Annotated in this window: 54 protein-coding genes, 2 tRNA genes and 2 pseudogenes (2 of these 58 running past the window's edge); 23 read left to right on the top strand and 35 right to left on the bottom strand. The window is 72.4% G+C overall.

Annotated features, from left to right (window positions below):
• Positions 1-1,086, top strand: partial view of an acyl-CoA dehydrogenase family protein gene (locus AB0M54_RS06140; RefSeq protein WP_364469447.1) — the 3' portion only. It extends 453 nt beyond the left edge of the window; 1,086 of the gene's 1,539 nt are visible here — the last part of the coding sequence; its start codon lies off the left edge, out of view; its stop codon occupies positions 1,084-1,086.
• A gap of 96 nt (positions 1,087-1,182) precedes the next feature.
• Here the strand turns inward: AB0M54_RS06140 and AB0M54_RS06135 are convergent, their stop codons facing one another.
• The 7 genes from AB0M54_RS06135 to aroA all read right to left on the bottom strand — a co-directional run bounded on the left by AB0M54_RS06135 (position 1,183) and on the right by aroA (position 6,755).
• Positions 1,183-1,650: a VOC family protein gene (locus tag AB0M54_RS06135; protein WP_364469445.1), complete on the bottom strand. Its 468-nt coding sequence runs from the start codon at positions 1,648-1,650 to the stop codon at positions 1,183-1,185.
• Between the two features lie 68 nt (positions 1,651-1,718).
• Positions 1,719-2,576, bottom strand: coding sequence for an ABC transporter ATP-binding protein (locus tag AB0M54_RS06130; protein ID WP_364469443.1), 858 nt, complete (start codon positions 2,574-2,576; stop codon positions 1,719-1,721).
• A 9-nt stretch (positions 2,577-2,585) separates the two neighbouring features.
• On the bottom strand, positions 2,586-3,368 hold the full coding sequence (locus AB0M54_RS06125; RefSeq protein ID WP_364469441.1) for a hypothetical protein: 783 nt from the start codon (positions 3,366-3,368) through the stop codon (positions 2,586-2,588).
• Positions 3,365-4,024, bottom strand: coding sequence for a hypothetical protein (locus AB0M54_RS06120; RefSeq protein WP_364469439.1), 660 nt, complete (start codon positions 4,022-4,024; stop codon positions 3,365-3,367). Before AB0M54_RS06120 ends, AB0M54_RS06125 begins: the two co-directional genes overlap by 4 nt.
• Entirely contained in the window at positions 4,021-4,890 is an 870-nt protein-coding gene (locus tag AB0M54_RS06115; RefSeq protein ID WP_364469437.1) for a zf-HC2 domain-containing protein, read from the bottom strand. The genes AB0M54_RS06120 and AB0M54_RS06115 overlap by 4 nt, the downstream gene beginning before the upstream one ends.
• Positions 4,887-5,435 carry an RNA polymerase sigma factor gene (locus AB0M54_RS06110; RefSeq protein WP_364469435.1) on the bottom strand — a complete coding sequence of 183 codons (549 nt, stop codon included), beginning with the start codon at positions 5,433-5,435 and terminating at the stop codon, positions 4,887-4,889. Before AB0M54_RS06110 ends, AB0M54_RS06115 begins: the two co-directional genes overlap by 4 nt.
• A gap of 45 nt (positions 5,436-5,480) precedes the next feature.
• Positions 5,481-6,755 carry a 3-phosphoshikimate 1-carboxyvinyltransferase gene (gene aroA, locus AB0M54_RS06105; protein WP_364469433.1) on the bottom strand — a complete coding sequence of 425 codons (1,275 nt, stop codon included), beginning with the start codon at positions 6,753-6,755 and terminating at the stop codon, positions 5,481-5,483.
• Positions 6,756-6,841: 86 nt separating this feature from the next.
• Between aroA and AB0M54_RS06100 the strand changes: the two genes are divergently transcribed.
• The gene (locus tag AB0M54_RS06100) at positions 6,842-7,204 is read left to right on the top strand and encodes a hypothetical protein (RefSeq protein WP_364469431.1); all 363 of its coding nucleotides are present in this window, start codon (positions 6,842-6,844) and stop codon (positions 7,202-7,204) included.
• On the opposite strand, the gene AB0M54_RS06095 is transcribed toward AB0M54_RS06100, so the two are convergent.
• The gene (locus AB0M54_RS06095) at positions 7,201-7,875 is read right to left on the bottom strand and encodes an NAD(P)-binding domain-containing protein (protein WP_364469429.1); all 675 of its coding nucleotides are present in this window, start codon (positions 7,873-7,875) and stop codon (positions 7,201-7,203) included. The genes AB0M54_RS06100 and AB0M54_RS06095 overlap by 4 nt on opposite strands.
• Positions 7,876-7,878: 3 nt before the next feature.
• Entirely contained in the window at positions 7,879-8,913 is a 1,035-nt protein-coding gene (locus AB0M54_RS06090) for an LLM class flavin-dependent oxidoreductase (protein ID WP_364469427.1), read from the bottom strand.
• Between the two features lie 79 nt (positions 8,914-8,992).
• Here AB0M54_RS06090 and AB0M54_RS06085 point away from each other — a divergent pair, with 79 nt between their 5' ends.
• The 4 genes from AB0M54_RS06085 to AB0M54_RS06070 are packed head-to-tail and all read left to right on the top strand — an operon-like array spanning position 8,993 to position 11,225.
• Positions 8,993-9,451: a MarR family transcriptional regulator gene (locus AB0M54_RS06085; RefSeq protein WP_364320091.1), complete on the top strand. Its 459-nt coding sequence runs from the start codon at positions 8,993-8,995 to the stop codon at positions 9,449-9,451.
• A 60-nt stretch (positions 9,452-9,511) separates the two neighbouring features.
• On the top strand, positions 9,512-10,186 hold the full coding sequence (locus AB0M54_RS06080; protein ID WP_364469425.1) for a transglycosylase SLT domain-containing protein: 675 nt from the start codon (positions 9,512-9,514) through the stop codon (positions 10,184-10,186).
• A gap of 25 nt (positions 10,187-10,211) precedes the next feature.
• Positions 10,212-10,805, top strand: a complete 594-nt coding sequence (locus tag AB0M54_RS06075; protein WP_364320088.1) for a hypothetical protein — start codon at positions 10,212-10,214, stop codon at positions 10,803-10,805.
• Between the two features lie 12 nt (positions 10,806-10,817).
• The gene (locus tag AB0M54_RS06070; protein ID WP_364320086.1) at positions 10,818-11,225 is read left to right on the top strand and encodes a TIGR03618 family F420-dependent PPOX class oxidoreductase; all 408 of its coding nucleotides are present in this window, start codon (positions 10,818-10,820) and stop codon (positions 11,223-11,225) included.
• Here AB0M54_RS06070 and AB0M54_RS06065 read toward each other — a convergent pair.
• From AB0M54_RS06065 to AB0M54_RS06015, 11 genes are all read right to left on the bottom strand, one after another.
• Entirely contained in the window at positions 11,141-11,977 is an 837-nt protein-coding gene (locus tag AB0M54_RS06065; RefSeq protein WP_364469423.1) for a cytochrome P450, read from the bottom strand. The two genes, AB0M54_RS06070 and AB0M54_RS06065, sit on opposite strands and share 85 nt — an antisense overlap.
• Before the next feature lie 77 nt (positions 11,978-12,054).
• Entirely contained in the window at positions 12,055-13,437 is a 1,383-nt protein-coding gene (locus AB0M54_RS06060) for a cytochrome P450 (protein ID WP_364469421.1), read from the bottom strand.
• 49 nt (positions 13,438-13,486) lie between these two features.
• Positions 13,487-13,951, bottom strand: coding sequence for a hypothetical protein (locus AB0M54_RS06055; RefSeq protein WP_364469419.1), 465 nt, complete (start codon positions 13,949-13,951; stop codon positions 13,487-13,489).
• Between the two features lie 82 nt (positions 13,952-14,033).
• Positions 14,034-14,660, bottom strand: coding sequence for a response regulator transcription factor (locus AB0M54_RS06050; RefSeq protein ID WP_364320078.1), 627 nt, complete (start codon positions 14,658-14,660; stop codon positions 14,034-14,036).
• Positions 14,657-15,703: a sensor histidine kinase gene (locus AB0M54_RS06045; RefSeq protein WP_364469417.1), complete on the bottom strand. Its 1,047-nt coding sequence runs from the start codon at positions 15,701-15,703 to the stop codon at positions 14,657-14,659. The genes AB0M54_RS06050 and AB0M54_RS06045 overlap by 4 nt, the downstream gene beginning before the upstream one ends.
• 5 nt (positions 15,704-15,708) lie before the next feature.
• The gene (locus AB0M54_RS06040) at positions 15,709-17,247 is read right to left on the bottom strand and encodes an FAD-binding oxidoreductase (RefSeq protein ID WP_364469415.1); all 1,539 of its coding nucleotides are present in this window, start codon (positions 17,245-17,247) and stop codon (positions 15,709-15,711) included.
• Positions 17,248-17,336: 89 nt separating this feature from the next.
• Entirely contained in the window at positions 17,337-17,978 is a 642-nt protein-coding gene (locus AB0M54_RS06035) for a VOC family protein (protein ID WP_364469413.1), read from the bottom strand.
• A 102-nt stretch (positions 17,979-18,080) separates the two neighbouring features.
• Positions 18,081-19,259 (bottom strand): ABC transporter permease, encoded by a 1,179-nt coding sequence (locus AB0M54_RS06030; RefSeq protein ID WP_364320070.1) that lies wholly within the window; start codon positions 19,257-19,259, stop codon positions 18,081-18,083.
• The gene (locus AB0M54_RS06025) at positions 19,259-19,912 is read right to left on the bottom strand and encodes an ABC transporter ATP-binding protein (protein ID WP_364320068.1); all 654 of its coding nucleotides are present in this window, start codon (positions 19,910-19,912) and stop codon (positions 19,259-19,261) included. The genes AB0M54_RS06030 and AB0M54_RS06025 overlap by 1 nt, the downstream gene beginning before the upstream one ends.
• On the bottom strand, positions 19,909-20,946 hold the full coding sequence (locus AB0M54_RS06020) for a peptidoglycan-binding protein (RefSeq protein WP_364469411.1): 1,038 nt from the start codon (positions 20,944-20,946) through the stop codon (positions 19,909-19,911). The genes AB0M54_RS06025 and AB0M54_RS06020 overlap by 4 nt, the downstream gene beginning before the upstream one ends.
• Positions 20,946-21,434, bottom strand: a complete 489-nt coding sequence (locus AB0M54_RS06015) for a hypothetical protein (protein WP_364320064.1) — start codon at positions 21,432-21,434, stop codon at positions 20,946-20,948. Before AB0M54_RS06015 ends, AB0M54_RS06020 begins: the two co-directional genes overlap by 1 nt.
• A gap of 88 nt (positions 21,435-21,522) precedes the next feature.
• Between AB0M54_RS06015 and AB0M54_RS06010 the strand changes: the two genes are divergently transcribed.
• On the top strand, positions 21,523-22,173 hold the full coding sequence (locus AB0M54_RS06010; protein WP_364320062.1) for a response regulator transcription factor: 651 nt from the start codon (positions 21,523-21,525) through the stop codon (positions 22,171-22,173).
• Positions 22,170-23,381 carry an ATP-binding protein gene (locus tag AB0M54_RS06005; RefSeq protein ID WP_364320060.1) on the top strand — a complete coding sequence of 404 codons (1,212 nt, stop codon included), beginning with the start codon at positions 22,170-22,172 and terminating at the stop codon, positions 23,379-23,381. Before AB0M54_RS06010 ends, AB0M54_RS06005 begins: the two co-directional genes overlap by 4 nt.
• On the opposite strand, the gene AB0M54_RS06000 is transcribed toward AB0M54_RS06005, so the two are convergent.
• The 3 genes from AB0M54_RS06000 to AB0M54_RS05990 all read right to left on the bottom strand — a co-directional run bounded on the left by AB0M54_RS06000 (position 23,371) and on the right by AB0M54_RS05990 (position 26,279).
• Entirely contained in the window at positions 23,371-24,141 is a 771-nt protein-coding gene (locus AB0M54_RS06000; RefSeq protein WP_364469410.1) for an SAM-dependent methyltransferase, read from the bottom strand. The genes AB0M54_RS06005 and AB0M54_RS06000 overlap by 11 nt on opposite strands.
• Positions 24,142-24,261: 120 nt before the next feature.
• The gene (locus tag AB0M54_RS05995) at positions 24,262-25,566 is read right to left on the bottom strand and encodes an FtsX-like permease family protein (protein WP_364469408.1); all 1,305 of its coding nucleotides are present in this window, start codon (positions 25,564-25,566) and stop codon (positions 24,262-24,264) included.
• On the bottom strand, positions 25,563-26,279 hold the full coding sequence (locus AB0M54_RS05990; protein ID WP_364320050.1) for an ABC transporter ATP-binding protein: 717 nt from the start codon (positions 26,277-26,279) through the stop codon (positions 25,563-25,565). Before AB0M54_RS05990 ends, AB0M54_RS05995 begins: the two co-directional genes overlap by 4 nt.
• 97 nt (positions 26,280-26,376) lie before the next feature.
• On the opposite strand from AB0M54_RS05990, the gene AB0M54_RS05985 reads away from it, so the two are divergent.
• Positions 26,377-27,282 carry a TetR/AcrR family transcriptional regulator C-terminal domain-containing protein gene (locus AB0M54_RS05985; protein WP_364320048.1) on the top strand — a complete coding sequence of 302 codons (906 nt, stop codon included), beginning with the start codon at positions 26,377-26,379 and terminating at the stop codon, positions 27,280-27,282.
• On the opposite strand, the gene AB0M54_RS05980 is transcribed toward AB0M54_RS05985, so the two are convergent.
• On the bottom strand, positions 27,275-27,748 hold the full coding sequence (locus AB0M54_RS05980; protein ID WP_364320046.1) for a MarR family winged helix-turn-helix transcriptional regulator: 474 nt from the start codon (positions 27,746-27,748) through the stop codon (positions 27,275-27,277). The two genes, AB0M54_RS05985 and AB0M54_RS05980, sit on opposite strands and share 8 nt — an antisense overlap.
• A gap of 80 nt (positions 27,749-27,828) precedes the next feature.
• Here AB0M54_RS05980 and AB0M54_RS05975 point away from each other — a divergent pair, with 80 nt between their 5' ends.
• On the top strand, positions 27,829-29,556 hold the full coding sequence (locus tag AB0M54_RS05975; protein WP_364469406.1) for an FAD-binding oxidoreductase: 1,728 nt from the start codon (positions 27,829-27,831) through the stop codon (positions 29,554-29,556).
• Positions 29,553-30,407 (top strand): LLM class flavin-dependent oxidoreductase, encoded by an 855-nt coding sequence (locus AB0M54_RS05970; RefSeq protein ID WP_364320042.1) that lies wholly within the window; start codon positions 29,553-29,555, stop codon positions 30,405-30,407. Before AB0M54_RS05975 ends, AB0M54_RS05970 begins: the two co-directional genes overlap by 4 nt.
• Here the strand turns inward: AB0M54_RS05970 and AB0M54_RS05965 are convergent.
• On the bottom strand, positions 30,388-30,588 hold the full coding sequence (locus AB0M54_RS05965) for a hypothetical protein (protein WP_364320040.1): 201 nt from the start codon (positions 30,586-30,588) through the stop codon (positions 30,388-30,390). The genes AB0M54_RS05970 and AB0M54_RS05965 overlap by 20 nt on opposite strands.
• 120 nt (positions 30,589-30,708) lie before the next feature.
• Between AB0M54_RS05965 and AB0M54_RS05960 the strand changes: the two genes are divergently transcribed.
• The gene (locus tag AB0M54_RS05960; protein ID WP_364469404.1) at positions 30,709-31,533 is read left to right on the top strand and encodes a hypothetical protein; all 825 of its coding nucleotides are present in this window, start codon (positions 30,709-30,711) and stop codon (positions 31,531-31,533) included.
• Between the two features lie 228 nt (positions 31,534-31,761).
• On the opposite strand, the gene AB0M54_RS05955 is transcribed toward AB0M54_RS05960, so the two are convergent.
• Positions 31,762-31,834: transfer RNA gene (locus AB0M54_RS05955), tRNA-Asp, on the bottom strand.
• 255 nt (positions 31,835-32,089) lie between these two features.
• On the opposite strand from AB0M54_RS05955, the gene AB0M54_RS05950 reads away from it, so the two are divergent.
• On the top strand, positions 32,090-33,658 hold the full coding sequence (locus AB0M54_RS05950) for a methyl-accepting chemotaxis protein (protein ID WP_364469402.1): 1,569 nt from the start codon (positions 32,090-32,092) through the stop codon (positions 33,656-33,658).
• A 43-nt stretch (positions 33,659-33,701) separates the two neighbouring features.
• Positions 33,702-33,821, top strand: a pseudogene (locus tag AB0M54_RS05945) (SAM-dependent methyltransferase); the annotation flags it as partial.
• A 345-nt stretch (positions 33,822-34,166) separates the two neighbouring features.
• Here AB0M54_RS05945 and AB0M54_RS05940 read toward each other — a convergent pair.
• Positions 34,167-35,645 (bottom strand): GAF domain-containing protein, encoded by a 1,479-nt coding sequence (locus AB0M54_RS05940; protein ID WP_364469400.1) that lies wholly within the window; start codon positions 35,643-35,645, stop codon positions 34,167-34,169.
• A 1,057-nt stretch (positions 35,646-36,702) separates the two neighbouring features.
• Here AB0M54_RS05940 and AB0M54_RS05935 point away from each other — a divergent pair.
• Positions 36,703-36,786: pseudogene (locus AB0M54_RS05935) on the top strand (SAM-dependent methyltransferase); the annotation flags it as partial.
• A gap of 8 nt (positions 36,787-36,794) precedes the next feature.
• Here AB0M54_RS05935 and nrfD read toward each other — a convergent pair.
• From nrfD to selD, 4 genes are all read right to left on the bottom strand, one after another.
• Complete coding sequence (nrfD, locus tag AB0M54_RS05930) at positions 36,795-37,739, bottom strand: NrfD/PsrC family molybdoenzyme membrane anchor subunit (protein WP_364469684.1); 945 nt, start codon at positions 37,737-37,739, stop codon at positions 36,795-36,797.
• 113 nt (positions 37,740-37,852) lie between these two features.
• Complete coding sequence (locus AB0M54_RS05925; protein WP_364469398.1) at positions 37,853-38,899, bottom strand: 4Fe-4S dicluster domain-containing protein; 1,047 nt, start codon at positions 38,897-38,899, stop codon at positions 37,853-37,855.
• Complete coding sequence (gene fdh, locus AB0M54_RS05920; RefSeq protein ID WP_364320030.1) at positions 38,889-42,176, bottom strand: formate dehydrogenase; 3,288 nt, start codon at positions 42,174-42,176, stop codon at positions 38,889-38,891. Before fdh ends, AB0M54_RS05925 begins: the two co-directional genes overlap by 11 nt.
• Before the next feature lie 72 nt (positions 42,177-42,248).
• Positions 42,249-43,256, bottom strand: coding sequence for a selenide, water dikinase SelD (gene selD / locus AB0M54_RS05915; RefSeq protein WP_364320028.1), 1,008 nt, complete (start codon positions 43,254-43,256; stop codon positions 42,249-42,251).
• A gap of 28 nt (positions 43,257-43,284) precedes the next feature.
• Between selD and AB0M54_RS05910 the strand changes: the two genes are divergently transcribed.
• The 3 genes from AB0M54_RS05910 to selB all read left to right on the top strand — a co-directional run bounded on the left by AB0M54_RS05910 (position 43,285) and on the right by selB (position 46,914).
• Positions 43,285-43,377: transfer RNA gene (locus AB0M54_RS05910), tRNA-Sec, on the top strand.
• Between the two features lie 193 nt (positions 43,378-43,570).
• Complete coding sequence (gene selA / locus AB0M54_RS05905) at positions 43,571-44,863, top strand: L-seryl-tRNA(Sec) selenium transferase (RefSeq protein WP_364469396.1); 1,293 nt, start codon at positions 43,571-43,573, stop codon at positions 44,861-44,863.
• A gap of 278 nt (positions 44,864-45,141) precedes the next feature.
• Positions 45,142-46,914 (top strand): selenocysteine-specific translation elongation factor, encoded by a 1,773-nt coding sequence (gene selB / locus AB0M54_RS05900; protein WP_364469394.1) that lies wholly within the window; start codon positions 45,142-45,144, stop codon positions 46,912-46,914.
• A 12-nt stretch (positions 46,915-46,926) separates the two neighbouring features.
• On the opposite strand, the gene AB0M54_RS05895 is transcribed toward selB, so the two are convergent.
• Positions 46,927-48,123 (bottom strand): YndJ family transporter, encoded by a 1,197-nt coding sequence (locus AB0M54_RS05895; RefSeq protein ID WP_364320022.1) that lies wholly within the window; start codon positions 48,121-48,123, stop codon positions 46,927-46,929.
• Positions 48,124-48,205: 82 nt separating this feature from the next.
• Here AB0M54_RS05895 and AB0M54_RS05890 point away from each other — a divergent pair, with 82 nt between their 5' ends.
• Positions 48,206-49,258 (top strand): NAD-dependent epimerase/dehydratase family protein, encoded by a 1,053-nt coding sequence (locus AB0M54_RS05890; protein WP_364469392.1) that lies wholly within the window; start codon positions 48,206-48,208, stop codon positions 49,256-49,258.
• A 41-nt stretch (positions 49,259-49,299) separates the two neighbouring features.
• Positions 49,300-50,622 (top strand): MFS transporter, encoded by a 1,323-nt coding sequence (locus AB0M54_RS05885; protein WP_364469390.1) that lies wholly within the window; start codon positions 49,300-49,302, stop codon positions 50,620-50,622.
• Positions 50,623-50,660: 38 nt separating this feature from the next.
• Here AB0M54_RS05885 and AB0M54_RS05880 read toward each other — a convergent pair whose 3' ends face one another.
• From AB0M54_RS05880 to AB0M54_RS05870, 3 genes are all read right to left on the bottom strand, one after another.
• A complete protein-coding gene (locus AB0M54_RS05880; protein ID WP_364469388.1) occupies positions 50,661-51,440 on the bottom strand; it encodes a methyltransferase domain-containing protein in 780 nt (259 codons plus the stop codon).
• A gap of 68 nt (positions 51,441-51,508) precedes the next feature.
• On the bottom strand, positions 51,509-52,597 hold the full coding sequence (locus AB0M54_RS05875; RefSeq protein ID WP_364469386.1) for a tartrate dehydrogenase: 1,089 nt from the start codon (positions 52,595-52,597) through the stop codon (positions 51,509-51,511).
• Entirely contained in the window at positions 52,594-53,283 is a 690-nt protein-coding gene (locus AB0M54_RS05870; RefSeq protein WP_364320014.1) for a GntR family transcriptional regulator, read from the bottom strand. Before AB0M54_RS05870 ends, AB0M54_RS05875 begins: the two co-directional genes overlap by 4 nt.
• Before the next feature lie 116 nt (positions 53,284-53,399).
• Between AB0M54_RS05870 and AB0M54_RS05865 the strand changes: the two genes are divergently transcribed.
• The 3 genes in view from AB0M54_RS05865 to AB0M54_RS05855 are tightly spaced (at most 36 nt apart) and all read left to right on the top strand, a layout consistent with a single transcriptional unit that may run on beyond the window.
• Entirely contained in the window at positions 53,400-54,656 is a 1,257-nt protein-coding gene (locus AB0M54_RS05865) for an MFS transporter (RefSeq protein WP_364320012.1), read from the top strand.
• Between the two features lie 36 nt (positions 54,657-54,692).
• Positions 54,693-55,625 (top strand): NAD(P)-dependent oxidoreductase, encoded by a 933-nt coding sequence (locus AB0M54_RS05860; protein ID WP_364469384.1) that lies wholly within the window; start codon positions 54,693-54,695, stop codon positions 55,623-55,625.
• Positions 55,622-55,861, top strand: partial view of an FAD-binding dehydrogenase gene (locus tag AB0M54_RS05855; RefSeq protein ID WP_364320008.1) — the start only. It continues 1,401 nt past the right edge of the window; only the first 240 of its 1,641 coding nucleotides appear in the window; its start codon is at positions 55,622-55,624; the stop codon falls past the right edge of the window. The genes AB0M54_RS05860 and AB0M54_RS05855 overlap by 4 nt, the downstream gene beginning before the upstream one ends.

The raw sequence follows: 55,861 nt of genomic DNA, 5'->3' as shown, positions 1-55,861 counted from the left end.
AAGTGGATCTCGCTGGGCGGCGACGCGCGGTACGTGAACGTCTTCGCGAAACTCCACGACGAGCACGGCCAGCCCCTGGGCATCACCGGTTTCCTGGTCGACAGCCGCACGCCCGGCTTCCAGGTCGGGCCGGAGATGCTGACGCTGGGCCTGCGCGCCCTCCCGCAGTACGACCTGGCCTTCGCCGACCTGCGGGTGCCGGCCTCGGCCCGGCTGGGCGACGAGGGATCCGGGGCGGCCATCGCCAAGACGGCGTTCATGGCCGGCCGGGTGGTGCTGGCCGCGAGCACGCTCGGCGCGGCGATGCGGTCGCTCGAGCTGGCCCAGCGCTTCGCCACCGGTCGTACGATCGCCACCGGCTCGATGGCCGAGAACGGCCGCATCCGGCAGATCCTGGCCGAGGCCGGCGCCGCCGTCCAGGCGGTCGAGGAGCTGCTCGCCCGCATCGCGGCGTGGCGCGACGCGGGTGAGGACGTCCCCGACGCCTGGTACTTCTGCGCGAAGATCCTCGGGTGTGAACTGGCCTGGAGCGCGGTCGACTCGGCTCTCCAGGTGATGGCGGCGCGAGGCTTCCTCGACACCAACACCGTCGGTCAGCACTTCCGCGACTTCCGGCTGTTCCGCATCTTCGAGGGCTCCACCGAGGCGATCACGGTCTACCTCGGCACCGTGATGCGCCGGAACCCGGCCGGCTTCCTGGCCCTGGTCGATCGGCTCCGGCCCGGAGCCGAGGTACGGGAGCTGGCCGGCCAGGTCGCGCAGCTGATCGCCGACCCGCCCGGCGACGCCGCGGCCCGGCACGTCCACGCGTCCGTGGTCGGCGACCTGGTCTGCTGGACGATGATGGCCATGGTGACCAGCGGCGCCGCCAGCCGGTCCCCGATGCACGCCTACACCGCCCTGTGGGCCGAGCGGCAGCTACGTGACCGCCTGCGCAGCGCGCCGTACGACCTCGACGAGCGGAGCCTGCCGACCGCGGCCGAGTTCGCCGACCATGTGGGCGGCTTCGGCGAGGCCATCGGTGACATCGACCAGAAGCGCTGGCCGGCCGAGGAGTGGCGGGCCGACCCGCTGCTGATCGGCTAGGACAGCCCCCGGAACCCGCGGCGGGCCGGCGGTTCGAGAGCCCCGCCGGCCCGCCGCGCTGTCCTCAGACGGCGCTGTTGTCAGGCCGCGCTGTCCTCAGGCCACGCTGTACGGCGCCGCCACGTCGAGGATCCAGGTGACGCCGAACCGGTCGGTCAGCAGGCCGAACGCGGGCGCCCACCGGGCCGGGCCGTAGGGCTCGACGATGGTGGCGTCCTTGGCCAGCTTCTCCCAGTAGCCGCCGACCTCCTCGACCGAGTCGCCGCGCACCGACAGGAAGAACGGCGAACCGGTCAGCGTCACGCCGTTCTCGCGGCTGGTCGGCGACGCCGGCGCGGGCGCGGGGCCGGCCTGGCCGGGCACGTCGTAGGCCATCACCCGGAAGCCGTTGTCGGCCGCCACCTGACCCCAGACGACCTTGTCGGCGTCCGGCGCGTCCTGGGGCAGGCCGAAGTCGCCGTACGCGATGACCATGATCTGGCCACCGAACACGGACTGGTAGAACTCCAGCGCCTCGCGGGCGTTGCCCCGGAAGTTGAGGTGCGTGGTGGTGGTGATGCTCATGACGACTCCGATCTCGTTTCTCGCTGACGGAAACAAAGATCGCAGCCATAGGTGCCAGGGTGTGGCCGCTACTTCACGAGAGCCAGGTAACCGTCCTCCAGGTTGGGCTCCACCGTCTCGGCGCCGGCGGCCGGGGACACCGGGGCCACGACGCGATAACGCATCCCGGCCGCGTGCGGCACCGCCGAGACGATCGTGCCGCCGGTCGGCGCCGGGCCGGCCGTGATCACCGACCAGACGCGGTCCGAGGCCCGCGAGGTCAGCTCCTCGACGGTGCCCCGGAAGACCAGGGCGCCCGAGGCCAGGACGGCCAGCTCGCGGCAGGTCTGGGCGACGTCGTCGACGATGTGGGTGCTCAGCAGCACGGTGCGGTCCCCGGCGAGCTGGGCCAGCAGGGTCCGGAAGCGGATCCGCTCCTCCGGGTCGAGGCCGGCCGTGGGCTCGTCCACGATGAGCAGCCGGGGGCCGGCGAGCAGCGCCTGCGCGATGCCGACCCGCCGGCGCATGCCCCCGGAGTAGCCCTTCAGCTTGCGGCCGGCGTCGCCGGCCAGCGCCACGATCTCGAGCACCTCGCCGACCCGGCGCCGCCGCTCGGTCCGGTCGTCGATGCCCTTGAGCAGGGCCACGTAGTCGAGGAACTCGCGGGCGCTCAGGTCCGGGTAGACGCCCAGCTCCTGCGGCAGGTAGCCGAGCACCCGCCGCACCGCGGCCCGCCCGGCCCGGGTGGTCACGTCGTGCTCACCCACCCGTACCGAACCTCCGGTCGGCCGCAGCAGACCGGCCAGGATCCGCATCAGCGTGGTCTTGCCGGCGCCGTTCGCGCCGAGCAGGCCGAACATGCCGGTCGGCACCTCCAGGCTCAGCCCGTCGAGCGCGGTCACCCCGCCCCGGTACCGCTTGGTCAGACGATCGATGTCGATGCGCAACGGAGGCTCCTAGCGACGAGGACGGACGGAGGCGGCGGCCAGCGCGAGCGCGGCCAGGACCAGCAGCACACCGATGGACAGCCAGGCGGTGACCGGGGTGGCCTCGGGGCGCAGGAAGTTCAGGGCGGCGCCGGGCACCGGGCCGGCGATCGTCTCGCCGCCGCGGATCCGGAAGCCGAGCAGCTCCTGCATCGGGTAGCTGCCGATCGGCGTGACGATGCTGTGGGCCAGGGTCGGCATGGTGTCCGGGGTGATCGAGTTGCCCCAGAACCAGTACCCGACGAACAGCACGCGGAACAGCGGCGCCGGCACGACGAGCGGGACGGCCAGCGCGAACGCCCCGACGAACAGCACCGCCGGCAGGAGCACGAGGGCGAAGGCGGCGAGGGCCCAGCCCAGGGCGGCGAAACGGCCCGAGGCGATCGCGTACGCCACGGCGAAGCCGAAGTAGGCCAGCGCGACCGGCGCGGTGACGGCGGCGCACACCCCGAGGTACTTGCCGGTCAGCCGGGCCACCGGGGACGCCGGGGTGGCGTCCAGGATCGCCGCCACGCCCAGCCGGTGGTCGCGGACGAGGCGGTCGGCGAGCAGGCACCCGTACGCGACCGGCAGGAAGATGTTGACCAGCAGCGCGCCCGAGAGCATGGTGCCCTTGGGGTCGTCCTGCCGGATCACCTCGCGCACCTGCTGTGACCCGACCGCCGCGAGCAGCACGACGATCACGCCCAGGCTGACCCACAGCGATCGCTTCCGCAGCATCATCCGCAGCTCGTACCGCGCGGCCGTGATCACTCGGACTCCTCTTGGTAGGAACGCCCCGACAACAGCCACCCGCCGGCCCCGAGCACCACCGCGGTGCCGATCAGGGTGAGCCGGTTGACCGCCCACTCCTCCGGCGCCGCGCCCTGGGTGGTGGCGAACAGGAACAGCTGTTTCATGACGAAGTGCTGCTGGAAGGCCCCGCCGAACAGCTGCTCGACCAGCCACAGCACGGCGACGATCCCGCTCGCGGCGGCCGGGATCCGCAGCGCCGCCCCGGCCAGCAGCCCGAACGCGCCCAGCCACAGTCCCGGCGCCAGCCAGGTGAGCTGGCCGGCGACCGGCCCGCGGGTTCCCGGCCAGCCGTCCGCCACCAGGAGAACCGCCGAGATGGCGACGGCCACCAGCGCCGTCCACGCGGCGATCACGGCCAGCCGGCGCATCAGCGTCGACCGGTACGCCGTCGGCATCGTGAACTGCAGCTCGGCCGCCGGGTCCCGCCCGGCCAGCGCGGCGGCGCCCAGCCCGGCGGTCAGTGGCAGGCCCAGCTCCAGGAAGACGAACAGGTTCCGCAGTGGATGGTCGGCCCAGGTGATGACGACGAGGGCGCCGGCCAGCAGCGGTGGGCCGAGGACGGGGGCCCGGCCGGCCCGGCGGATCTCATGCCGCCACAGAGCGAGTGGTCTCACGTCAGGTAGGTAGCGCGCGAGTGCCGCACGGGTTCACCGCGACCGGCCACGATCACCGCGGCCACCGTCAGCACACCCGCCACGAGGCCGGTGACCAGGTTGGTCGACCACACCACGCCGGTCAGGTCGACCAGCCAGCCGGCCTGGGCGAGCACGCTGCCGGACAGCGCCCGCAGCGACCACAGGGTCAGCGCGGCCCCGATCGCGAGGTCCGGGCCGAACCACACCACCAGCAGCAGGGACAGGGCCGACAGCAGGGCCATCGGGCCCAGCCAGGCCACGACCAGGGCCCAGATCCCGGCCACCGAGCCGCCCAGCAGCGCCACGACGGCCGACGCGGCCAGGGCCAGGATCAGGTCGTACCCGAAGACCAGGGTGAGCCGGATCAGCAGGATCAGCCGCTGCGCCGTCGGCGTCGCCGCCACCACCTCGAAGGCCGGGTCGTGCCGCGGCCCGTACACCCCGCTGACGCCGGCCGCGGCGACCACCGGCGCCACCAGGGCCAGCACGTCACCGGCCCCGCCGCCCTGCACCACGGCCAGGACCACGCCGAGCGCCATGACGAACGCCGACGCGACCAGCACCCGGACCCGGAGCAGCCGCAGCTCGGCCCGGACCAGATCAATATTCGGCCCTGATCCACCACGTGCCGGCGGGACGACGGGTGACAGCACGCTGCGCGCCAGCACGCGGCGGATCAGGGCCGGGCCCGGCGGGGTCACGTCCGGGTCGGCGGCGGCGGCGATGCCGGCCCAGGCGGCCAGGTCGGCCCGGCAGCCGTCGCAGCCGGCCAGGTGCGCGTCGACCGTCGCCCGCTCGGCCGGCGTGAGCGTGCCGGCCGCGTACTCCATCAACCGCTCGTTCATTCCGGAACTCCCTGGCGACTGAGCAACTGGGCCAGCCTGGCCCGCGCGTGGTGCAGGCGGCTCTTGACCGTCCCCACCGGAACACCGAGGACCTCGGCCGCGTCGGCGAGCGGCAGCCCCGCCACGAACACCAGCCCGATCACGTCCCGCTGATGGTCCGGCAGCCGCCCGATCGCCTCGGCCACCGGCGTCCCCCCGGCCGCGGCGATCGCCAGCTCGTCCGGTCCCGGCGTCCCATCGGGCCGATCAACAGCCTCGGCGGGTACGGGCGGAGCAACGTTCCGCAGCCGATTGTGCGCCTGCCGCCGAGCCACCCCGAACAGCCACGTGGTCACCCGCGCCCCGCCCGCGTAACTACCGGCCGACCGCCACACCGCGAGCATCGTGTCCTGCAGGATCTCCTCGGCCACCCCGCGGTCCCCGGCCAGCCGCAGCAGATATCCGAACAGCCGCCCCGAGTGCGCCTCGTACAGCCGCGTCAGCGCGGCACTGTCCCCCCGGGCCACCAGCCCGAGCAGCGCCGCGTCCACCTCGTCCGTACCCATCACCGGGTGAGTAGCGTCGCCCCGCGCCAAAGGTTCACCGCGCCTTCAGGAGGCCGGCGCCGCCTGACCGTCCACGAGCGTGTCCAGGTCGGTGAAGAAGTCCGGGTAGGTCTTGGCCACGCAGCCGGGGTCGCGGATCTCGATGCCGGGGACGCGCAGGCCCAGCAGGGCCAGGCTCATCGCCATGCGGTGGTCGTCGTAGGTCTCGAAGGCCACCGGCCGGGGCGTACCCGGGTTGATCGTGAAGCCGTCCTCGTCCTCGGTCGCGTCGATGCCGGCGCGGCGCAGTTCGGTGACCATGGCGGCGATGCGGTCGGTCTCCTTGCGGCGGATGAAGCCGATGCCCCGCACCCGGGTCGGCGAGGAGGCGAAGACGGCCACCGCGGCCAGCGTCTGCGCGGTGTCCGAGATGTCGGCCATGTCGACGTCGATGCCGTGCAGGGCGCCGGCCGACTCGACGGTGATCGAGTCCGCGCTCCGGGACACCGTGGCGCCCATCCGCGCGAGCACGTCGGCGAAGCGTACGTCGCCCTGCACGCTGTTCGCACCCAGCCCGGCCACCGTGACCCGCCCACCGGCGACGGCCGCCGCGCCCAGCAGGTAGGAGGCCGCGCTGGCGTCGGGCTCGATGTCGTAGGCGCGCGCCCGGTAGGCGCCGGGCTCGACCGTCAACCCCTCGACGGGTACGCCGAACGCGCCCATCACCGCCTTGGTGATCTCGACGTACGGCACCGACACGAGTTCCGAGGTCAGCGCCACCTCGAGCCCGTCGTGCATGAGCGGCCCGGCCATCAGCAGCCCGGAGAGGAACTGGCTGGAGACATTCCCGCTGACGTGCACCACGCCGCCGCGCATCGGGCCGCTGACCGCCGCGGGCAGGTAGCCGGGCTCGCCCAGCTCCTCGACCTTGGCGCCGGCCTGCCGCAGCGCCTCGAGGACGGGGCCGAACGGCCGGGCCCGCAGCTGCGCCGAGCCGTCGACGACCGTGCGGGAGCCGAACAGCGCCGCCGCGGGCAGCACGAACCGCGAGGTCGTGCCCGACTGCCGCGCGTCGATCACCGCACCGGCGACCGGGCCGGCGCCCCCGCGCACCGTGATCGTGCGCGCGTCCGGAGAAGCGTCGACGACGGCGCCCAGCGCCACGGCGGCGTCCATCATGGCCCGGGTGTCGTCCGCGAACAGCGCCCCGCCCAGCGTGGACACGCCGGGGGCCAGCGCCGCGCACAGCACCGCCCGGTTGGTGATGCTCTTGGAGCCGGGCGGACGCACGGCAGCGTCGAGCGGACGGACGGCTGGTCTCACCATGCGGGAGTCGGTCACGGGACAATTCTGCTGGCCACGGCTACCAGTGGGTAGGTGATTTTCCACATTGTGGGCGGAAAAGACGGCCGCGTAGGTTGGAGCCTGTGAAGTTCAAGCTGGACAGGCGCTCACTCATCATCGTGGCCGCCGTCGTCGTGGTGGGGTTCGCGCTGCTGGCCCGGGGCTGGAGCGGCGCGGGCGGCGCCCAGGAGCAGGCGCAGCCCCTCGACGCCGGGGCCAAGCAGGCCTGCGACGACTTCGAGGCCGGCCGCCGCGACGCGACCTCCTCGGCGAGCCGGCTCCAGCTGGCCGACAAGGTCGCGCTGTCGATCAAGGACACCGAGAACGACGCCGTCGCCGACGCCGCGCCCGCGCTCGGCCGCGACACCGACGACAACCGGCAGTGGCGGGTGCACGCCGACGCCTTCACCAAGACCTGCCGGCTCAACGGCTGGACGGCTCGCTAGCGGGCGGCGCGCCCCTCGGCGACCTGGCGGCCGTGCTCCGACTCGGGGTGGCGGTCGATCATCTCGCGGAGCGACGCGGCGTCGGTGTTCGCGCCGAACGTCTCGGCGCCGGGCTGCAGGCGTACCCCCTCGGCCAACGGCCCGGCCTGGACCGGGTCGAAGCCGAGCGCGTCGACGAAGGCCGCCACCGTCGCCAGCTCCGAAGCGGGGCCGGCCAGCGCGATCGCCCTACGGTCGGGCGCGCCCGGCGGCCGCGCCCCCGCTTCGAGATCGTGGTAGCCCATGTGGTTGAAGCCCTTCACCACCCGCGATTCCGGCAGGAAGGCCTGCACGATCTCGCTGGACGAGGTCCGCGGGTCGGTGAGGTCGTCGCGGACGCCGTCGATCTCCCACCAGTAGTTCATCGCGTCCACCACCAGCTTGCCGCGCAGCTGCTCGACCGGGACGGCCTGGTGCTTGCCCAGCGGCAGGGCCAGCACGACGATGTCGGCGCCCGCGGCCGCCTCGGCCGCGGTGACGGCCTTGGCGCCGGGCGTGAGGACGTCGACGATCAGCGCGATCCGGGCCGGGTCGCCGGAGCCGGCGATCAGCACCTGATAGCCGGCGGCGACGGCGAGCCGGGCCAGCACGGTGCCGACCTTGCCGGCGCCGAGGATGCCCACCGTGGTCATGGGTCAGCCCGCCAGGATGTCGCGGACCATCGGGATCACCTTCGAGCCGTACAGCTCGACCGCGCGGGTCCGGGCGCTGATCGGCTGGGGGCCGACCGTGTAGATCAGGTCGAAGCGGCCGACGTCGACCGCATTGACCGAGGCGGCGATGCGGCGGGCCACCGTCTCGGGCGAGCCCACGTAGAGCGAACCGTCCGCGACCTCGTTGTTGAACGCGATCCGGCTCATCGGCGGCCAGCCGCGCAGCTTGCCGATGCGGTCCATCTGCTCCTTGTAGGCCGGCCAGAAGATCTCCTTGGCCTGCTCGTCGGTGTCGGCGACGAAGCCGGGCGAGTGCATGCCGACCGGGTACGCCTGCGTCTCGAGCTGTTCGGTGGCCCGGCGGTAGAGGTCGACGTACGGGGCGAAGCGCGCGGCCTGCCCGCCGATGATGGCCAGCATGAGCCGCAGCCCGTGCTGGGCGGTGCGCACCACCGACTGCGGTGAGCCGCCGACGCCGACCCAGGTGGTCAGCCGGCCGGACTCGGTCTTCGGGAACACCTCGATGTCGTCGAGCGCCGCGCGGGTGGTGCCGCTCCAGGTCACCGGCTTCTCGTCGAGCAGCTTGACGAACAGGTCGAGCTTCTCCTCGAAGAGCACGTCGTAGTCGCTCAGGTCGTACCCGAACAGGGGGAACGACTCGGTGAACGACCCGCGTCCGAGGATGGCCTCGGCCCGCCCGTTCGAGATCGCGTCGACGGTGGCGAACCGCTGGAACACCCGCACCGGGTCGTCCGAGCTCAGCACGGTCACGCCCGAGGCCAGTCTGATGCGCTGGGTACGCCCGGCGATGCCGGCGAGGACCGTCTCGGGGCTGGAGATCGAGTATTCCGGGCGGTGGTGTTCGCCCAGCGCGATCCCGTCGACGCCGGTCTGGTCGGCGAGGACGGCCTCCTCGATCACCTGACGGATCGCGGCGGCCTGCGAGACGGGCTCTCCCGAGTCGCCCACCGGCACGTCGCCGAAGGTGTCGAGACCCATCACGAGGTTGCTGCTCATGGTTCCTGCCCTCCACTGGCTGACACGTCAACTAAAGCATGATGTAATTGACACGTCAAACACCGAGGGAGGCACGGTTATGCCCGGGACGCGACGGCTGCCCTCCCGCCACGAGCTGGCCATGTGGCGGGAGTTCATCGAGGCGACGGAGCTGCTGCGGACGGCGGTGGCGGCGCGCCTGCAGGAGGACACCGGCCTGTCCATGGGCGACTACACCGTGCTGCTGGCGCTGAGCGAGGCGGCGGACCGGCGCTACCGCTCCTCCGACCTGGCCGCGGCCATCGGCTGGGAACGCAGCCGCCTCTCCCACCACCTGGGCCGCATGGAACGGCGCGGCCTGATCCGCCGGGAACACTGCGATGCCGACAGCCGGGGCTCCTGGATCAGCCTGGAGCCGGCCGGCGACCGGGCCTTCCACGCCGCCACGGCGCCCCACCTGCGGGCCATCCGCGAACTGTTCGTGACCGCGCTCACCGATGAGCAGGTCGCCGCGGCCGGCGAGGTGGCCGCGGCCCTGCGCCGGCACCTCACCGGCTGACCGGTTTTCCTTCCGCCCCACGCTCGTTGATACTTTGTCGGCCACGGCGAAGGGATCGATGTGAGGCTGTTCAACGCGGTCGGTGTGCGGGTCGTCTCGGTCGGCCTGCTGGTGGCCGGTGTGGTCGGCGGGGTCCACCTCGCCGGGGTGCGCTCCGACCAGCGGCAGAGCGCCCACTCGCGGCTCGTGCTGCAGGCCGGCGAGGACGAGGCGCAGCTGCTGAACGCCCGGCAGAATCAGGTCGCCGCCGCCCGGGCCTGGGAGCGTCAGGCCGAGAGCCAGGCCGCGGTCCGGGCCGCCGCCGCGGCGAAGGACTCCGCGCGCCGGGCCCGGGCCGTCGAGAAGAAGGCCAAGGAGAAGAAGAAGACGCCGCCGAAGCCCACCAACGGCACGGTCCCCTACTCCGGGCCGATCCCGTCCTCCTGCACGGAGTACAGCGGCAACCGCAAGACCGGCTGCGCGCTGATGCTCGCCGGCGGCTTCGCGATCGACCAGTTCCCGTGCCTCGAGAAGCTGTGGAAGCACGAGAGCGGCTGGAACCACAAGGCCGAGAACAAGGGCAGCGGCGCGTACGGCATCCCGCAGGCCCTGCCCGGCAGCAAGATGGGGTCGATCGCCTCGGACTGGCGCACCAACCCGGCGACCCAGATCAAATGGGGCCTGGGGTACGTCAAGAAGCGCTACAAATCACCCTGCGGCGCGTGGTCCCACTTCCAGAGCGCGGGGAACTACTAGGGCCCACATCGTAAAGTATCGATCTATGCGTAGATTGATCGTGGCGGCGGCCGTCGCCCTGGTGACCCTGATCCCTGCCCCGGCGAACGCCGCGAACACCGGGTCGCGCGAGTGTGCGACCCCGTCGATCGACCGTTACCAGCAGTGGCTGGCCGCCGGCGAGGGCACCACCGTCCCGGCCACCGGCAGCATGCTGGTGCCCATCCACCACGGCCGTGACTACGCCGCCCGGATCACCTTCCTCAACGAGGAGTGGCACGTGGCCGTCCTCTGGCTGGGCAACCAGTTCGAGGCGCAGGCCGACCTGTCGCGGTCGGCCGGGTTCTGGCTGACGTACAGCGCGACCGACGATCTGTGGGTTCAGCTCCGCCCGGCCTCGCACTGGAGCGGCGGCGCCCAGTGGGCCACCGCGATCCCGTCCACCCACGGGCGCGTGGCGGCCCGGTTCTTCAGCCTGCGTCCCGGCGCCTGGACGTCGGTGCCCGAACTGGGTGAGCCCGCCCACCCGTTCGCCACCGCCCGCGGCGAGGCCCGGGGCCTGGTCTTCGTCGGCAAGACCGCCAACGAGCTCGACTTCCGTGGCCTCCGGGTCCACCGCTACACGCCGCCGTGCCTGTGAGAGGCTGGCCGGATGTCGATCACTCCGCTGCCCGCTGAGATCCTCGAGTTCCTCCGGAAGCCGAACCCCGCGGTGATGGCCACCCTCGCGGCCGACGGCCGGCCGGTGACCGTCGCCACCTGGTACCTGCTGGAGGACGACGGCCGGATCCTGCTCGGGCTCGACGCGTCCCGGGCCCGGATCAAGCACATGGAGAACGACCCGCGCGTCTCGCTGACCGTGCTGGCCGACGACTGGTACACCCACGTCAGCCTGCAGGGCCGGGTCGAGCCGTTCCGCGACGACGAGGGCCTGCGCGACATCGACCGGCTGTCACAGCACTACGGCGGCGCCCCCTACCCGAACCGGACCAGCCCCCGGGTCAGCACCCACCTGATCGTCGAGCGCCACCACGGCTGGGGCGCGCTGAAGGGCAGGTGACGCGTCAGGCCCGCGGGCGGGCGCGCAGGTAGAGGTTGGCCGGGAAGGTGGCGAAGGCCGCGCGCTCGGTCACCGGCGGGCCCGAGCGGTCGGGCGCCAGGTCGAACGCGCGGCCCAGCACCGACGTCACCATGGCCGCCTCGATCATGGCTGCGCCGCCAGTACGGGACGGGCGAGTTGATGCGCCGGGTGAAGGCCGGGAAGATCATCGGGATCCGGCTGTGCAGGCCCTCGCCGGTGGCTTCCAGCGAGTTCAGGTCGTAGCCCATGGCCAGCCCGGACGTCACGTCGAGGGTGTAGCGCATCATCCGGTCGAGCACGTCGATCCGCTCACCGGACGCGGCCATGTTCCCCCATTGGCGCAGCAGCCGCTCGGTGACCATGGTGATCGTGGCGAAGTACTGCCGCAGGTACGCGACGTTCAACGACTGGGTGGCCACCTTGCGGAGCCGCCGCCAGCGGTCACCCTCGGCGGTGAACACGCCCGGCAGGATGATCTCGTCGATGATCTCGGAGTTGCGCCGGTTGCGCTGGAAGGCGTCCGGGCGGCGGCGCAGGATCACATCGGCGTGCGCCGGGTCGGCCGTGACGATCACGGTGTTGCCGCCCAGGCGGACGCGGAAGGTCAGCCCGAACTCGTCGGTCCACCGCTCCAGCACCCGGTGTTGTTTCTGGCCCCGGCTGAGCTCCGGCACATTCCCGACGAACGGGAGAGGCTTGGGTCCGGGAAGGGTGCTCACGCTCTCGGGCATGTCACCCAGTGTCCCCATCGGAGGCCGCACGGTTCCACCCTTCTGCCCCGATCGGCGGTCGATGCTGCCCGGCGGGGTCAGGCGCGTGCGCGTACCCGGAGGTGGAGGTTGGCCGGGAACACCGTGAAGGCCATCCGTTCCTCGACCGGGCCGGCCGTGTGGTCCGGGATGAAGTCGAAGGCGCGGGCGAGCACCGAGGTCACGATCGACGCCTCGATCATGGCCAGGTTGCGGCCGGGGCAGAAGCGCGGCCCGTTGCCGAACGGCGCGAACGGCAGCGCCTCGGTCTTCACGGCGCCGTCCAGCCAGCGCGAGGGGCGGAACTGGTCCGGGTCGGGGAAGCGGGCGGTGTCACGCCGAGCGCCGTACGAGGTCAGCAGAAAGAGCGTGGTGCCTTCGGCGAGGAACAGGTCGCCGAGCGTCATGTCGTGTTTGGTCTCGACACCGAGGTACGGCGCGACCGGACGCAGCCGCAGCACCTCGTTGACCACCGCCTCGGCGTACTTCAGCCGGCCCACCGTGCCCGGGTCGGTGGGCAGCCGCTGGTCACCGAGCACCTCGTCGGCCTCGGCCCGGACCTTCTCGTGGACGTCCGGGTTCTCGGCCAGATAGTGCAGCGCCCACGCCGCGGTCGACGAGGTGGTGTCCTCCCCGGCCAGCAGCATGGTCAGCACGTTCCCGAAGACCTCGTCGTCGGTGATCCCGGGCTCGTTCTCGATCGGCTTCACCAGCGCCTCGAGGAAGTTCGACGGCGGTTCGCCCGCGGCCACCCGTACCCTCGCCTCCGCGAAGCGCTCCTTGACGATCGCCTCGATCTCGCCGACCGTGCCGTCGAGCCGCCGGTCCTGCGGCAACTTGACGTAGCGCCAGTACGGGAAAGCCGCGTTGATGCGCCGGGAGAACGCGGGGAACAGCATCGGGACCCGGCTGTGCAGGCCCTCGCCGGTGTTCTCCAGCGCGTTCAGGTCGTGGCCCATCGCCAGCCCGGACGTCACGTCGAGGGTGTAGCGCATCATCCGGTCGAGCACGTCGATGGACTCACCGCTCCCGGCGGCGGTCTCCCACTGCCTCAGCAGGCGCTCGGTGACCATGGTGATCGTGGTGAAGTACTGCCGCAGGTAGGCCACGTTCAACGACTGCGCGGCGACCTTGCGCAGGCGGCGCCACTTGTCGTCCTCGGCGGTGAACACGCCGTGCGCGGCGATCTCGTCGATCACGTCGGACACCCGCGCGCTACGCCGGAAGGCATCCGGACGCTTGCGCAGCGCCACGTCCACGATCGCCGGGTCGGCGGTGCCGATGACGTCGCTGCCGCCGAGGCGGAACCGGAAGGTCGGCCCGAACTCGTCGGCCCACCGGTCGAGCACCCGGTGGGAAACCTGGCCCCGGACGAACTCGGCCAGGTTGCCCACGAGGGGAAGCGGTCGGGGTCCGGCGAGGGCGCTCACGGTCGTAGCCATGCCGCCCAGTGTCCTCGTCGGACAGCTGCTCGGAAAGTCGGAAATTCGACTATTCGCCGAACTTGAGCTCCGCGCCGGCCGCCTTGCACGCGGCTTCGACATCGCTCGCCGCCTTGGTCAGGGCATCGCCGTCGGCCGCCTTGGCCGGGTCGGCGGCGGCCGAGGCCTTCTTGAGCTCCGTACCCATGACCTGGAGATCCTTGGCGACCTTGCTGTCGCCGCCGCCCGACGCCTCGGTCAGCCCGCCGGCGAAGTCCTCGAGGTACTTCCGGTAGCTGGCCGAGGTCTGGGCCTCGCCCGACTTGATCCCGGCGAGCAGGTCGTCCTTGAACTTCACCCCGGCCTTCTGCGCCGTCTCGCACCGTTCCTTGTCGCTCTTCGCCGCGCCGCCGGTCGCGGCCGGAGGGGCCGAGGTGACCAGGGACGAGGTGGCGGGCGCGGGGCCCGACGGCGCGGAGCTCGGGGCGCCGGCCGGCGTCTCGTCGCCACAGGCGGCCAGGCCGAACGCGGTCACGGCGACACATGCCAGTGATGCGGTACGAATAAGCTTCACGGCCGGGGACCGTAGCCGATGCCCGCCGGGTCGGCGACCCCGTTCACCGCGATCGCGGGGTCAGCAACCCGCGGTGGAAGGCCTCGGTGACCGCGGCGGCTCGATCGTTGACGTTCAACTTGGCATAGATGTTGAGCAGGTGGGACTTGATCGTCGCCTCGGTGAGGAAGAGCCGCGCCGCGGCCGACTTGTTCGAGGCGCCGGCCGCCACCAGCTCCAGCACCTCCAGCTCGCGCCGGCTGAGCGGGCCGGGCGCGGGCTTCCGGACCCGGTTCATCAGCAGCGCGGCCACCGACGGCGCCAGCACCGACTCGCCGCGGGCGGCGGCCCGGACGGCACGCAGCAACTCGTCGCGGGGCGCGTCCTTGAGCACGTAGCCGATGGCGCCGGCCTCGATCGCGGGCAGCACGTCGCTGTCCGTGTCGTACGTGGTCAGCACCAAGACCCGGGCATCCTCGAGGTTCGCGATGGCCTGCACGCCGTCCATGCCGGGCATCCGGAGGTCCATCAGAACCACGTCGGGTCGCAGCTCGTCGAAGAGGCGCACCGCCTCGGCCCCGTCGGACGCCTCGCCCAGCACCTCGAACCCCGGGTCACGGGCGAACATGCTGCTCAGGCCGTCCCGCACGACCGGGTGATCGTCGACGATGAGCAGCTTGACCGGGCTCACGTGGGCACCCGGGCCGAGATGCCCGTGCCGGCGCCCGGCTCGGACTCGACCGCCAGCGTGCCGGCCACACCGGCGATCCGCTCCCGCATGGCCGTCAGGCCGTAGCCGCCGGACCGCCTGGCCGGCTCGAAGCCCACGCCGTCGTCCCGCACGTCCAGCGCCATCTCCGCCTCCAGGAACGACAGGGTCACGCCGACCCGGGTCGCCCGCGCGTGTCTGGCCACGTTGGCCAGCGCCTCCTGCACGATGCGCAGCAGGGCCGTCTCGACCTCGGCGCCCAGCGCGAACGGCGTACCCGTCGTGGTGACCTGGACCGGGATGTCGTGCCGGGCCGACCACCGCTCGGCGACCCCGGACACCGCCTCGCCCAGGCGCGCCGAGGTCAGCGGCTCCGGGCGCAGCGCGTCCACCGACCGCCGCGCCTCGGTCAGGCTCTCCCGGGCCAGGTCGATCGCGGCAGTGGTGTGCCGGCGGCGCTGCCCGGGGTCGTCATCGAGGTGCTCGGCCGCCCGCAACTGGGTGACGATGCCGGTCAGGCCCTGGGCCAGGGTGTCGTGGATCTCCCGGGCCAGGCGCCGGCGTTCCTCCTGCACACCGGCGTTGCGGGCCCGCACGACCAGTTGCTCCTGGAGCGCGGCGTTCTCGGCCTTGGATCGTTCCAGGCGCCGCTCGTACCAGGCGAACGCGCACATCGGGCCGGCGTTCCCGGCGATCACGGCGACCCAGATGAGTACGCCGAGCAGCGTGGTGCGGTCCACGCCGTACGTCTGGGCGGTGGCCGCCACCACCGCCACCGCGCCCACCGCGATCGGCCGCCGCAGCTTGAACGCTCGGACATAGAGCACCGGCGTGAAGAACCCGAACCACGCGGCCGGGACCACCAGAACGCCGGTGGTCAGGACGAGCGCGGCCAGGAACACCGGTCGCCGCAGCGGCAGCAGCACGGCCGGCAGGCCACAGAGGACCAGCTCCCACGAGACACCGTGGACATGCGCGGTGACCCCGGTCAGCACCGCCAGGAGGGCGTAGGCACCGATCGTCACGGACATCACTCTATGGACAGCGCGTGCCGGAAGACGCCCCGCGGATCCCACGTGGCCTTGATCCGGCGCAGCCGCGGGTAGTTGTCGCCGTGGTAGAGCCGCTGGGCCGGGATGCCCGAGGTGTTCCAGGCCGGGTCGGCCAGGTCGGCGTCGGCGTAGTTGATGTACGAACCGTCCGGCGGCACGCCTCCGCTGGTGGCGTACACGTCGCGGTAGAACTCCCGCACCCAGGCCAGACTGGTCGCGTCGTCGGCCTCGTTCGCCCAGACCGTCTGGTAGACCACCTTCATCACCGCGTCCCGCTGCGCGATGGCGGTCGCCGGGGCGCGTACCGCGCCGACCTGACCGCCGTACCCGATGAGCAGCATCCCCGCCTGTGGTCCGCCGCTGTCGTTGGTCAGGTGCCGGTAGATCGTGGCGAGCTGCGCCTCGGTGTAGCCGCGCGTCAGGTAGCCGGCCTTGATCTTGTAACGCCGGGTCACCACGTCGCCCGCCTCGCCGCTGCCCGGCCAGGTCATCCGGTGCAGCCAGGACAGCGTGTCGCGCTGCTCGAAGACCGGCGTCAGGCCGGTGCCGGCGGTCACCGCGGCGATGAACTCGCTCATCCGGCCGGCGATGCCCGGCAGGTCGGCGTCGGCCTGCACGACCAGCATGACCGTCCCGCCGGAGCGGTGCGAGGGCTGCAAGATCCCGTAGACTCCCTGGTACGCGGAGCCGGGCGCGCTGTGGCGTTCGTGCCAAGCGCCGAAGTTGCGCAGCAGCCCGGTGAACGAGGTCTCGGTGAGCTGTTCCCACGACCAGAAGAGCACGTGCTGGAGCATGTTCTGCGGCGACGGCGGCAGTTCGCTCTCCATGTTCTCGGAGCGCAGCCAATAGCGGGTGACCACGCCGAAATTACCGCCGCCCCCACCGGTGTGCGCCCACCACAGGTCGCGGTTCGGGTCGTCCGGCTCGCGGGTGGCGACCACCCTGCGGGCCCGGCCGTCCCGGTCGGCCACCACGACCTCGACGCCGTGGAGGTGATCGACCACCGAGCCGTAGCGCCGGGACAGCGGCCCGTATCCCCCGCCCACGATGTGCCCGCCCGCACCGACCCCGGGGCAGCCGCCGCCCGGGACGGTCACGCCCCACCCCTTGAACAGCGCCCGGTACACCTCGCCGAGCGTGGCGCCGGGCTCCACGAAGAACGCTCGCCGCCGCTCGTCGTAGCCGACCCCGTTCATCGGCCCGAGGTCGAGGAGCATCCGGACGTCGGGGCCGGCGGTCAGATTCTCGAAACAATGACCACCGCTGCGTACGGCGATCCGCTTGTCGCCACGCACCGCGTCCGACACCGCCCCCACCACCTGGTCGGCGTTCGTGGCCACGCGGATCTCGTCCGGCCGCCCCGCGAACCTGAAGTTGTTGCCGCGCAACAGGTTCTCGTATCGCCGGTCGCCCGGCCGGATCGCGACCGCCGGCGGTGTGGTGCGGAGCTTGGCCGGCGGGATGCCCGCCGCCAACGCTCCCGTTGCGGCCAGGACCGTGCGTCGGCTCAGATTCATGCCCCTCAGCCTCGCGGCCGGAGCGCGCCCGCACATCGACCCGGCTACCGGTCCGGCGGCTGAGCCGTCCCCTCAACCGGATGGCTGAGTCACTCCACCGTGACCGAGAACTCGTTGCCGTCCGGGTCGGTCATCGTGGTGTCGTCGAGCCGGGTCGCGCCGAGCGAGACGAGCCGCTCGACCTCCGCGGCCGACGCCACCAGCTCGAAGCGCGGCTCGCGCCCGCTCTTCGGGTTGAGGGGCGGCCCGCCCCACGAGATCTTCGTGCCGCCCTCAGGCGACTGGATCGCGGTCTCCTGGTCCTGATCCCAGACCAGCGGCCAGCTCAGCGCCGCGCTCCAGAAGAGCCCCACCTCCCGCGTCCCGTCGCAGGCCACCGCCCCGATGAACCCGGTGCCGGCCAGGAAGTTGTTGCCCGGTTCGATGACGTCGAACTCGTTGCCCTCGGGGTCGGCCAGCACCACGTGCTTCTCCTCGGGGAGCTGGCCCACATCGATGTGCCGGGCGCCGGCCTTGATCGCCCGGTCCACGATCGCCTCCTGATCGTCCGGCGACGTGCTGGTCAGGTCGAAGTGCATGCGGTTGTGGCCGGCCTTCTCGGCCGCCGACGGCCGGAACCGGACCGGGAAGGGCGGGCCGGCCGGGTCGCGGCCGAGAACCACGGTCCAGAACCGTTCGAGGCGTTCCGGGTCATGCGCGCCGAAACAGAAGGCGGACAGCTGAGACGTCATCACCGGAGCCTAGGTCCTGTCGCAAATTCAATCCCAGTCGTTTTGCCCCGGAAGCGAATTTGAGACAGGACCTAGGAGCGGGCCGGGCCGCCCGCAGCCGAGTTACCGGGCCAGCGCCTCGGTCGGGGCCAGCCGGGCCGCTCGCGCGGCCGGGTAGAGCCCGGCGACCACGCCGACCAGGATGGTCGCGGCCAGGCCGCCGCCCAGGGCCCACGGCGGCAGGGCCACCGGCCAGGAGCGCCACCACGACCAGCCCGCGGTGACCAGGGCGCCGGTCGCCGCGCCGGCCAGGCCGCCGACCGTGGAGAGCAGCAGGGACTCGGTCAGGAACTGCTGGCCGATGTGCGCGCCGGTGGCGCCCAGGGCGCGGCGCAGGCCGATCTCGCCACGCCGTTCCAGGACCGAGATGACCATCGTGTTGGCCACACCCACGCCGCCCACCAGCAGGGCCACCGCGCCCAGGCCGAGCAGCAGGCCGTTCAGGGCCGAGTCGGTGGCCCGGGCGGCGGCCAGCGCGTCGGACGGGCGGGACACCTTCACCTCGTTGGGGGCGGCCGGGTTGACGGTGGGGCCGAGCAGGCGGCGGACCTGCTCGACGGCCGCCTCGTCGGACCGCGTGTAGAGCATGGTCGGGTGGCCGTCGAAGCCGAGCCGGGTGGTGGCGGTCGACCAGTCGACCAGCGCGGCCGAGTCGAGCTCGGGGGCCAGCGGCGCGGCGGCGAGGATGCCCACCACCGAGAACCACTGGCCGCCCAGCCACAGCCGTTGGCCGGGGGCGTGGACGCCGAGCCGCTCGGCCGCGCCGGCGCCGAGCACCACCGCGGGCGAGCCGGGTTTGGTGGTGGTGAGCCAGCGGCCGCGGGCCAGCCGCGCCTCCAGGGTGGCGAGCAGGTCGGGGCGGGCGGCCAGCACGGTGACGCTGCTGGACTCGGCCACCGGGATGTACTCGTTGCGGTAGACCTTGGCGTCCAGCTTGCCGGTGGCGCTGACCGACCGCACCGCGGCGATCCGGCCGGCCATCGCGGGCGACTCGGGCGGCAGGACCGCCGCGTCGCCACCGAAGGTCTCGCCGGGCGTCACGGTGAGCAGGTTGGTGCCCAGGGCGGCCAGGGACCGGTCCAGGTCGGCCCGGCTGGAGGCCGAGATGCCGACGACCGCGAGCATCGCCGCGATGCCGATCGCGATCCCGGCCGCCGAGAGCACCATGCGCATCGGGCGGGCCCGCAGGCCGGCGGCGCCGAGGCGGAGGATGTCGGCCGCGGCCAGGCGTGCCGGCCGCATCAGCTCACCAGCTTTCCGTCGCGCAGCGCGATGCGCCGGGGCAGGGCGGCCGCGAGGTCTCGGTCGTGGGTGATCACGACCGTGGTCGTGCCGGCGCGATGCAGGTCGCGCAGCAGGCCCATGACCGCCGTGCCGGAGGCGGAGTCCAGGTTGCCGGTCGGCTCGTCGGCGAGCAGCAGGGCCGGGGCGGCGACCACCGCGCGGGCGATCGCGACCCGTTGCCGCTCGCCGCCGGACATCTCGTGCGGCCGGTGCCGGGCGCGGTGCCCGAGGCCGACCTGGTCCAGCGCGACCCGGGCGCGGTCCCGGCGCTCGCCGCGGCGCACGCCGGTGTAGAGCAGGCCGTCGGCCACGTTGTCCAGGGCGGACACCCCAGCGGCCAGGTGGAACTGCTGGAAGACGAAGCCGATGGTACGGGCGCGGAGGGTGGACAGCGCCCGGTCCTTGAGCGTGGCGATGTCGTGCCCGGCGATGCGCACCGCGCCGGCCGACGGGCGGTCGAGCGCCCCGAGCAGGTGCAGCATCGTCGACTTGCCGGAGCCGGACGGCCCGACCACGGCCAGCATCTCGCCCGCCTCGACCGACAGCGACACGTCGTCCAGGGCGGTCACCCCGCCCGGATAGACCTTGTGGACGTTGCTCATCGTGATCACGCCGGCATCCCCACCGTCATGCCCTCGGCCAGGCCGGCCCCGCGTACCTCGACCTTGCCGTCGGCGAACAACCCCACCTCGACCGGCAGGAACCGGGTCCCGCCGCCCTCGACCACCTCCAGCCCGTAGCCGCCCTCGGCCAGCGCGACCAGCGCGGCGACGGGCACGGTGAGCACGTTCTTGCGGCGCTCGCTGACGTACGTCGCGGTGACCGGCCCTTCGCGCAGCTTGCCGAGCGGGGCGCCGTCATCCAGCGCGACGGTGACCGGGACCGTGGGCTCCTCCCCCGGATCCTTCGGCTCGGCCTTCGCGCCGATCGACGTCACGGTGCCGGGCGTCTCCTTGCCGTTGGGCAGCGTGACCGTGACCTTGACGCCGGCCTGCGCCCAACCGGCCTGGTCCGCCTCCAGTTTGACCGTGACCACCGACCCGGCCCGGGTGTACGTCAGCACCTCGCCGGTGGCCGGCGCTCCCGGGCGCACCTTGAGAGCGGCCACCCGGATCGCGTCGTCGGCCACCACCAGCCACGACGGGTCGACCACCCCGGTCTCCTTCCGGCCCAGATCCTTCTGCCACCGCCGCACGGCCTTGGCGGTCAGCGCGGTGTACTCGTCGTCGGCCGTGAAGCCGTCGTAGCCGAGGTCGCGCAGGTTGCGTTCCAGCAGGGCCACGTCCGGGCCCTCGAGACCCGGACGCAGCTCGCGGTACATCGGCAGCGGCCCGTAGAGCAGGACGACCGGAAGGTTGTCGGCGCGCAGCACGGTGCCGCCGCGCTTGACGGTCGCGCCGGCCTTGGGGAGCCAGGTGACCGTGCCGGGGGCCTTGGCGGCGATCGGCACCTCCTCGCCGTACCCGAGCTCGCCGTCGACCGTGACCGAACCCGACAACGTCTCGCGCTCGACCGTCGTGGTGGCCGCTGGTCCGGGTGAGGTACCGGTCGCCGGGCCGGGATGGCGCAGCACGACCGCCGCCGTGCCCGCTCCGGCCAGCGCGACCACGGCCGTGGTCACCCCGATGACGGTTCGGCGGCCCATCAGCCCACCTGGATGGCCGGCATGGTGCCGCCGCACTTCTTGGTGGCCGCCAGCATCTTGTCCCGGCTCAGCGGAACACTCGGGTCCATCGGCACCGCGCCGGTCTCCGGGTCGGGGTCGGGGAAGTTGGGCAGCCCGTTCTCCCGGAAGCATTTGGCCTGCGCGCGAGACTTCTCCAGCTCTTCCGCCGACGGCTTCGGCGGGTCGCCGGCCGCGCCGACCGGGAGCAGGTCACGGCACTTCTCCGAGGCGGCCTCGATCGTCTTCATCTCGGGCGAGCCGACCTTCATCGCGGGCAGGCCGGGCATGCCCTCGCCGGTCGGGTCGGGCATGTCGACGCCGTTGGCGCGCATGCATTTCGCGTACGCCCGCATCTGCGTCACCTGGTCGGCCGACGCCGACGGGGCGGGCGCGGCTCGGTCCTCGGTTCCGGAACAACCCCCGAGCGCGAAGGTCACCAGCAGCAGGGGCACAACGAATCGCTTCATGCCGCCCAGCACACCGGGTCGCCCGTAAGATCATCATCAGCGCCGGCGCTTACAGCTTTCTTACTGCTCGACCGGTAACCATGTCCCGATGCGGGTACTGATCGCCGAGGACGAGGTCGTGATGGCGGAGGCGATCGCCGAGGGCCTCCGCCTCCAGGCCCTGGCCGTGGACACGGTCCACGACGGCGACGCGGCGCTGCAGCGGCTGGCCGTCAACGAGTACGACGTGCTGGTGCTCGACCGTGACCTGCCCCGCGTGCACGGCGACGACGTGTGCCGGGCGGTGGCCGGTGGCGAGGTACGCATCCTGATGCTCACCGCCGCCGGTGAGCTCACCGACCGGGTGCACGGCCTGGGCCTGGGCGCCGACGACTACCTGGCCAAACCGTTCGCGTTCGCCGAACTGGTGGCCCGGGTGCGGGCCCTCGGCCGCCGGGCCCGGCCGGCCGCGCCACCGGTGCTGGAACGCGCCGGGATCCGGCTCGACCCGGCCCACCGCGAGGTCTTCCGGGACGGGCGGGTCGTCGGCCTGTCGCGCAAGGAGTTCGCCGTGCTCGAGGAGCTGCTGCGGGCCGCCGGCGCCGTGGTCAGCACCGAGCAGCTGCTGGAACGCGCCTGGGACGAGAACACCGACCCGTTCACCAACGTCGTCCGGGTCGTCGTGATGACGCTCCGCCGCAAGCTCGGGCCACCGCAGGTGGTCGAGACGATCACCGGAGTGGGGTACCAGATCCGATGAGCCACCGCTGGACCGTCCGCCTGCGCCTGACCGTCCTCTACGGAGGCCTGTTCATGCTGGCCGGGGCGATACTGCTGACGATCACCTACCTGCTCCTGGCCCAGGCGCTGAACCGGCAGCCGGTCAGCCAGACGGCGGTGCTGGCCATCGCCGAGATCCCGGCGACCCGGGCGGGCGCTCCGGCCTACCCGGCGTCGGGCGACTCCGTGCCGCTGGACGACGTCGCGCTTCGGCGGGGCGAGGTGCCGCAGCTGACCACGGCCCAGCAGGTCGATCTGATGAAGAGCGCCGAGGTGGCCCGGAAGATCCAGGTCGACTTCCGCTCGGCGACCCTGAAGTCGCTGCTCCAGCAGGGTGGCCTGGCGCTGGGCGGGGTCGCGGTGGCCGGCGTGTGCCTGGCCTGGTTCGCGGCCGGGCGTACGCTGCGCCCGCTGAACGAGATCACCGCCGCCGCGCGCCGGGTCGCCGACCGCAACCTGCACGAACGCATCGGCATGACCGGACCCCGCGACGAGCTCCGCCGCCTCGCCGACACCTTCGACGACATGCTGGCCCGGCTCGACGCGGCGTTCGCGGCGCAGCGCCGGTTCGCCGCCAACGCCTCGCACGAGCTGCGGACCCCGCTCGCGATCAACCGCACGCTGATCGAGGTCGCGCTCACCCACCCCGACCCCTCCCCCGACGTACGCCGGCTCGGCGAGACCCTGCTCGTGATCAACGCCCGGCACGAGCGCCTGATCGACGGCCTGCTGCTGCTCGCCCGCGGCGACCAGGAGCTGGCCGACCCGGTCCCGCTCGACCTGGCCGACGTCGTCACCCACGTCGCGGCGATCCACGAGGTCACCGACGTGTCGACCGCGCCGGCCCCGATCACCGGCGACCCCGTGCTGCTCGAACGCATGGTGCAGAACCTGGTCGAGAACGCGGTCGCCTACAACGTTCCCGGCGGCTCGGTGTCGGTGACCTGCACGCCGGGCACGCTGACCGTGACCAACACCGGCCCGGTGATCGCGGCGTACGAGGTGCCGCGTTTGTTCGAGCCGTTCCAGCGCCTCACCGACCGGGTGGGCTCATCCACCGGCACCGGCCTGGGCCTGTCGATCGTCCGGGCGGTGGCCCGCGCCCACGGCGGCACGGTGACCGCGTCGCCGCTCCCGTCCGGCGGCCTCACCGTGACCGTCAGCTTCCCCGGGACCGCTACCCGGTGACGACGCGCGCCACCCCGGCGTAGTGCGACACGGCGACGCCGTCGGCGCGCCACCGGGAACAGGTGACCACGCCCGGGTCGAGCAGGTCGAGCCCGGCGAAGAACGCCTCCACGCCGGCCCGGTCGCGCAGCCGCATCTCGGCGCCGCCGGTCGAGTTCCACAGGCGTACCGCCTCGCTCATCGCCTCGCCGTGCACCTCGGTGGTCGGGTGCGAGACGACCAGGTAGCTGCCGGCCGGCACGGCGTCGATCAGCCGCCGCAGAACGGCCCGCGCCTCGTCGTCGCCGATGATGAAGTTCAGGACGCCGAGCAGCATGATCGCGACCGGCTCCCCGAGGTCCAGCGTCCGGCTCGCGGCGGTCAGGATCGTCCCCGGATCGCGCAGGTCGGCCTCGACGTAGTCCGAGGCGCCCTCGCCGGTGCTGGTCAGCAAGGCACGGGCCTGGGTGAGCACGAGCGGGTCGCTGTCCACGTAGACGACCCGCGCGCCCGGGACCACCCGTTGGGCCACCTCGTGGGTGTTGTTCGCGGTGGGCAGCCCGCTGCCGATGTCGAGGAACTGCCGGACACGCGCCTCGCCGGCCAGGAAGGTGACCGCCCGGGCCAGGAACTCCCGGTCGGCCCGGGCCGAGGTCACCAGGTCAGGAACCACGGCCAGGATCTGCTCGCCGGCCACCCGGTCGGACTCGAAGTTGTCCGTGCCCTGCAACCAGTAGTTCCAGATCCGGGCGCTGTGCGGAATTCCACTGTCGAGGATCACAGGGCGGCACTCTAGCGTCTGAGGGCGGTTGGCTCAGCTGGTCAGGTGGCGGTCGAACCAGGCCGGCATCCGGGCGGACCCACGCCCCTGACTCTGCTCCGGTCCGGACCCGCCTCGCGATCAGGCCACCGCGGTGATCGCGCGGCCCCGGATCGCGCGGCGGGTCGCGCCCAGCGTCGCCGCTAAGGTCAGGAGCACCGCGATCGCGGCGATCAGCGGGAACGGCCAGGCGGGCACCGGTGGGGTCCAGTCGCCGGCGCGGGCGTAGCCGTACGGCAGGATCGTCACCACCGAGGCGAGCAGGCCGGAACCCACGCCGGTCACGGTCAGCAGGGCGCTCTCGGCGGCGACCATGGTCAGGGTCTGTCCGGGGGTGGCGCCGGCCAGGCGTTGGCGGGCGAACTCGCCGCGGCGACCGGCGGTGACGGCCAGCACCGTGTTGACCAGCATGATCGCGACGAACAGGGCGATCATGCCGACGACCACATAGTTCAGGGTCTGGATGCTCTTCTCGAGGCCGGGCCGCACCCGGCCCGCCGACGCCGTGTCCTCGATCGCCTGCATGGCCACCGTGGCGGTGCTGATGCCGACGAAGATGATCACCGGCATGACCGCCCCGGACAGGGTCGCGGCCTGCTGCCGGACGTTGATGACGGCCAGGTCGCCCGAGGCGCTGAGCCGGGGAACGGCCCGGGCGGTCAGCCGCAGCAGCCACGGCGCCAGCAGGGCCAGGCCGGCCGCGGACCAGATGGACGCCTGGCCGGCCGTCTGCATGGCCGCGGCGCCCTGACCCTTCATCACGGTCGCGGTCAGCACGCCGCAGGTCACGCCGGCGGCCAGGAGGACCACGGCGGCGATGACGCGGCCCCGCCCGCGGGCTGACCGGGCGGGGGAAGGCCGGCGGCGGGCGGCCAGCAGCGCCCCGAGGACCGAGCCCAGGACCGTGACCCCGAAACCCAGGCCGAGGGCGATCGGGCCGAAGGCGTATCCGACCGACGCGGTGACCTGCCCGGTGTCGGCGAGCAGGTCGAGCAGCACCCGGCCCAGGGCCAGGCCGATCGGCACGGCGACCGCGGCGGCGATCAGCGCGACCAGCACCGCCTCGCCGACGATCATGCGGGTGAGCTGGCCGGGGGTGGCGCCGGCCCGGCGCAGGACGCCCATCTCGGGCGAGCGCTGCCGCACCGACAGGGACATCGTGGACGACACCGCGAACACCACGATCAGCAGACACCAGCCGCCGGCCACCGAGGCCATCAGGATCAGGGCGTCGCGGCTGACCGTGTCGGTGGTGCCGGCCGCGGTGTCGAGCAGGGCGGCGAAGGTCATCAGGATCGCGGCGCCGAGGGTCGCGGACACGAAGGTCGCGACGAACGCGCCGGTGCGATGCCGCAGGCCGCTCAGCGCGAGGGCGACGATGATCATGAGACGCCCACCAGGGTGAGGCGCTCGGCCACGGCTGAGGCGGTGGGCTGGTCCATCCGGTCGACGACGCGGCCGTCGGCGAGGAAGAGCACGGCGTCGGCGTACGCGGCGGCCACCGGGTCGTGGGTGACCATCACGACCGTACGGCCGAAGTCGCGCACCGCCGCCCGCAGCAGGTCGAGCACCTCGCGTGCGCCGCGCAGGTCCAGCGCGCCGGTCGGCTCGTCGGCGAACACCACGTCGGGCTCGGCGATCAGCGCCCGGGCGATGGCCACCCGCTGCCGCTGCCCGCCGGACAGCTCGGCCGGCACGTGGCCGAGCCGGTCGCCCAGGCCCAGCCCGGCCAGCAGGTCGTGGACCCGGCCGGCCGGGACCCGGCGCCCGGCCAGCCGCAGCGGCAGCGTCACGTTCTGGGTGACGGTCAGCGCCGGCATCAGGTTGAAGTCCTGGAAGACGAACCCGACCCGCTCGCGCCGGAACCGGGTCATCGCCGCCTCCCGGGTGGCGGTCAGCTCGGTGCCGCCGATCAGCACGCGTCCGGAGGTCGGCCGGTCCAGTCCCGCCGCGCATTGCAACAGGGTGCTCTTGCCGGAGCCGGAGGGTCCCATCACCGCGGTGAACGTGCCGGCCGCGAACTGGGCGGTCACCCCGTCCACCGCGATCACGTCGCCGTCGTACACCCGGCGCAGGTCTTCTATGCTGACTGCATTCATGAGAACACCGTACGAAGATGCACCAGGGCCCGAAGTAGGGCTAACACCACGGTTTCTGGTGGCGGGATAGTGCACCGCACTAGTGCAAGGAGAACGCGTGGAGCCGCCGTACCGGAGGATCGCCGGGGAGATCGCGGCCCGCATCGCGTCGGGTGATCTCGCCGCCGGTGATCGCGTGCCGTCGACCCGGGAGCTGACCCGGCGGTACGGCGTGGCCATGGCGACCGCCACCAAGGTCATCGCCGAGTTGCGGTCCTGGGGCCTGGTGGACGCCCGGCCCGGCCGTGGAACCGTGGTGGCGCACGGCATCCCGGGCACCACGGCGGTGGCGCCGCGCCGGTCGATGCGCGACCTGGTGATCGAGGCGGGCATCCGGATCGCCGACGCCGAGGGGCTCGCGGGGCTGTCGATGCGGCGGCTGGCCGGCGAGGCGAAGGTGGCCACCATGTCGCTCTACCGGCACGTCGGCGACAAGGAGGAGTTGCTGCTGCTGATGATGGACCGGGTGTTCGCGACCAGCCCGCCCCCGGCGCCGTCGCCGGACGGCTGGCGGGCGAACCTCGAGGCGATCTCGCGGCAGCAGTGGGCGCTCTACTGCCGGCATCCTTGGCTGGCGCAGGCGTTGTCGTTCACCCGGCCGCAGCCGGCCCCGCACGCGATGGCCCACAGCGAGTGGACGCTGCGGGTGCTCGACGGGCACGGCCTCTCGCCCGACGAGATGCTGCTGGCCGCGGTCACGCTGGCCGGGTACGTCCGGGGGCACGCGCTGAACCTGGAGTCGGAGGCGCAGGCCGAGCAGGAGACCGGGATCAGCGGCGAGGAGTGGCTGGACCGCCAGGGCGACCGGGCGGCCGCGACGGTCACCGACGCCGGCTTCCCGCTGCTGGCCCACCACATCAAGGCGCCCGAGACCGACCTGGCTCTCGACCGGTTGATGGAGTTCGGTCTGCAGCGCCTGCTGGACGGGTTCGAGCGACTGCTCACCCAGCGTCGGATCACCTAGCTCCGAGCGCGCTTTCCACGATCGAACAGGCCTCGACGGTGTGTACGGGCCCTGTGCCGGCGGCCTTGCTGAGCAGGCGGCGGAACACCGCGCGCTCCTCGGCGTCGAGGTTGGCCATGGCCGCCTCCTCCGCCTCGGCCATCTGCTCGCAGAGTTCGGCGACCGCGTCGAGCCCCCGCGCGGTGGCCACGATGCGCCGCTGGCGGCGGTCGGCCGGGTTGGGGCGGCGCTCGACCAGCCCGGCCTCGACCAGGTCGTCGATCAGGTAGGTCATCATCGTGCGGTCGATGCCCAGCTTCGCGGCCAGCACGGCCTGACTGGGCGGCTCGACCTGGGCCACCTCGACCAGCGTCTGGTAGCCGCGCGCACCCTGCGGGAAATTCACCAGCTTAGGACCGGAGATCTCCGCGTACGTCCGCAGCACGGTCCCGAGGGCCGCGGCGAAGTCCGCTGTCGCGTTGCTCACCGCCCCATCCTATCTGTTGGACAGATCGTCTGCTAGGAATACTATCTAGCAAGACGACGATCGAGTATCCGGAGGATCGCATGGCGGTCGAGTGGGGCATCGCCCTCAGCCTGGCCCGGCACGGACGGGACGAGCTGCTCGCCCTGGCCGAGCGGGCCGAGGCCAGGGGGCTGGATCTGATCGTCCTCCAGGACGACGACGATGACGATGACGGTCAGGGGCTCGACCCCTGGACGACCGCGGCCTGGCTCGCCGGGCGTACCCGGCAGATCCCGATCGCGATCGAGCACGACCCGGCGGCGATCTCCGAGGCGATGGCGGCCAAGGCGGTCGAGAGCCTGGGCTTCCTGGCCGGCGGCCGGGTGCTCACCTCGGCGCCGGCCGGCGTCCAGGTCAGGCCCGCGTCCGAGATCGACCGGATCCAGGTCACCGAACGCGACCGCACCGGGCGAACCGCGGCCGTGCGGGCGAAGCGGCGGGCCGGCATCGCCTACGACGACGTCCCCGCGTCGCTGGCCGACGCGACCATCGAACCGGGCGATCCGGGCTTCCGCGGACGCCGGTCGACCTACATGCGTGGCGGTTCACCGGGCCTGATCCTCCAGCCCCGCACGCCGGACGAGGTGGCCGACGCGCTCCGCTTCGCGAGACGGCACCCCGATCTGCCGCTCGGCCTGCGCAGCGGCGGGCACGGCGTCAGCGGCCGCTCCACCAACGACGGCGGGCTGGTCATCGACGTCAGCCGGATGAACGACATCGAGGTGCTCGACGAGGCGACCCGGCTCGTGCGGATCGGCCCCGGCGCGACCTGGAAACAGGTGGCGGCCGAGCTCGACAAGTACGACTGGGCGATCGGTTCGGGCGACTACGGCGGCGTCGGGGTCGGCGGGCTGGCCACCGCGGGCGGCATCGGCTTCCTCTCCCGCGAGCACGGCCTGACCATCGACAGCCTGGTCGCCGTCGAGCTCGTGCTGGCCGACGGCACCCAGATCCGCGCCGACGAGACCCTCAACCAAGACCTTTTCTGGGGGGTACGCGGAGCCGGCGCGAACTTCGGTGTCGCGACCGCGTTCGAGTTCCAGGCGAGCGAGGTGCACGAGGTCGGGTGGGCCCAGCTCACCCTGGTCAGCCCCGACCTCGAGCAGTCGCTGCGGCAGTACGGGCAGGTGGCCCGCGAGGCGCCGCGGGACACCACGGTGTTCCTGATCGCCGGTCCGCCCCGGCAGGGCCAAACGGTGATCCAGCTGTACGGGGTGGTCGACTCCCCCGACCCCGACGTGGTGGTCGAGCGGCTCACCCCGTTCGCCGGGACCGGCCTGCTCGCCCAGCAGCAGGTGGTGCTGACCCGATACGCCGGCATCATGGCCGGGGCGGCCGACGTCGGCCCCGACGGTCACCACGGCCGGGGTGAGCCGATGGCCCGGTCCGGGTTCCTGCCCGTGCTGACCGACGAGTTCGCGCGCGACGCGGCGGCTCTGCTGCGTACCGGAAAGGTGTTCTTCTTCGCCCTTCGCCACATGGGCGGGGCGATCGCCGACACCACCCGGGAGGCAACCGCGTTCTCGCACCGTACCCCCGAATTTCAGGTCACCGCGATCGGCGCCGACCGCGACGGGCTCGACCAGGTCTGGGACCGCCTGGCCGGCCATTTCGACGGTCTCTACCTCAGTTTCGAGACCGACCCGCGGCCCGAGCGGCTGCACGACGCGTTCCCGCCGGACGTGCTGGCCCGGCTGCGGTCGCTGAAGCAGCGGTACGACCCCACACATCTGTTCCGCGACAACTTCTGGGTAGGAGAGAACTCATGACCGACTACGGGCACGATCTGCTGTTCGGCGCGTTCGTGACGCCGACCGCCCAGGACCGGCAGGCCGTCGAGCTGGCCGTGACCGCCGACCGGGCCGGGCTCGACCTGGTCACCTTCCAGGATCACCCCTACCAGCCCACGTTCCTCGACACCTGGACCCTGATGTCGTACGTCGCGGCGCGGACCTCCCGGATCCGGATCACCGGCAACGTGATCAACCTGCCGCTGCGGCCGCCGGCCGTGCTGGCCCGGGCCGCGGCGTCGCTCGACCTGCTCAGCGGCGGCCGGTTCGAGCTGGGCATCGGGGCCGGCGCCTTCTGGGACCCGATCGTCGCGATGGGCGGCCGCCGGCTCACCGCCGGGCAGTCGATCGAGGCGCTGGCCGAGGGGATCGGCGTCATCCGCGACCTGTGGGACACCTCGGCCCGCGACCGGGTGCAGCACGACGGCACGTACTACCAGGTCAGCGGGGCGAAGCGCGGGCCCAAGCCGGCGCATGACATCGGTGTCTGGGTGGGCGCGTACAAGCCGAAGATGCTGGCGCTGACCGGCGCGCTGGGCGACGGGTGGCTGCCGTCGATGGACTACCTGCCGGACGGCGTGGCGTCGCTGCCCGGCATGAACGCCCACATCGACGAGGCGGCTACCGAGGCGGGGCGCTCCCCCGCCGCCGTACGCCGGCTGATGAACTTCATGCGCTTCGACGGATCGGCCGAACGGCTGGCCGACCTGGCCCTGAACCACGGGATCAGCGGCTTCATCTTCGGCGGCGACGACGCGCGGTCCTACGAACGGCTCGCGGCCGAGGTCGCCCCCGAGGTCCGCGACATCGTCAAGCGTTCGCGTTCCTGACCGCGTCCCAGATCTCGACGACCGAGTGATAGGTGGCGCCGGGCGGCAGCCGGTCGAGGTCGGCCAGCAGGTCGTCCGGCGCCAGCAGGATCTCGGCGCTCCGCCGGATCGTGGCCCGGTCACCGGGCAGCGCCGCCGGCCCGATGTACCGGCCGAGCCGGGTGAGACCGTCCTCTTCCATGACCGCACCCATTCCCGCCGCGTCCCCCGGTAAACCGTTCGCCGTCCTCGTAAGGGTGACCCGCGCGGCGCGGAGTCCGTCAGTTTCGAGTGTTCCTCGAACGACGGGAGTGGATCAACGGTGGAGCGCGCACTCACGACGGCGGCGATCGACATCGTGCTCGGATACTTCCGGCGCACGCTGTTCCGCACGCCGGACCCGAAACCCGACCGGACCGCCGAACGGACGCTCGGCGTCCTCGACCGGCTGGCCCGGGACGACCCAGCGACCCACGCGGCGCTGGCGTCGTTGCGGGCCTGGCCCGACGACCCCGCCGCCCTGGCGTTGCTTTCACAGCGCGTCGCGGCCGGCGTCCAGCATCATCGGCGGTTCAAGCGAGACCTGAGCCGGAGCCTCGGCTCGACCGGGCCCGGCCCGCGGCGGTTCGTGGCCGCGGCCGGGCCGGTGCTGCTGGTCGTCGTCGCGGCCCTGGGCGGATGGTCCGGGGCCTACCTCCGCGGCCACACCACGCTGCTCGACGTCGAGACCACCCTGACCTCGGCCGACGGCTGGACCTATCGCGTGTCGGAGGCACATCTGAAGACGTCGCCGGCCGCCCCCGGCCGCCGGTACCTGTACCTCGACATCACGGTCGAGAACCGCCGCGACGACCGCGAGGCGCCGGCCATCGGTTTCCACTTCGCCCGCGAGGCGACGACCTTGGCGGCCGGCTGCGGGGCCCAGCAGACCGGCTGGTTCCGGCCGATCGTCCCCGGGTGGTGCGTCAGCCGTTCCGCCGGCCTCTTCGGCCGCGACCCGTCCTGTTCCGGCGGCCCGATCCCGGCGGGCGGTCGCAGCAAGGTCCGCTGCGTCGACGCCTACCTGGTCGACGACGGCTTCGACCTGACCACCCTCCGCGTCTACCACTCCGGAGGCAGGGTGACCGAGATCCCGACCTCGACCTGATACCCGAGCTCCGTCAGTCCCACCAGAACGACCAGTGGTCGCCGCGCACCTGTTTACGGGCAACGTCACCGACCTCACCGAGAGCACGTCGCGCCACACCTCGTCATGCCGGCCGCGCGGAACCTCGCCGCTGAGGAGCCGGACGCCGCCCGGGGTGATTGCCTCTTCGACGCCGGACAGCCCGGCCAGCAGCCCATCCACCAGTCCCACCCCTGCCCCCGTGAGGGTGGGGCCCGACCGGACTCGAACCGGCATCCTCCGCCTTGACAGGGCGGCGCGACTACCCCTGCGCTACGGACCCCACCTGCACCGAAGCCTACCGATCTCGATCAATCCGTTTGGGACGCCATCGGTGCGACCACCTCTGCGCCAACGGCCAAGGGATGTCTGACCAGCTCACGTGGCAGGCGAACGTCGACTTGGAACTCACCCGCATAGCAGGTGACGCGGGTGTGCGCGGCGGTCTTCGCCGAATTCGCCCGCGGTGACCGGCCGGGGTGGTCTCATGATCTTCGGCCAGGTGCGGATACCGCGAGGGGACACCGTCATGCGGTCCATGAGTATGCGAAGCAGCCTGCTGGCGTCGGCGGGGGTCGCCCTGCTGGTCGCGATGATCGTCGGCACGGTCGGGATCACGCGGACCAACGCGACCGCGGGCCGGGCGGAGGCGATCTACAGCGAGGCCCTGCGCCCGCTGGCGACGGTCAAGGACGTCCAGCAGTTGATCTGGCACGCGCGCTGGGCGAGCCTGTCGAACCTGACGGCCACCGACCCGGCCAAGGCCAGCGCGTACGCCGACGAGGCATCCGCCACCTACGACCTGGTCACCACCCGCCTGGGCGAGTACAGCACCCTGCCGGTCGGCGCCACCGAGCGCGCGGCGATGGAGTCCTTCCAGGCCACCTGGACGACCTACCTCGACCTGCGCAAGCAGTCGTCCGCGCTCAAGAACGCGGGCAAGATCGAGGAGTGGCAGCAGTTCCGCTCCAGCACGCTGAACCCGGCCATCGGCAAGGCCATCGAGGACCTGGACGCGCTGGTCGAGGTCTCCCAGCAGCGCGCGACCGAGAGCGCGGCCGCCGCCCGCGCGGCGGCTGATGAGGCCCGGACGGTGATCGCCATCGTGCTGGTCGCCGGGGTGCTCATGGCCGCCGCGTTCGCGATGATGGTGGGCCGGTCGCTGAACCGGCGGCTGTACGCCCTGCGCGACGTCGTCTCGGCCATGGCCGACGGCGACCTCACCGAGCGCCCGCCGGACCAGGCGTCGAACGAGATCGGCGAGATGTCCCGCTCGGTGCACCGCGCCGCAGCCCAGTTGCGCACCACCATGCAGTCCCTCGCCTCGATGAGCACCGGGCTCGCCGACCGCTCGGGTGAGCTGCAGCAGGCGAGCCGCACGCTCAGCGGCAGCACCGACCAGGCGTCGAACCGCGTCAGCTCCATCGACACCGCGGCCGGCGAGGTCAGCGCCGGCGTGCAGGCCGTGGCCGGGGGCGCCGAGGAGATGGGCGCGGCCATCCGGGAGATCGCCATGAGCGCGACCGAGGCCGCGCAGGTGGCCGCCAACGCGGTGGAGGTCGCCGCGGACGCCCGGCAGCTCATGACCAAGTTGGACGCGTCGTCCGGCGAGATCGACAGCGTGGTCAAGGCCATCACCGCCATCGCGGAGCAGACCAACCTGCTGGCCCTCAACGCCACTATCGAGGCCGCGCGGGCCGGCGAGACGGGCAAGGGCTTCGCCGTGGTCGCCGGGGAGGTCAAGGACCTGGCGCAGGAGACGGCGAAGGCCACTGAGGAGATCAGCCGGCGCACCGAGGTGATCCAGAACGACACCCGGGCGGCGGTCGAGGCCATCTCCGGCATCGGCGAGGTCATCGGGAAGATCAACGACTACCAGAACACCATCGCCTCGGCGGTGGAGGAGCAGAGCGCGACGACCCGCACCATGACGGGCGACCTCAACCGCGCGGCGGGCGGCACGTCGCAGATCAGCGGCGACCTGGCCGAGGTCGTGCAGGTGACCACGGCCACCCGCGACACGGCGCAGGCGACCGAGTCCACGGCAGCGGACCTTGCCGACATCTCGGGCCGGCTGCGCACAATGGTGGCCGCGTTCCGCTACTGAGGACACGCGGCCGGCTGACGACGCCGCCACCGCGCCGCTGCAGAACAGGGCGTTCCTGCGGCGGCCCGTGCGGTCCCTGGCCGCCGAGGCCGGCATCCGACAATTCCTCGACATCGGTACGGGGCTGCCGACGTCGCCGAACGTGCACGAGGTGGCGCAAGCCCCGACCGCCCCGACCGGCCTGCTGACCACCCAGCGATCATCGCCCGGTCGCCGTACCGGTGCGCGTCTACTCCGGTAACGACTCGCGCGCCTACCCGGCATTGAGCACTGCTGAACGGATCTTCGGCAACCGGCCAGCCCGGTTCTGAGGCACCCGGCACAGGGCACGACCAGTCTGCCTTGCCGGACCGAGGGGCGGACATTACGTCAGCACCGCATCCGCCCCAGTGAATTACGCGAGCGCCGTTCACGAACCGCCAAGAAGACCTGGACGGTTTCGATCCCGGTGTGCAGGTCCGGTCGACGGATTCGGTGGATCTTCGGCGTGGTACGGGCGACCGGCCCCTTATGCGCCGACGATGTCGCGGGTAACCGCGGCTTGTTCGGTGAGTACACCGCTGATCATGGTTTGGGTCTCGTTGATCCGGTCGACGATCTGGCCGATGCCGGCGAGGGCTTCGACGACGGTGGCCGCGTCGGTTTGGATCGCGGTGACCAGGTTGCCGACGTCGTCGGTGGCATGGGCGGTGCTCTGGGCGAGTTCTTTGACCTCGCCGGCGACCACGGCGAAGCCTTTGCCGAGTTCGCCGGCGCGAGCGGCTTCGATGGTGGCGTTGAGCGCGAGCAGATTGGTCTGTGCGGCGATAGCGGTGATCACCTTGACGACGTCGCCGATCTTGCCGCTGGACTCTTCGAGGCGCCGGACGGAGGCGTTCGCGTTGACGGTCATGGTCTGTGCCTCGACGGCGACGGTGGTGGCCTGCACGACGTTGCGTTCGGCTTCCTCGATCGAGGTGACCAGTTCCGCGCCGGCGGCACTGACCCGGTTGGTCTCCTCGATGCGTTGCATCGCTTCGGCGACCAGGAACACGGCGCTACGCAGCGCGTCGGCGCGGCCGGCGGACAGTTCGTCGAGGACCTCGGTGGTGAAGAAGTCCATGGTGCCGATCACGGCACCCCGCACGATCAGCGGCAGCGCCACCCCGGATTTCACCCCGGCGCGTTGCGCGGCGGGCGATCGGACACAATCCGTCAGCTCCCCCAGATCCCGCACGAACAGCATGTCCTTCTTACGCCAAGCCCGGCCGGCCAGCCCAACCCCTTCGGCGAAGCTGGCCTGCTCGGTGACCCGCCGGAACTCCTCACCCGCGGTGCCGGACTCCACCACGAAATGCAGCGCGTTGTCCCGGGGCTCGACCTGCCAATACGAGCCGTAGGCCCAGCCGAACTCCCGCCGGATGGTGTCCAACGCCCGGCGGGCCGCGTCCGCTGCCGAGGCAGCGGCCGACACCTCCCGCAGCACGGTGGTCACCGCGCCCGCGTCGGCCGTGGCCGCGGCCTGCCGCTCACCGTCCGCGAGTCGTTCCAGACTCTGCGACACCAGCCGACCGACCGCGCGCAGCGTGTCCAGCCGCTGCGGCGACGGATCCAACGTCTCGGTGGCGAAGAAATCCATCGTGGCGACCACGGCGCCGCCCTCGAACAACGGGAAACACACACCGCTCTTCACCCCGGCTCGCTGCGCGACCGGGGCCCGGACACAGTCGGCGAGTTCGCCGAGATCAGCGACGAATACCAGATCCCGGGCCCGCCACGCCCGCCCGGCCAGCCCCACACCTTCGGCGAACGACGCGGAACGGGTCACTTTCCGGAACTCCGAGCCAGCGTCACCGGACTCCGTCACGAACCGTAACGCCTTCTCGGCGCCGTTGACCCGCCAGTACGAGCCGTACGCCCAGCCGAAACTGTCCCGGACCGCGTCCAACGCGGCCTGTGCCGCGCCTGCGGTGGTGTCGGCGCCGGCCAGCGCGTCCAACACCTTCATAATCGCGGCGGTATTCTCCTGCGACTCGGATGCTATGGCCTGCGCCAGTGCCTGGCCCGCCGCGTTCTGCCCACCGAACCAGCCCATCCCGGCCCCCTTCGCCACACCATGGCGGATCCCGCCCGGCACTTCTCTCATCGGCCGAGAAAGCGCCGCCTGAGGATTAGCCCCGCCTTTACCGTGCGTGGCCGACGGAGGCCCGGTCAGTTTTCACCCGTCCGCGACCGACCAAACCCGCAGATCTCGCAGCTCAGAAGCAGAGAGCTGGTATACCGGATCCGCAGTAAGGACGGCCTTGGGTGAGCAAACCCGAATGCAGGGTCGCTCCGGGCGCCCGGCCGCTATCCAGTAGAAGGGGGTTCGCGATGTCGCCCGCCATCACCGAACTGACCGCTCATCGTCAGCGGCATCGGGCTGGCACGGCTGCACCACCAGCTCGTCCAGACTCTCTGCATGGCCGGAGTCATCCCCGACACGACTGCGGTCGCCTTAGTCGCGCGCACTGAGCAGGTCGACGCCGCCGCCGAACTGAGCGCCTACCGAGCGCATCTCACACCTGAGTAGGCCGCCCCAGTTCACCCGGCCCCGCGGCCAGACCCCCGCCATCGCTGCGGACATCGCACAGGAGAATGCCCACCGGGCTCTGCCGTGCAGCTGCGGGAGCCTACGCGAACGCCTGCGAGCGCGACGCGGGACGGCCCCCGCGACGCGTTCACCGCCAGGCCTGGACTGATGGCGATCGGCGAGCTGTCCGGGGCCGTGTCGGTCTGGGCCCGAGACCGGACATCGATCGCGCAGAGGCACCCGCCGACTAAACTGGACACCGCCAGATCATCCCGCCATGTTGGACTGGACGCCGCCACCTTGGCTTGGACAGGACAAGCGGTGTCCGATCCAGTTGAAGGTTGCGAATGGCCCACGCGTTGACCTCGGGTTCGCAGAGTGGTTCTGACCGACAGCGCCGGAATCTAGTCAGAGAGTCGTCACACGAAGATCTAATACGGAACCCGACGCAAACGGACGGGATCGTTCGTGTGTGCACAACCAGACTTGCTATGACCCGATCGTGCTGCTGGCACACGCGCGCGCCCTGCTGACCAGCTCGCCCGAGGGCCGCACGGCCTATGTGGACGCGAGCCTGCAGCCTGGTCAGGAGCGGTCTCCGCCGTCAGACTCCGCCAGTCGCTCCTTCTGCGGGATGACCGTGTAGCGCGGGTCCTTGGCCGACACCACGCCGCCCTCGAAGACGCCGAAGCGGGTGGCCAGGGAACCCGCCAGCAGGGCCGCGCCGGACAGGGCGGAGATCGTCCGGCTGCGGCGGCCCAGGACGGCGCCGGCCATGCCGGCCGCGGTCAGCCAGCGGGCCGCCTTGAGCAGGCGACCCGCGCGGCCCTGGCGGTAGGGCTCGCTGAGCAGGCCGTGCGACTCCTCGACGCGGTGGCCGGCGTACAGCTCCAGCGCGCCGCCGGCGACGGCCAGGCGGCGGGCGGGGCCGGACTGGGTGGTCGGCGCGGCGATGAGGCCCACGGCGGCGCCGCTGGCCAGGGCGCTGCCACCGAAGAGGAAGGGCAGGTCGGGGTACGCGGCATGCCAGCTCGGGGTGGCCGTGTCGGACAGGAGCACGGCGGTGTACGTGGCCAGGGCGGGCGCGGTCACGGCGGCGGCCCACTGGCCGGCCGTACCCAGCGGTGGCAAAGCCTTGCGGGCCAGGCCGGGCACACCTCGCTCGGGCAGAAGCGGCGCGGCCTCGGCGGCGCCCGCCACCCCGGCGGCGAGGCTGAACGCGCTGAAGACCCACGTGCCCATGGACATCGGCGAGGTGGGCTTCGCGACCCGCAGCATGTTCAGGAGGCGCTCGGGGCGGCCGAGGTCGTTGACCAGGAAGTAGCCGCTCGCCCCGACGGCGCCGAGAGCCGTGAGCCGGCCGGCGCGGCGCAGGGCGGGGCGGCCGGTCGCGTCACCACCGGCGGCGAGCAGGGCGGAGCCGGCCGCCAGCCCGCCGGTGAACAGGTACGCGGCGATGTCGTGCCGCCACACCGGCGCCTTGACGATCGGCCGGCCGTAGTAGGACTTGAAGTCGGCCTCAGGAACCATGGACCGCTCGGCGCCGCGACGGCGCCGCCCTCCGCGCCCGCGCGGCGGCACGGCGGAGACGTCACGGCCTCGCGGCGGCACGGCGGAGGCGTCGCGGCTCTTGTCGGAGGCGGTCATGGGCGCCGCCCGGCGAAGGCGACCACGGCCGCCCCGACCATGGTCAGCGCGGCCAGCCCGGCCTTCTTCCACATCGCGGGCAGGTGCTTGGTGGCCACGACCGGGTCGGGTGGCAGGCCGTACACCTCGGGTTCGTCGAGGAGCAGGAAGAAAGCGCCGTCGCCGCCGACGCCGTCGTCCGGGTCGTGGCCGTACAGGCGGGCCGAGGTTTCGCCCTGGTCCTGAAGCCGCGTGAGGCGTTCGGCGGCCCGGGCCCGGAGCTCGTCGAGCTCGCCGTACTGGATGGACTCGGTCGGGCAGGCGGTGGCGCAGGCCGGTGTGAGGCCGTCGCCGATGCGGTCGTAGCAGAGCGTGCACTTCCACGCGCGGCCGTCGTCCTTGCGCTGGTCGATCACGCCGTACGGGCAGGCGGGAATGCAGTAGCCGCAACCGTTGCAGATGTCCTCCTGCACCACGACCGTGCCGAACTCGGTGCGGAACAGGGCGCCCGTCGGGCACACGTCGAGGCAGCCGGCGTGGGTGCAGTGCTTGCACACGTTGGACATCATCAGCCAGCGGAAGTCGGTTCGCGGCGCGTCCATCGTGCGGCCGGGCAGGTCGGTACCGGGCATGCCGAGGAACTGGGTGCTGCCGGCGGCGGCCAGGGCGTCGACCGCCGGCGGCAGGCCCGGCTCCGTACCGGTGTCATGACCGGTCTGAGCCGCGACCGTCGCGGTCTGCGCGCTCGCCGACGGGCCGGTCGGCAGGCCGGCAAAGGCGCCCGGCGTCCCGGTGGCCGCGCCGGATGGGGCCGCGCCAGAGGCGGAGGCGGACGACGCCGACTGTTCGATGAACGCGACGTGCCGCCACGAGTTCGCGGTCAGCCCGCCGGTGTTGTCGTAGGACTGCCCGAGCAGGTCGAAACCGTCGTCGGGTACGAGGTTCCACTCCTTGCAGGCGACCTCGCACGCCTTGCAGCCGATGCAGACGCTGGTGTCGGTGAAGAAGCCCATGCGCGGCGGCGCGTCGACATGGCCCGCGTCGAGGGCGGGATCAAACGGCATCTGAGTCCCCCTCAGGCGGGTCGGTGGTCAGGATCGGTGTGCGGTGGTCCGGGCCGAGGCCGGCCCGTTGACGGTACGAGTCAACGTACGCCGGAAGTTCTGGTCCGGTCGGGCGGCGGCCGGGCTGGATGTCACAGGTGCCGACCTTGCTCTCCTGGATGAGCACGTTCGGGTCGAGCGCGATCCCGACCAGGTCGTTGGCCGAGTCACCGGTGACAAGACCGGAGCTGCCCCAGTGGTACGGCAGCCAGATCTGGTGCACCCGGCGGCCCTCGATGCGCAGCGGCGCGAGCCGGTCGGTCACCATCACCCGCGCCTCGATCGCCGAGCGCGACGTGATCACGTGGGCCCAGCCGAGATGGGCGAGACCGCGTTCGCGGGCCAGGTCGGGTGACACCTCGACGAACATCTCCGGCTGGAGCTCGGACAGGTAGGCCAGCTGCCGGCTCATCCCGCCGGCGGTGTGGTGCTCGGTCAGCCGGCTGGTGGTGAAGATGTACGGGTACACCTCGGCGTGCCGCTCGGTCGCGCTCGGGTTCGTCGGGTTGTCCGGCCGGTCGTACACCATCCGGGTCGGGTTGGCCTGCTGCCCGTAGAGCGGGTTGCGCACGGGCGACTCGGCCGGCTCGTAGTGCGTGGGCATCGGGCCGTCGATCAGGCCGCTGGGCGCGTACAGCCAGCCTTTGCCGTCGCCCTGCATGATGAACGGGTCGTCGCCGGAGATGGCCGCGACACCGGTGGCATCGTCGGGCGGGCGGTAGGACGGCGGCTTGGTCTTCTCGAAGTCGGGCACGTCGAAACCCGTCCACTCGCCGTTGTCGCCGGCGTCCGGGTCCCACCACACGTATTTCTTGCGCTCCGACCACGGTTTGCCGTCCGGGTCGGCCGAGGCCCGGTTGTAGAGCGTGCGGCGGTCGGCCGGCCAGGCCCAGCCCCACTCCGGCGCGACCCAGCTCTGCTCGGTGTGCGGCTTGCGCCGGGCGGCCTGGTTGACGCCACCGGCGAAGACCCCGGTGTAGATCCAGCAGCCACCGACCGTCGACCCGTCCGCCTTCAGCTCGGTGAACGCCGACAGCGGTTCGCCGGTCGGCACGGCGTACCCGTTGATCTCCTTGAGCACGGCCTCGGCCTCGGGCTCGTCACCGCGCGCCCCGCCCAGCGGATAGTCCCAGGCCAGCCGCTGGATGCCGCGGTCCCGGGCCAGCGTCGACCCGCTCAGCCGCTCGCGGACGAGGCGGCCGAGGTGGTAGCTGAACCACAGCTCGGAGCGGCAGTCGCCGGGCGGCTCGACGGCCTTCTCGCGCCACTGCAACATCCGTTGTGTCTGTGTGAACGTGCCTTCCTTCTCGACGTGCGAGGCGGCCGGCATGAAGAACACCTCGGTGCGGCAGGTCTCCGGCACGATCTCGCCGGTCGCGACCTCGGGGCCGTCCTTCCAGAAGGTGGCGCTCTCGATCATGAACAGGTCGCGGACGACCAGCCAGTCGAGGTTGGCCATGCCGAGCCGTTGCGCCTTGCCCTGCGCGGAGCCGACGGCCGGGTTCTGCCCGAGCAGGAAGTAGCCCTTCACCTTGCCGTCGATCATGTCCAGCACGGTCTGGTACGTCCCGTGGTCGCCGGTCAGGCGCGGCAGCCAGCCGTACCCCCAGTCGTTGTCCTTGGTCGCCGCCTCGCCCCAGTAGGCCTTGAGCAGGCTGACCGCATAGGCCTCGGCGTTGGCCCAGAAGCCTTTCTGGTCGGGGTGCCGGATCGCGTCCACCCAGTCCTGGTAGGTCTCGTGCTGCGAGTGGTGCGGCATCGGCAGGTAGCCGGGGAGCAGGTTGAACAGCGTCGGGATGTCGGTCGAGCCCTGGATGCTGGCGTGCCCGCGCAGCGCCATCACGCCGCCGCCGGGCCGGCCCATGTTGCCCAGCAGCAGCTGGATGATCGCGCCGGTGCGGATGTACTGCACGCCGGTGCTGTGTTGCGTCCAGCCGACCGAATACACCAGCGCGGTGGTCCGCTCCCGCCCCGAGTTCGACGTCCACGCCTCACAGACTTCCAAGAACTTCTCCTGGGGTACGCCGCAGAGCCGCTCGACGAGCTCCGGCGTGTACCGGGCGAAGTGCCGCTTGAGCACCTGGTAGACGCAGCGCGGATGTTGCAGCGTGTCGTCCCGGGGATGGTCCTGGGGCACGGGCGGGCCGTGCGATTCCTGCTCCAGGCCGGACGCGGTGGACCGGTCGGCATGCGCCTCGCCGTGCGACTGCGCCTGCTCCTCCTGCCCCTGGTACGCCCAGCTGGCCTGGTGGTAGGTGTGCAGCTCCTCGTCGTACCCGGAGAACAGCCCGTCCAGGTCCTCGGTGTCCTGGAAGTCCTCGGAGACCAGCGTGGCGGCGTTGGTGTAGGCCAGCACGTACTCGCGGAAATCCTTCTCGTTGCTGAGGATGTAGTTCACGATGCCGCCGAGGAAGGCCACGTCGGCGCCGGCGCGCATGGGCACGTAGGAGTGCGCGAGGGCGCTCGTACGCGTGAACCTGGGGTCGATGTGGATGACCTTGGCCCCGCGGTTCTTGGCCTCCACGACGTACTGGAAGCCGACCGGGTGGGCCTCGGCCATGTTCGAGCCCTGGATGATGATGCAGTCCGCGTTAGCCAGATCCTGGAGGAATCCGGTGGCCCCGCCACGGCCGAAGCTGGTTCCCAGACCGGGAACGGTGGCGGAGTGTCAAATGCGCGCCTGGTTCTCGATCTGGAGCGCGCCGACCGCGGTGAAGAGCTTCTTGATCAGGTAGTTCTCTTCGTTGTCGAGGGTCGCCCCGCCGAGGCTGGCGATGCCGAGGGTACGGTTCAGCGGCCGCCCGTCCCCGTCGGAGTCCTCCCAGGTCGCCTCGCGTGCGGCGACCACCCGGTCGGCGATCATCTCCATCGCGGTGGCCAGATCGAGTTCTTCCCAGTCGGTGCCGTACGGGCGCCGGTAGAGCACCTTCTGCTGGCGGCGGTCGCTGGTCACCAGGCTCTTGCTGGCCGAACCCTTGGGGCACAGCCGGCCGCGGGAGATCGGGCTGTCCGGGTCGCCCTCGATCTGGACGACCTCGCCGTCCTTGACGAAGACGCGCTGGCCACACCCGACCGCGCAGTACGGGCACACGGATTTCGCCACCGAATCGGCCGTCTCGGTGCGGGCGGTCAGCGACCGGCTCCGCTCCGACTGGGCGGCGGCGCCGCGGCCGAGCGGGTCCGTGCCGGTGAGCTGCCGATAGACCGGCCAGCCCTCGATCCACGTCCGGACTCCCACGGAACCACCGTAGAACAGTTCTTGATCGGCCGCGCGGGTGGCGTTTATCTCGGTTTCACCGGGGCATCCGCGTCAACGCACCTGAATTGTGACACCGTCCGGCCGGGCTTCCCTCAGCTCGCCGATCACCGGGTGTCCGGGCAGCTCACCGGCCACGAGCAGGCCGCCCGAGGTCTGCGCGTCGGCCAGCAGGAGCAGCTCGTCCTCGCTGATGGCGCCCGGGTCGAGGTGGGGGCGGACCCAGTCGAGGTTCCGCTTCGTGCCACCGGAGACATAGCCGTCGGCCAACGCCTGCCGCGCGTCGTCGAGGTAGGGCACCCGGCCGGCGTCGAGGTGGGCGGTGACTCCGCTCGCCCGGGCCAGTTTGTGCAGATGGCCGAGCAGGCCGAAGCCGGTGACATCGGTGGCACAGGTAGCGCCGCCGGCCAGGGCGGCTCGGGCGGCGTCCCGGTTCAAGGTGGTCATCGCGGCCACGGCCTGCGGAAACACCTCGCCGGTGGACTTGTGGCGGCTGTTCAGCACGCCGATTCCCAGCGGCTTGGTCAAGGTCAGCGGTACGCCCGGACGGCCGGCGTCGTTGCGCAGCATCCGGTCCGGGTCGATGACACCGGTGACGGCCATGCCGTACTTGGGCTCCGGGTCGTCCACGCTGTGCCCGCCCGCCACGTGGCACCCGGCCGCCCGGCCGACCGCCAGCCCGCCGCGCAGCACCTCGGCCGCCATCTCCATCGGCAGCAGGTCACGCGGCCAGGCCAGCAGGTTGACGGCCACGACCGGCGTCCCGCCCATGGCGTAGACGTCGGACAGCGCGTTGGCCGCCGCGATCCGCCCCCAGTCGTACGGATCGTCCACCACCGGGGTGAAGAAGTCCGCCGTGGCCACCACGGCGACGCCGTTCTGCAGCCGGACCACCGCCGCGTCGTCGCCGTCATCCAGGCCGACCAGCAGTTCACCGTTCATGTCACCGGTGTCGGGCTGTTTCAGGCCGGCGACCACCGCCTCGAGCTCGCCCGGGGGGATCTTGCAGGCGCAGCCGCCACCGTGGGCGTAGCCGGTCAACCGGCGAGGTTCAGTCGTCACCCATCGACTGTGGCATACCCTTTCCCACGGAGGCGTTCAGGTGGCTGGTGCCCCTCCCGATCTTCAAAATCGGTGCGGCCCGGGATCCGGGCCGGGCGGGTTCGATTCCCGTCCGCCTCCGCTCCCTGTCCCCTCACACACCCGCTCCTTCCGCCGACCCCTTTCTCCCGCCGTCACCGCCGACCTCTTCCTTCCGCTGTCACCGCCCACCCCTTCCTCCCGCTGTCACCGCCGACCCATTCCGCCGTCACCGCCGACCTTGCTGGAGCGCTCGTCCAGGCTCCGCGCGGTGCCCAGCCTGCCCGGGAGTGCGCTTGAGTCACGCCACCACGGATCCGCGTCGCCGGATCCCGCGCACCGACGCCGTGCTCGCCGACCCGCTGCTGGCCTCGGCGTCGGAGTCGCTCGGCCGGGCGGTGGTCAAGGATGCGGTCACGGCGGCCCAGGCGCGCGCCCGGCGCGGTGAGATCGCACCCGAGGACGTCGCCCGGGAAGCCTGGTCGGCCCTCACCTTGTCGGGCCCCCGGCCGGTACTCAATGCCACCGGTGTCATCCTCCACACGAACCTGGGCCGGGCCGCGCTCTCCCCCGCGGCCGTGGACGCGCTGGTCGCGGCGGCCGGCTACACCGACGTCGAGCTCGACCTGGCCACCGGACGCCGGGCCCGCCGCGGCCGCGACGCGATGGCAGCGCTGGCGGCCGCCGTCCCCGACGCCGGCGCGGTGCACGTGGTCAACAACGGCGCGGCGGCGCTCGTGCTGGCCGCGACCGCACTGGCCGCCGGCCGCGAGATCGTGGTGAGCCGCGGCGAGCTGGTCGAGATCGGCGACGGCTTCCGGCTGCCCGACCTGCTCGCCTCGACCGGCGCCCTGCTCCACGAGGTCGGTACCACCAACCGCACGTCCCTCGCGGACTACGCCGCCGCGATCGGCCCCCGCACCGGTTTCGTGCTCAAGGTGCACCCGTCGAACTTCGTGGTCACCGGCTTCACCTCGGCCGTCCCGGTGGCCGAATTGGCCACGCTGCCCGCTCCGGTGGTCGTGGACATCGGATCGGGCCTGCTCGCGCCCGACCCCCTCCTGCCCGACGAGCCGGACGCCGCCACCGCCCTGCGCGCCGGCGCCGACCTGGTCACGGCCAGCGGCGACAAGCTGTTGGGTGGTCCCCAGGCGGGCCTGCTGCTCGGCGGCGACGACCTGGTGACCCGCCTGCGCCGGCACCCCCTGGCCCGCGCCTTGCGGGTGGACAAGCTGACCCTGGCCGCCCTGGCTGCCACCTTGCGCGCCGCGAGCACCCCCACCTGGGACGCGCTGCGAGCCGACCCGTCGCAGTTGCACTCACGTGCCGTCACCCTGGCCGAGTCACTGACCGCCGACGGCCTCGACGCCGCGGCCACGAAATGCCAGGCCGTCGTGGGCGGCGGCGGCGCACCCGGCGTCTCCCTACCGTCGTGGGCGGTCTCCCTTCCCGAGCGGTACGCGCTCCCCCTCCGCCTGGGCGCCCAACCGGTCATCGGCCGCGTCGAGGACGGCCGGCTCCTCCTGGACCTCCGGTGCATCCCGCCCGCGTCCGACACCGTCCTGGCCGCCGCCATCCGGGCGGTCTGACATGCACCCCGTCCGAGGTCACCACCCGGCCGTCTCGCTCGAAGTCGTCCCGCCCGCCACTCGCCCGCCCGGCCTCGTCCCCCACCGCCACCCGGCCGTCTCGCCCGAGACGGTCCCGCCCGGCGCTCACCCACCCGGCGTATTTCCTTCCGCCGGGATCCACCGGTCCGCGGCCACGGCGGCCTGCAACCATCCGGCTTCGGCCGTGCAGCTCGCCGTCCTCAAACCGAGTGATGCGTCGAGGTGCTCAGAGCAGGGCCGGGACGGGGTGGTTTGAGGTGCACGTCGTCGCTACGGCCGGGCATGTGGATCATGGGAAGTCGACGTTGGTCCGGGCGCTGACCGGGATGGAGCCTGATCGGTGGGCTGAAGAGCGGCGGCGCGGGATGACCATTGATCTCGGCTTCGCCTGGACCGAACTGCCGTCGGGCGAGACCGTGGCGTTCGTCGACGTGCCGGGGCATGAGCGCTTCGTGCCGAACATGCTGGCCGGGGTGGGGCCGGTGCCGGCCGCGATGATCGTGGTGGCGGCGGATGACGGGTGGATGCCGCAGTCGGCGGAGCATCTGGCCGCGTTGGATGCTTTGGGCGTACGCCATGGCTTGATCGTTGTCACCCGCAGTGATCTCGCCGATCCTGGACCGGCCATCGCTCAGGCTCGCGCCGAAGTGGCCGCCACGTCCCTGGGCGAGGTGGCCGCGGTCGCGGTCAGCGGCGCGACCGGCGAAGGGCTGCCCGACCTCGTGGCGGCGCTCGACCGGCTGGTCGCCGCGTTGCCGGAGCCCGACCTGGACGCGCCGGTGCGATTGTGGGCCGACCGGGCGTTCACCATTCGCGGCAGCGGGACCGTGGTCACCGGCACGCTGGGCGCCGGGCGGATCCGGGTCGGCGACGAACTCACCCTGAGCGACGGCCGGGCGGTGCGCGTGCGCGGGTTGCAGTCGCTCGGCCGGGCCATCGACGAGGTGGTGGCCGTGGCCCGGGTGGCGGTCAACCTGCGCGGCGTCGAGCCGACCGACGCCGGCCGGGGCACGGCGCTGCTGACGCCGGGCGAGTTCGGGGCCGCCGACCTGATCGACGTGCGTGTCACCGGTGACGACGCCCACGACCTGCCCCGGACCGGGACCCTGCACATCGGCGCCGCGTCCGTGCCGGTGCGGGTGCGGCCGCTCGGCCCGGACACCGTGCGGCTGCGGCTCGACCGTCCCCTGCCGCTGCGGGCGGGCGATCGGGCGCTGCTGCGCGATCCCGGCCTGCGCCGCCTGATGGGCGGGGTGACGGTGCTGGACGTGGCCCCGCCCGCCCTGGCCCGGCGTGGCGCCGCGGCGGCCCGGGCAACCGAACTGGCCACGATGGACGGTCGCCCGGACGAGCGTGACGAGGTCCGCCGCCGGCTGCTGGTGCGCCGAGCCGACCTCCGGCGGATGGGCGTGCCGGCCGCGATGACACCGGTGACCGGCGACTGGCTGGCCGACCCGGCGCATTGGTCCTCGCTGGGCGAAGCACTGATCACCGCGGTGACGGCCTATTCAAAGCGGCATCCGCTGGAGCCGGGCATGCCGGTCGAGGAACTGCGCCGGGCACTCGACCTGCCGGACCGCGCCCTGGTCGAGGCCCTGGTGAGCCCGCCGCTGGCCTACCGCAACGGCCGCATCGCCCGCCCGGGCGCCGGAGACCTTCCAGCGCCGGTCGCCCAGGCCGTCGCGCTCATCCGCGCCGACCTGGCGGAGAACCCGTTCGCGGCGCCGGAGGCCGCCCGGCTCGCCGAGGTCGGCCTGGGCCCGCGGCAGATCGCGGCGGCCGTGCGAACCGGGGCCCTGCTGCGCCTGGGCGACGCCGTGGTGCTGGCGCCCGACGCGGTCGAGGCCGCCGCCCGGGCGCTCGCGACAATCCCCCAGCCGTTCACCCTGAGCGACGCCCGCAAGGCCCTCAACACCACCCGCCGGGTGGCCGTCCCGCTGCTGGAGCTGCTCGACAAGCGCGGCCACACGCGGCGGTTGCCGGACGATCGGCGCGTGCTGGACCAGGCCGCATCTCAGAACCCGGTCTAGCTCCCCCGGCCGCTACGCCCGTTCAGTCCGGACGGACGGAACGCGATGACGCAGGACGGCCGCACACCGGAAGATGAACAGCCACTGCGCCGCCGGCACCAGCGGGCCGGCCAGCCTCGCGATCAACAACGAGGGCCGAGACCGCACCTCCACCTCGAGCCGCGTCTCGCCGCCGGGCGCGCGCACCACGCTGAACCGCTCGTCGCCCTCGAAGGTGTGGCCGGGCAGCGCCCGGTAGTGCATGACCGTGCGGTCGGCGGTGTGCACCACCTCGGTCACCTCGCACGGCTCGGGCACGCGCAGCCGCCAGACGCCCAGCGACGACATCATGCGCTGGCCGACCGCGGCGGGCGGGGTGGACGGCTCGACCCAGGCGCCCGCCCGGCGGTGCATCTCCCAGCCGAGGAGGGCGGACGACGCGGCGTCGTAGTCGCCGACCCGATGCGACCAGCGATGTGACGACCACGTCTGCGGGCGGCCGGCCCACGCCACCACGAGCGCCGTGAGGACGGCGGCCGCGTTCAGCACGCCGTGGGTCAGGACCATCCAGGTCAGGTTCAGGTGTGGGATGTCGAAGACCTGGCCGGCCGCGTAGAGCAGGGCCAGCCCCATCGTCACGACGCTCAGCCCGAACAGAAGGCGGGCGCGAGCGGCGAGCGCCAGCCACAGGGCCGCGCTGAGCACGCCCGCTCCGACCAGTTCGACCACGTCGCCGGTGTGCTGGCCGAACAACCGGCCGATCAGGAAGCCCGCGCCGACGAGGGCCACGCCGGTCGGCGCGAGCCAGCGGCGCCGGGCCGAGGCCAGCGACAGCAGCAGCATCGCGCCGAAGCCGGCCACGTGGAAGTGGGCCGCGGTCAGGCCCAGCACCCCCGCGGGATAACCCAGCAGGGCATAGCCGCCGCGCTCGGCCAGGAGACCGGACGCGGCGACCGGCAGGCACGCCGCGGCGAAGGCGGCGAGCCGGTCGCGCCGCAGCACGACCGGCACGGCCAGGGTGGCGGCGAGGTAGGGCACGCAGAGCAGGGCGGCGAGCAGCCCGCGCGGCAACAACAGGGCGACGACCGCGGGTACGGCCACGACCGGCCACCACCGGGCCAGCCGGCGGCCCCGGCCGAGCGCACCCAGCCCGAGTGGCACGAACAGCAGCACGCCGACCGCCACCACGATGTGCAGCGCCAGCCAGCCGGGCCCGGTCAAGCGATCCATCACAGCTCACCCCATTAGTTGAACGTGTTCAACATAGCAGCTTGCTTGACCTCAGGCGCTTGAGGTTTGGTGCGCTGAGTGCATGACAACAGCTGAGAGTTTGGTTCTGGTCACCGGCGGGTCCGGGTATGTCGGCACGCACGTGATCGCGGCCCTGCTGCGCGACGGGCGCCAGGTCCGCACCACGGTCCGCTCGATGGCCCGCGAGGCCGGGGTACGCGCCGCCGTCCGCCGGGGTGGCGCCGACGACACCGCGCTCACGGTGGTCGAGGCCGACCTGAGGTCCGACGACGGCTGGGCCGCGGCCGCGGCCGGATGCGCCGAGGTGCACCACGTCGCCTCGCCCATCCCGGTCGTCCAGCCGGACAACCCCGACGACCTGATCGTGCCCGCCCGCGACGGCACGCTGCGGGTGCTGCGTGCCGCCCACCGGGCCGGGGTACGCCGGGTGGTGCTCACCTCGTCGTTCGCCGCGATCGGCTACTCACCCAAGCCGGTGGCGTCGTCGCCCGGGGCGGTGGCGTCGTCGCCCGGGGCGGTGGCGTCGTCGTCCGGGGCGGTGGCGTCGTCCGGGGCGGTGGCGTCGTCCGGGGCGGTGGCGTCGTCGCCCGGGACGGTGGCCGAATTCACCGAGGACGACTGGACCGACCCGGACACGCCCGGCCTCGCCGCGTACCCGCGCTCAAAAGCCGTGGCCGAACGTGCGGCCTGGGATTTCGCCCGGGACAGCGGCCTCGACCTGGTGTCGGTCAACCCGACCGCGATCTTCGGGCCGGCGCTGACCACCGACCTGGGCTCCTCGATGTACCTGATCAAAGCCCTTCGCGAGGGTACGGTCGACGGCCTGCCCGACCGCCGGTTCGGCATCGCCGACGTGCGCGACGTGGCCGACCTGCACCTGCGGGCGATGGCCGCGCCCGACGCCGGCGGCCGGCGCTTCATCTGTGTGTCCGACGGCCCGACCTGGAGCTTCGCCGAGGTGGCCGACGTCCTGCGCGGAAAGCCGGTTTCGCGTACGCCGGTGGACGGGTTGGTCATCCACAACGACCGCGCCAAGACGCTCGGCTGGCGCCCCCGCCCGGCCGAGACCACCATTGTGGAATCTGTCACCGAGAACTCTGCGCGTTCGCACTAGTTGCCCGGTAGCCGGCGCCGGCCCGCCTAGCGTCGCCCTACGTGGATCTCGCCTTCCGGTACCCGGCCTACCGGCGGTACTGGTCGGCGAGGCTGGTGTCCAGCGCCGGTTCGGCGATGGCGCCGGTGGCCATGGCGTTCGCCGTGCTCCACCTCGGCGGCACAGCGTCGGCGCTGGGCTGGGTGCTCGCCGCGGCGACCGTGCCGCAGCTGCTGTTCACGCTGGTCGGCGGGGTGGTCGCCGATCGGGTCTCACGAGCACGGGTGCTGATCTGGAGCAGCCTGGTCGCCGCGGCCGGCGAGGGCGTCTTCGCGGTGCTGGTGCTGGCCGGGGTGGCGACGGTGGGCCAGGCGGTCGGCGCCGCGTTCGTCACCGGCACGGCGGCCGCGTTCAGCGTTCCGGCCCATCAGGGCGCCATCCGGACGCTGGTGCCGGCCCGCCTGATCGGGCAGGCCACGGCCCTGCAGCGGGTCGCGCGCAACACCACCAAGGTCGCCGGGCCGGCGCTGGGCGGCCTGCTCGTCTCGGTGGTCAACCCGGGGTGGGCGCTGGCCGGGAACGCGCTGTCCTTCGTGCTGGCGGCGGCGATCATCGCCAAGGTCCCGGCCCCGGTCGCAGCACTGGTCCCGGCTTCCGTCACGGTCCCAGTCACAGCGCTGGCCCCGGCTTCGGTCACGGTCCCGGTCACGGCTTCGGTCACGGCGCCGGTCACGGCTTCGGTCGCTGGTTCCGTCACGGCGCCGGTGCCCCGTGCCTCGACCGGCGATTTTCGGCTCGGGTGGCGGGAGTTCTGGTCGCGGCGCTGGCTGCGGTGGATAACCGCGCAGGGCAGCGTCGGGGTGGGCGTGTGGCTGGTCGCGTTCCAGTTGCTCGGCCCGGTGCGTGCCGGGCCGGCGGCGTGGGGCCTGATCGCGGCGGCCTTCTCGGCCGGGCTGGTCGCCGGGTCGGTGGTGTCGGTGCTGCGGCCGCCGGACCGGGTGGGGCTGGTGGCGTGCGCCAACTACGCGGCGGCCGGCCTGTTCCCGGTCGCGCTGGCGCTGGGCGGCGGCGTCCCGGTGCTGGCGGTGACGGCCGCGGTGGCCGGCTTCTGCGTGGACCTGGCCCTGGTGAGCTGGTCGACGTATCTCCAGCTGAGCCTGCCGGACGAGGTGCATTCGCGGGTGGAGTCGTACAACACGCTCGGCCATCTGATCCCGGTGCCGATCGGCTACCTGGCCGGCGGCGCCGCGGTCGACCACCTCGGCGTCACCGCGGTGGCGGCCGGCCTGGCCGTGCTCGGCGCCCTCGCGGCCGCGGTGCCGCTGGCCAGCCCGGCGGTTCGCGAACTCAGGATCGCGACGGCCTACACACCCGCGCGGCGATAGAGACAAAGCGGCTTCCGTTCCCGCGGCCGAAGGGCTAATTAGAGCGGCTTTCGCCCCCAGGCGGTGATGATGGCCGAGGTGGCGAACTGGCCCGGATCGGTGGCCACGTAGGCCAGGTGGTCGTCGATCTCGGTCGCGGTGGCCAGGTCGCGGGCGATCAGGTCGTCGCGGATCTGGCGGATGGTCGCGGCTTCGAGGACGGCGCAGTCGGGCATCGAGAGCGGGAAGTAGCCCTCGGCCTCGATCTCGGTCAGGCCGGCTTCGCGGAGGCGGCGCGGGGCGGTCCGGCCGTACGCGAGGTCGGCGCCTCGGGACGCGAGCAGGGTGCGGAAGCCCTCGCGCAGCCTGTTGGCTCGGCGGTGCTCCGGCGCGTACACATCGGGGCAGCTCAAAGGTTGCATGAGGGGGTCGATGTCCTCCAGGACCAGCCACCCGCCGGGCCGGAGCGCCTGGATCATCGAGGCGAGGGCCTGGTCGCGGCCGGGCACGTGGAGCAGCACCATGCGGGAGTGCACCAGGTCGAAGCCCTCCCCGGGCGGCGGCTCGGCGGCCACGTCGTGGCGCAGCGTTGTGAAACCCGCGTCCGCGTCGAGCCAGGTGGTGTCGAGGTCGGTGGCCAGCACCTCGCCGTCGGGGCCGACCCGGCCGGCCAGCCAGGCGGGCACGCTCGAACTGCCGGCGCCCACCTCCCAGACCCGCCACCCGGCACCGATGCCGACCTGGTCGAGGCGGTCGAAGGTGCGGCGGTTGAACATCCGGTTGATGGCGCCGAAGCGCTCCCCGGCCTCGGACTGCTGGTTGTCGAGGAGATAGGCCACGGCGCGACTCTAGATTCCCCGGGGTCGCCACGGTCGTCGCGGAGTCCACAAGGGAAGCGCGTCTGCCCTCACCGCTCGCGGACCCTCGCCGCGATCGTCTCGCCCAGTTCGGCGGTTGTGCCTGTGCCGTACAGGTCGGGGGTCAGCGGGGCGCCCGACGGACCGGCGGCCAGCACGTCTTCGATGGCGCCGAGCAGGTGGGCGGCGGCCTCGGGGTGGCCGAGGTGGTCGAGCATCATCGAGCCGCACCAGATCTGGCCGACCGGGTTGGCGATGCCGCGGCCGGCGATGTCGGGCGCGGAGCCGTGCACCGGCTCGAAGAGGCTCGGGTGGGCGCGGTCGGGGTTGATGTTGGCGCTCGGGGCGATGCCCAGCGTGCCGGTGCAGGCCGGGCCCAGGTCGGAGAGGATGTCGCCGAACAGGTTGCTGGCCACGACCACGTCGAACCAGTCGGGGTGCAGGACGAACTGGGCGGCCAGCGCGTCGATGTGGAACTTGTCCGTGCGCAGGCCGGGATAGTGCGCCGCCGTCGCCGCGACGCGCTCGTCCCAGTACGGCATGGTGATGCTGATGCCGTTGCTCTTCGTGGCCGAGGTCAGATGGCGCGCGGGGCGGCGAGCGGCGAGCTCGAAGGCGAAGCGCAGCACCCGGTCGACGCCGACCCGGGTCATCACCGTCTCTTGCAGCACGGTCTCGCGGTCGGTGCCCTCGAAGATGCGCCCACCCACACTGGAGTATTCACCCTCGGTGTTCTCGCGCACCACGACGAAGTCGATGTCGCCCGGTTCGCGGCCGGCCAGCGGGCTGCGCACGCCCGGCATGAGCCGGCACGGGCGCAGGTTGACGTACTGGTCGAAGGTGCGGCGGAACTGCAGGAGGCTGCCCCAGAGCGAGACATGATCGGGTACGACCTCAGGCCAGCCGACCGCGCCGAAGTAGATCGCGTCGTACCCGCGCAGCGTCTGCTCCCAGTCGGGCGGCAACATCGTGCCGTGCCGCTGCCAGTAGCCGGCGCTGGCGAAGTCGAAGCTGTCGAATTCCAGCCGCAGGTCGAAGCGCTCGGCCGTGGCCCGCAACGCCGCCAGCCCGGCCGGGAGGACCTCCTGACCGATCCCGTCGCCGGGAATGACCGCGATGCGGTGGACGGCGCCGGTCACATCGCCTCCCGCAGAGCCGCCAGGCCACCCTGGACGTCGGCCAGGGCGATCTGCTCGGCGGTGGCCGAGTCGCGGTCACGGAGCGCCCGGACCAGTTTGCGGTGGCTGGAGTAGCGGTCCATGCCCCAGGTGCCGGTCTCGGCCACCTTCCGGAGCACCACGAAGCGGCGCTCGGGAAGCGTGAACACCCGGCTCTGCTCGACCATGCGGGCCAGCACCGGGTTGTGGGCGCACGCCATCACGGCATCGTTGAACCGCTGGATCGTCTCGAACAGCTCGCCGAGATAACGCTCGACCCGCTTGCCCTGGTTCTGCGCCTCTTTGACCAGGATGAGCAGGTCGTCGGCCCGGTCGAGGATGTCGTCGAGCGCGTCGAGCTGGTCGGTGGTGGCGTGCCGGGCCGCGAACCGGGCGACCAGGCCGCGCAGGCCGACCTCGACCTCGGCCAGGTCGTCGATGGCGGCGTCGCGGATCGTGGCGACCAGGACCGTGCGCGGGCCGATCCGCTCGATCAGCCCGTCGAGCTCGAGCCGGCGCAGCGCCTCACGGACCGGGGTCGGGCTGATCGCCAGCCGCTCGGCCATGCCGCGCTCGGTCACCTTCTCACCCGCCACCAGCCGGCCGTTGGCGATCTCGTCACGAACTTGGCGATACGCCTGATCGGCAAGCGTCCCCACTGCTGTCATGAAGCAAACGTAGCGCATTGCCGTAGCATCCTTGTTTGCAACTGTTGACGATTTTGCTACAGCAAATTAACGTGACGCGGGACACAAGCTGTCGGCCGACGAAGGAGGATGGCGAGTTGTCCACTCGAAAGATCACCTTCTACATCGCCCTGGCGTTGTTCGCGCAGGAGTCGACGTGGAACTTCTACGACAACCAGGTGCCCGTCCTGCTGCGCGAACACGTGGCCAGCACCGCGCTCGTCGGCGCGCTGATGGGGATGGACAACCTGCTGGGCATCTTCATCCAGCCCTGGATCGGCAACCGCTCCGACAACACCCGCACCCGCTGGGGCCGGCGCATCCCCTACCTCGCGGTCGGCATGCCCCTGGCCGCGATCATCTTCGCCCTGCTGCCCTGGACCACGTCACTGACCATGCTGGTCGTGGTCATGGTCGGGTACGCGCTGATCGCCAACACGATGCGCCCGCTGGCCGAGTCGATGGTGCCCGACTTCATCCCGCCCGAGCGCCGCAGCCGCGCCAACGCCGTGGTGAAGATCGCGACCGCCCTGACCATCATCGTGGCGTCCCTGATCAGCCTGCTCCTGATCGACGAGCACCCGCGGACGTCGTTCCTCATCCCGTCGGCGATCCTGCTCGCCGCCACCGTCGTGCTGGTCGTCCGGGTGCGGGACAGCGCGTCCCGGGCCTATCAGGCCGCGCTGACCGAGGACGCCGCCGCCGGTCCGGCCCGGTCACGGGTGCCGTTCCGCGAGATCGTCGCCGACCTGGTCACGGACCGCGACCGCCGGCGGCTGCTCCTGCTGCTGACCGTGCTGCTGTTCGGCGGGGCCTGGTTCGCCTCGCGGTCGCTGGTCACGCCGTACGGGATGGAGGTGCTCGGCCTCTCCCGCGGTGACGCCGGCGGGCTGACCCTGCCCAGCGGCATCGCGTACGTCGTCGCCGCCTACCCGGCCGCGCTGCTGGCCGAACGCTTCGGCCGGTTCAAGACCATCGGCGTGGGCATGACCATCTTCGCCGTCGCCCTGGCCGCGGGCACCGTCGTGCGGACACCCACCGCGACCGTGGTCGTTTTCTGCATCGCCTCGATCGGCGCCGCCGCCTTCACCATCAACGCGGCGGTCGCGCTCTGGAACCTGGCCCCGTCCAGCCGCGTGCTCGGCACCTACACCGGCCTGTACGCGGTCACCTGGTACCTCGGCGGCTTCGGCGGGCCGGCCCTGGTCGGCGGCATCGTCGACCTGCTCGGCTGGACCGGGATGCTGTTCTACATCGCGGTGCTCGCCCTGCTCGCCGTCTTCGTCCTCGTCCGGCTCGGCCGCCTGCACCGCAGTCTCCAGGACGAGCCCGCCCCCACGACGCACATGACCTGACGCGGATAGGTGCCACCCCCGACGCGGAAGAGAGCGATGCCGACCATCCTGATCACCACCGACTACCTGGTCCCGGGCGACGAGGTGGACACCTACCTCACCGGGCTGGGCTTCACCACCCGGCACGACCCGATGCGCGGGCGCCGCGACCCCGAGCAGCTCATCGCCGCCCTGGACAACGTCGACGGCGCGCTCGTCGCCAACGAGCCGATGACCGAGCACGTGCTGGCCGGCGCGACAACGCTGAGAGCCATCGTGCGCACCGGCGCCGGCTACGACTCGGTGGACGTGGACGCGGCCGCCAGGAACGGGATCAGCGTCAGCAACCTGCCGGGGATCAACGCCAACGCGGTGGCCGAGTACACGATGGGGCTGCTGCTGGCCCAGGCCCGGCGGCTGGTGCCGATGGCCGCGGGGGTCGAGGCCGGTGGCTGGCCGCGGCAGGACGGCACCGAGGTGCGGGGCAGGACGCTCGGCCTGATCGGCCGGGGCGCCGTCGCGAGAAAGGTCGCTCCGCTGGCCGAGGCGTTCGGGATGCGCGTGCTGAGCACGACCAGCACGTCGGCCGGCGAACGCCTGGATGAGCTGCTGCGGGAGTCGGACTTCGTGTCGATCCACGCGGCGCTGACCGACCGTACCCGGAATCTGATCGACGCCTCGGCCCTCGCCCGGATGAAGCGGACCGCCCACCTCATCAACACCGCCCGCGGGCCGATCGTCGATGAAAAAGCGCTGGCCGATGCGGTACGCGGCGGGCGGATCGCGGGCGCGGCGCTGGACGTGGTGAGCACGGAGCCGCTCCCGGCCGATAGCGTGCTGCGCGGAGTGGATGGGATCACGATCTACTCGCACATGGCCGGTCAGACCGCCGAGGCGCGCCGGGCCGCCGGGCTCGACGGCGCCAAGGAGCTGGTCGCCGCGTTGGCGGGACATCCGGCCCACGCGATCATCCGAGGGGAGCACACATGAGGACCGCGGACGTCATTGTTGTCGGGGCGGGTCTGGCCGGCCTGGTGACCACGGCCGAGCTGGTCGCGGCCGGGAAGTCGGTGATCCTGGTCGAGCAGGAGCCCGAGCAGAGCCTCGGCGGGCAGGCGTTCTGGTCGTTCGGCGGGCTGTTCCTGGTCGATTCGCCGGAGCAGCGCCGGATGGGCATCCGCGACTCGCACGCGCTCGCCTGGCAGGACTGGCTGGGCACCGCGGGA

Origin of the sequence: Actinoplanes sp. NPDC051470 (genome assembly GCF_040682035.1) — a bacterium.
In the GTDB taxonomy this organism is placed as follows: domain Bacteria; phylum Actinomycetota; class Actinomycetes; order Mycobacteriales; family Micromonosporaceae; genus Actinoplanes.
Note: the sequence above shows the minus strand (reverse complement) of the source record. Positions and strands in the feature narration are given on the sequence as shown.

Coding starts and splice junctions, on each gene's coding strand:
- AB0M54_RS06135 (WP_364469445.1), bottom strand. CDS start 1,650: ATGAGCATCACCACCACCACGCACCTCAACTTCCGGGGCAACGCCCGC.
- AB0M54_RS06115 (WP_364469437.1), bottom strand. CDS start 4,890: ATGAACGAGCGGTTGATGGAGTACGCGGCCGGCACGCTCACGCCGGCC.
- AB0M54_RS06110 (WP_364469435.1), bottom strand. CDS start 5,435: ATGGGTACGGACGAGGTGGACGCGGCGCTGCTCGGGCTGGTGGCCCGG.
- AB0M54_RS06095 (WP_364469429.1), bottom strand. CDS start 7,875: ATGACCACGGTGGGCATCCTCGGCGCCGGCAAGGTCGGCACCGTGCTG.
- AB0M54_RS06090 (WP_364469427.1), bottom strand. CDS start 8,913: ATGAGCAGCAACCTCGTGATGGGTCTCGACACCTTCGGCGACGTGCCG.
- AB0M54_RS06085 (WP_364320091.1), top strand. CDS start 8,993: ATGCCCGGGACGCGACGGCTGCCCTCCCGCCACGAGCTGGCCATGTGG.
- AB0M54_RS06075 (WP_364320088.1), top strand. CDS start 10,212: ATGCGTAGATTGATCGTGGCGGCGGCCGTCGCCCTGGTGACCCTGATC.
- AB0M54_RS06070 (WP_364320086.1), top strand. CDS start 10,818: ATGTCGATCACTCCGCTGCCCGCTGAGATCCTCGAGTTCCTCCGGAAG.
- AB0M54_RS06065 (WP_364469423.1), bottom strand. CDS start 11,977: ATGCCCGAGAGCGTGAGCACCCTTCCCGGACCCAAGCCTCTCCCGTTC.
- AB0M54_RS06060 (WP_364469421.1), bottom strand. CDS start 13,437: ATGGCTACGACCGTGAGCGCCCTCGCCGGACCCCGACCGCTTCCCCTC.
- AB0M54_RS06040 (WP_364469415.1), bottom strand. CDS start 17,247: ATGAATCTGAGCCGACGCACGGTCCTGGCCGCAACGGGAGCGTTGGCG.
- AB0M54_RS06035 (WP_364469413.1), bottom strand. CDS start 17,978: ATGACGTCTCAGCTGTCCGCCTTCTGTTTCGGCGCGCATGACCCGGAA.
- AB0M54_RS06030 (WP_364320070.1), bottom strand. CDS start 19,259: ATGCGGCCGGCACGCCTGGCCGCGGCCGACATCCTCCGCCTCGGCGCC.
- AB0M54_RS06020 (WP_364469411.1), bottom strand. CDS start 20,946: ATGGGCCGCCGAACCGTCATCGGGGTGACCACGGCCGTGGTCGCGCTG.
- AB0M54_RS06015 (WP_364320064.1), bottom strand. CDS start 21,434: ATGAAGCGATTCGTTGTGCCCCTGCTGCTGGTGACCTTCGCGCTCGGG.
- AB0M54_RS06010 (WP_364320062.1), top strand. CDS start 21,523: ATGCGGGTACTGATCGCCGAGGACGAGGTCGTGATGGCGGAGGCGATC.
- AB0M54_RS06005 (WP_364320060.1), top strand. CDS start 22,170: ATGAGCCACCGCTGGACCGTCCGCCTGCGCCTGACCGTCCTCTACGGA.
- AB0M54_RS05995 (WP_364469408.1), bottom strand. CDS start 25,566: ATGATCATCGTCGCCCTCGCGCTGAGCGGCCTGCGGCATCGCACCGGC.
- AB0M54_RS05990 (WP_364320050.1), bottom strand. CDS start 26,279: ATGAATGCAGTCAGCATAGAAGACCTGCGCCGGGTGTACGACGGCGAC.
- AB0M54_RS05975 (WP_364469406.1), top strand. CDS start 27,829: ATGGCGGTCGAGTGGGGCATCGCCCTCAGCCTGGCCCGGCACGGACGG.
- AB0M54_RS05970 (WP_364320042.1), top strand. CDS start 29,553: ATGACCGACTACGGGCACGATCTGCTGTTCGGCGCGTTCGTGACGCCG.
- AB0M54_RS05965 (WP_364320040.1), bottom strand. CDS start 30,588: ATGGAAGAGGACGGTCTCACCCGGCTCGGCCGGTACATCGGGCCGGCG.
- AB0M54_RS05950 (WP_364469402.1), top strand. CDS start 32,090: ATGAGTATGCGAAGCAGCCTGCTGGCGTCGGCGGGGGTCGCCCTGCTG.
- AB0M54_RS05940 (WP_364469400.1), bottom strand. CDS start 35,645: ATGAAGGTGTTGGACGCGCTGGCCGGCGCCGACACCACCGCAGGCGCG.
- nrfD (WP_364469684.1), bottom strand. CDS start 37,739: ATGGTTCCTGAGGCCGACTTCAAGTCCTACTACGGCCGGCCGATCGTC.
- AB0M54_RS05925 (WP_364469398.1), bottom strand. CDS start 38,899: ATGCCGTTTGATCCCGCCCTCGACGCGGGCCATGTCGACGCGCCGCCG.
- AB0M54_RS05895 (WP_364320022.1), bottom strand. CDS start 48,123: ATGGATCGCTTGACCGGGCCCGGCTGGCTGGCGCTGCACATCGTGGTG.
- AB0M54_RS05890 (WP_364469392.1), top strand. CDS start 48,206: ATGACAACAGCTGAGAGTTTGGTTCTGGTCACCGGCGGGTCCGGGTAT.
- AB0M54_RS05870 (WP_364320014.1), bottom strand. CDS start 53,283: ATGACAGCAGTGGGGACGCTTGCCGATCAGGCGTATCGCCAAGTTCGT.
- AB0M54_RS05860 (WP_364469384.1), top strand. CDS start 54,693: ATGCCGACCATCCTGATCACCACCGACTACCTGGTCCCGGGCGACGAG.